Annotated in this window: 45 protein-coding genes and 1 tRNA gene (2 of these 46 cut by a window edge); 24 read left to right on the top strand and 22 right to left on the bottom strand. The window is 63.2% G+C overall.

The annotated features are described in order from the left end of the window. Positions 1-1,744 carry the 3' portion of an EAL domain-containing protein gene (locus tag K414_RS0109270; RefSeq protein ID WP_027495693.1) on the top strand. 467 nt of this gene lie to the left of the window's left edge, so the window shows 1,744 of its 2,211 coding nt (coding positions 468-2,211); the start codon falls outside the window, past its left edge; its stop codon occupies positions 1,742-1,744. 24 nt (positions 1,745-1,768) lie between these two features. On the opposite strand, the gene K414_RS0109265 is transcribed toward K414_RS0109270, so the two are convergent. Next, the gene (locus K414_RS0109265) at positions 1,769-2,392 is read right to left on the bottom strand and encodes a TetR/AcrR family transcriptional regulator C-terminal domain-containing protein (RefSeq protein WP_027495692.1); all 624 of its coding nucleotides are present in this window, start codon (positions 2,390-2,392) and stop codon (positions 1,769-1,771) included. A 105-nt stretch (positions 2,393-2,497) separates the two neighbouring features. Here K414_RS0109265 and K414_RS0109260 point away from each other — a divergent pair, with 105 nt between their 5' ends. The 4 genes from K414_RS0109260 to K414_RS0109245 all read left to right on the top strand — a co-directional run bounded on the left by K414_RS0109260 (position 2,498) and on the right by K414_RS0109245 (position 8,765). Next, positions 2,498-4,522, top strand: coding sequence for an amidase (locus tag K414_RS0109260; RefSeq protein WP_027495691.1), 2,025 nt, complete (start codon positions 2,498-2,500; stop codon positions 4,520-4,522). 2 nt (positions 4,523-4,524) lie between these two features. Beyond that, entirely contained in the window at positions 4,525-4,890 is a 366-nt protein-coding gene (locus K414_RS0109255; RefSeq protein ID WP_027495690.1) for an amidohydrolase family protein, read from the top strand. Continuing rightward, positions 4,883-7,768, top strand: coding sequence for an aminotransferase (locus tag K414_RS0109250; RefSeq protein WP_027495689.1), 2,886 nt, complete (start codon positions 4,883-4,885; stop codon positions 7,766-7,768). The genes K414_RS0109255 and K414_RS0109250 overlap by 8 nt, the downstream gene beginning before the upstream one ends. Before the next feature lie 67 nt (positions 7,769-7,835). Then, on the top strand, positions 7,836-8,765 hold the full coding sequence (locus K414_RS0109245) for an aldo/keto reductase (RefSeq protein WP_037219064.1): 930 nt from the start codon (positions 7,836-7,838) through the stop codon (positions 8,763-8,765). A 65-nt stretch (positions 8,766-8,830) separates the two neighbouring features. On the opposite strand, the gene K414_RS0109240 is transcribed toward K414_RS0109245, so the two are convergent. Beyond that, on the bottom strand, positions 8,831-9,691 hold the full coding sequence (locus K414_RS0109240; protein WP_027495687.1) for a class I SAM-dependent methyltransferase: 861 nt from the start codon (positions 9,689-9,691) through the stop codon (positions 8,831-8,833). Between the two features lie 63 nt (positions 9,692-9,754). Between K414_RS0109240 and K414_RS0109235 the strand changes: the two genes are divergently transcribed. From K414_RS0109235 to K414_RS28175, 4 genes are read left to right on the top strand one after another with little or no spacing between them, the layout of a single operon-like run. Further along, positions 9,755-10,567 carry a class I SAM-dependent methyltransferase gene (locus tag K414_RS0109235; RefSeq protein ID WP_027495686.1) on the top strand — a complete coding sequence of 271 codons (813 nt, stop codon included), beginning with the start codon at positions 9,755-9,757 and terminating at the stop codon, positions 10,565-10,567. After that, a complete protein-coding gene (locus tag K414_RS26520) occupies positions 10,558-11,544 on the top strand; it encodes a phytanoyl-CoA dioxygenase family protein (RefSeq protein ID WP_051365031.1) in 987 nt (328 codons plus the stop codon). Before K414_RS0109235 ends, K414_RS26520 begins: the two co-directional genes overlap by 10 nt. Before the next feature lie 54 nt (positions 11,545-11,598). Continuing rightward, complete coding sequence (locus K414_RS29095; protein ID WP_161631791.1) at positions 11,599-12,420, top strand: hypothetical protein; 822 nt, start codon at positions 11,599-11,601, stop codon at positions 12,418-12,420. Next, positions 12,348-12,926, top strand: a complete 579-nt coding sequence (locus K414_RS28175) for a hypothetical protein (protein ID WP_161631790.1) — start codon at positions 12,348-12,350, stop codon at positions 12,924-12,926. Before K414_RS29095 ends, K414_RS28175 begins: the two co-directional genes overlap by 73 nt. A gap of 82 nt (positions 12,927-13,008) precedes the next feature. Here the strand turns inward: K414_RS28175 and cynS are convergent, their stop codons facing one another. Next, positions 13,009-13,458, bottom strand: coding sequence for a cyanase (gene cynS / locus K414_RS0109220; RefSeq protein WP_027495685.1), 450 nt, complete (start codon positions 13,456-13,458; stop codon positions 13,009-13,011). 183 nt (positions 13,459-13,641) lie between these two features. Between cynS and K414_RS0109215 the strand changes: the two genes are divergently transcribed. Then, on the top strand, positions 13,642-14,556 hold the full coding sequence (locus K414_RS0109215; RefSeq protein ID WP_027495684.1) for an aldo/keto reductase: 915 nt from the start codon (positions 13,642-13,644) through the stop codon (positions 14,554-14,556). 41 nt (positions 14,557-14,597) lie between these two features. Here K414_RS0109215 and K414_RS26510 read toward each other — a convergent pair whose 3' ends face one another. Beyond that, positions 14,598-15,479, bottom strand: a complete 882-nt coding sequence (locus tag K414_RS26510) for an oxygenase MpaB family protein (protein ID WP_037219060.1) — start codon at positions 15,477-15,479, stop codon at positions 14,598-14,600. Next, positions 15,476-17,419: a hypothetical protein gene (locus K414_RS29090; protein ID WP_027495683.1), complete on the bottom strand. Its 1,944-nt coding sequence runs from the start codon at positions 17,417-17,419 to the stop codon at positions 15,476-15,478. Before K414_RS29090 ends, K414_RS26510 begins: the two co-directional genes overlap by 4 nt. 232 nt (positions 17,420-17,651) lie before the next feature. On the opposite strand from K414_RS29090, the gene K414_RS26505 reads away from it, so the two are divergent. Further along, positions 17,652-18,281: a TetR/AcrR family transcriptional regulator gene (locus K414_RS26505; RefSeq protein ID WP_051365028.1), complete on the top strand. Its 630-nt coding sequence runs from the start codon at positions 17,652-17,654 to the stop codon at positions 18,279-18,281. A gap of 119 nt (positions 18,282-18,400) precedes the next feature. Here the strand turns inward: K414_RS26505 and K414_RS0109195 are convergent, their stop codons facing one another. Beyond that, positions 18,401-19,177, bottom strand: coding sequence for an SGNH/GDSL hydrolase family protein (locus K414_RS0109195; RefSeq protein ID WP_037219961.1), 777 nt, complete (start codon positions 19,175-19,177; stop codon positions 18,401-18,403). Between the two features lie 93 nt (positions 19,178-19,270). Here K414_RS0109195 and K414_RS0109190 point away from each other — a divergent pair, with 93 nt between their 5' ends. Together K414_RS0109190 and K414_RS0109185 are read left to right on the top strand one after the other, a co-directional pair. Further along, positions 19,271-19,831: a PadR family transcriptional regulator gene (locus K414_RS0109190; RefSeq protein WP_027495681.1), complete on the top strand. Its 561-nt coding sequence runs from the start codon at positions 19,271-19,273 to the stop codon at positions 19,829-19,831. Positions 19,832-19,926: 95 nt separating this feature from the next. Beyond that, entirely contained in the window at positions 19,927-20,331 is a 405-nt protein-coding gene (locus K414_RS0109185) for a nuclear transport factor 2 family protein (protein WP_027495680.1), read from the top strand. An 806-nt stretch (positions 20,332-21,137) separates the two neighbouring features. Here K414_RS0109185 and K414_RS0109180 read toward each other — a convergent pair. Then, positions 21,138-23,975 (bottom strand): hypothetical protein, encoded by a 2,838-nt coding sequence (locus K414_RS0109180; protein ID WP_152530393.1) that lies wholly within the window; start codon positions 23,973-23,975, stop codon positions 21,138-21,140. A gap of 398 nt (positions 23,976-24,373) precedes the next feature. Here K414_RS0109180 and K414_RS0109175 point away from each other — a divergent pair, with 398 nt between their 5' ends. After that, positions 24,374-25,009, top strand: a complete 636-nt coding sequence (locus K414_RS0109175) for a hypothetical protein (RefSeq protein ID WP_152530392.1) — start codon at positions 24,374-24,376, stop codon at positions 25,007-25,009. Between the two features lie 549 nt (positions 25,010-25,558). On the opposite strand, the gene K414_RS0109165 is transcribed toward K414_RS0109175, so the two are convergent. After that, positions 25,559-30,301, bottom strand: a complete 4,743-nt coding sequence (locus tag K414_RS0109165) for an ATP-binding protein (protein ID WP_027495676.1) — start codon at positions 30,299-30,301, stop codon at positions 25,559-25,561. A gap of 607 nt (positions 30,302-30,908) precedes the next feature. Here K414_RS0109165 and K414_RS0109160 point away from each other — a divergent pair. Then, positions 30,909-34,826, top strand: coding sequence for a hypothetical protein (locus tag K414_RS0109160; protein ID WP_027495675.1), 3,918 nt, complete (start codon positions 30,909-30,911; stop codon positions 34,824-34,826). A gap of 413 nt (positions 34,827-35,239) precedes the next feature. Beyond that, entirely contained in the window at positions 35,240-37,093 is a 1,854-nt protein-coding gene (locus tag K414_RS28875; RefSeq protein ID WP_152530391.1) for a pentapeptide repeat-containing protein, read from the top strand. 266 nt (positions 37,094-37,359) lie between these two features. Here K414_RS28875 and K414_RS26495 read toward each other — a convergent pair whose 3' ends face one another. After that, on the bottom strand, positions 37,360-38,019 hold the full coding sequence (locus K414_RS26495) for a type IV toxin-antitoxin system AbiEi family antitoxin (RefSeq protein WP_343294183.1): 660 nt from the start codon (positions 38,017-38,019) through the stop codon (positions 37,360-37,362). 325 nt (positions 38,020-38,344) lie between these two features. After that, positions 38,345-38,419 (bottom strand) — tRNA-Thr (locus K414_RS0109145). Positions 38,420-38,508: 89 nt separating this feature from the next. On the opposite strand from K414_RS0109145, the gene K414_RS0109140 reads away from it, so the two are divergent. Next, complete coding sequence (locus tag K414_RS0109140) at positions 38,509-39,972, top strand: threonine/serine exporter family protein (protein WP_027495673.1); 1,464 nt, start codon at positions 38,509-38,511, stop codon at positions 39,970-39,972. 10 nt (positions 39,973-39,982) lie between these two features. Here K414_RS0109140 and K414_RS0109135 read toward each other — a convergent pair whose 3' ends face one another. Both K414_RS0109135 and K414_RS0109130 read right to left on the bottom strand, forming a co-directional pair. Further along, on the bottom strand, positions 39,983-40,243 hold the full coding sequence (locus tag K414_RS0109135) for an MbtH family protein (RefSeq protein ID WP_027495672.1): 261 nt from the start codon (positions 40,241-40,243) through the stop codon (positions 39,983-39,985). 90 nt (positions 40,244-40,333) lie between these two features. Beyond that, entirely contained in the window at positions 40,334-41,143 is an 810-nt protein-coding gene (locus K414_RS0109130; RefSeq protein ID WP_027495671.1) for an alpha/beta hydrolase, read from the bottom strand. A gap of 92 nt (positions 41,144-41,235) precedes the next feature. Here K414_RS0109130 and K414_RS0109125 point away from each other — a divergent pair, with 92 nt between their 5' ends. Both K414_RS0109125 and K414_RS0109120 read left to right on the top strand, forming a co-directional pair. Beyond that, complete coding sequence (locus K414_RS0109125) at positions 41,236-41,763, top strand: hypothetical protein (RefSeq protein WP_027495670.1); 528 nt, start codon at positions 41,236-41,238, stop codon at positions 41,761-41,763. Between the two features lie 31 nt (positions 41,764-41,794). After that, positions 41,795-42,448, top strand: coding sequence for a hypothetical protein (locus tag K414_RS0109120; protein WP_027495669.1), 654 nt, complete (start codon positions 41,795-41,797; stop codon positions 42,446-42,448). A gap of 468 nt (positions 42,449-42,916) precedes the next feature. Here the strand turns inward: K414_RS0109120 and K414_RS0109115 are convergent, their stop codons facing one another. The 4 genes from K414_RS0109115 to K414_RS0109100 form a co-directional block, all read right to left on the bottom strand. Next, positions 42,917-43,405, bottom strand: coding sequence for an FBP domain-containing protein (locus tag K414_RS0109115; protein WP_027495668.1), 489 nt, complete (start codon positions 43,403-43,405; stop codon positions 42,917-42,919). Beyond that, complete coding sequence (locus K414_RS0109110; protein ID WP_027495667.1) at positions 43,402-43,974, bottom strand: TetR/AcrR family transcriptional regulator; 573 nt, start codon at positions 43,972-43,974, stop codon at positions 43,402-43,404. The genes K414_RS0109115 and K414_RS0109110 overlap by 4 nt, the downstream gene beginning before the upstream one ends. A 69-nt stretch (positions 43,975-44,043) precedes the next feature. Then, positions 44,044-45,792 carry an ABC transporter ATP-binding protein gene (locus K414_RS0109105; RefSeq protein ID WP_027495666.1) on the bottom strand — a complete coding sequence of 583 codons (1,749 nt, stop codon included), beginning with the start codon at positions 45,790-45,792 and terminating at the stop codon, positions 44,044-44,046. Then, the gene (locus K414_RS0109100; RefSeq protein WP_202595058.1) at positions 45,789-47,537 is read right to left on the bottom strand and encodes an ABC transporter ATP-binding protein; all 1,749 of its coding nucleotides are present in this window, start codon (positions 47,535-47,537) and stop codon (positions 45,789-45,791) included. Before K414_RS0109100 ends, K414_RS0109105 begins: the two co-directional genes overlap by 4 nt. Positions 47,538-47,642: 105 nt before the next feature. Here K414_RS0109100 and K414_RS29350 point away from each other — a divergent pair, with 105 nt between their 5' ends. The 3 genes from K414_RS29350 (at position 47,643) to rsgA (ending at position 50,475) form a co-directional block, all read left to right on the top strand. Further along, positions 47,643-47,816 carry a hypothetical protein gene (locus tag K414_RS29350; protein WP_008710019.1) on the top strand — a complete coding sequence of 58 codons (174 nt, stop codon included), beginning with the start codon at positions 47,643-47,645 and terminating at the stop codon, positions 47,814-47,816. A 52-nt stretch (positions 47,817-47,868) separates the two neighbouring features. After that, positions 47,869-49,317 (top strand): trehalose-6-phosphate synthase, encoded by a 1,449-nt coding sequence (locus K414_RS0109090; protein ID WP_027495664.1) that lies wholly within the window; start codon positions 47,869-47,871, stop codon positions 49,315-49,317. A gap of 141 nt (positions 49,318-49,458) precedes the next feature. Continuing rightward, a complete protein-coding gene (gene rsgA, locus K414_RS0109085; protein WP_027495663.1) occupies positions 49,459-50,475 on the top strand; it encodes a ribosome small subunit-dependent GTPase A in 1,017 nt (338 codons plus the stop codon). A gap of 1 nt (position 50,476) precedes the next feature. Here the strand turns inward: rsgA and K414_RS0109080 are convergent, their stop codons facing one another. After that, a complete protein-coding gene (locus K414_RS0109080) occupies positions 50,477-50,707 on the bottom strand; it encodes a hypothetical protein (RefSeq protein WP_027495662.1) in 231 nt (76 codons plus the stop codon). Between the two features lie 158 nt (positions 50,708-50,865). On the opposite strand from K414_RS0109080, the gene K414_RS0109075 reads away from it, so the two are divergent. Next, entirely contained in the window at positions 50,866-52,281 is a 1,416-nt protein-coding gene (locus K414_RS0109075) for an MFS transporter (protein WP_027495661.1), read from the top strand. Further along, positions 52,278-52,679: a MarR family transcriptional regulator gene (locus K414_RS0109070; RefSeq protein WP_027495660.1), complete on the top strand. Its 402-nt coding sequence runs from the start codon at positions 52,278-52,280 to the stop codon at positions 52,677-52,679. Before K414_RS0109075 ends, K414_RS0109070 begins: the two co-directional genes overlap by 4 nt. A gap of 35 nt (positions 52,680-52,714) precedes the next feature. Here K414_RS0109070 and K414_RS0109065 read toward each other — a convergent pair whose 3' ends face one another. From K414_RS0109065 to dnaK, 5 genes are all read right to left on the bottom strand, one after another. Continuing rightward, a complete protein-coding gene (locus tag K414_RS0109065) occupies positions 52,715-53,461 on the bottom strand; it encodes an FAD-binding oxidoreductase (RefSeq protein WP_027495659.1) in 747 nt (248 codons plus the stop codon). A gap of 175 nt (positions 53,462-53,636) precedes the next feature. Next, positions 53,637-54,053 carry a helix-turn-helix domain-containing protein gene (locus K414_RS0109060; protein ID WP_045841157.1) on the bottom strand — a complete coding sequence of 139 codons (417 nt, stop codon included), beginning with the start codon at positions 54,051-54,053 and terminating at the stop codon, positions 53,637-53,639. Then, positions 54,053-55,228 carry a molecular chaperone DnaJ gene (dnaJ, locus tag K414_RS0109055; RefSeq protein ID WP_027495657.1) on the bottom strand — a complete coding sequence of 392 codons (1,176 nt, stop codon included), beginning with the start codon at positions 55,226-55,228 and terminating at the stop codon, positions 54,053-54,055. Before dnaJ ends, K414_RS0109060 begins: the two co-directional genes overlap by 1 nt. Before the next feature lie 31 nt (positions 55,229-55,259). Continuing rightward, on the bottom strand, positions 55,260-55,919 hold the full coding sequence (gene grpE, locus K414_RS0109050; protein WP_027495656.1) for a nucleotide exchange factor GrpE: 660 nt from the start codon (positions 55,917-55,919) through the stop codon (positions 55,260-55,262). Continuing rightward, positions 55,916-57,671, bottom strand: partial view of a molecular chaperone DnaK gene (gene dnaK, locus K414_RS0109045; RefSeq protein WP_027495655.1) — the 3' portion only. 89 nt of this gene lie beyond the right edge of the window; 1,756 of the gene's 1,845 nt are visible here — the last part of the coding sequence; the start codon falls outside the window, past its right edge; the stop codon is at positions 55,916-55,918. The genes grpE and dnaK overlap by 4 nt, the downstream gene beginning before the upstream one ends.

Raw genomic sequence — 57,671 nt, 5'->3', positions numbered from 1 at the left:
GGCGGACTTCGATACTGTGCTGGCTGCGGCCACGAGCACGGCGGCCAAGTTGGTGGGCGTCGAGTCTGCGGCCCTGGCCCGACGTTCGGAGGACTCGACCGACCCGCTTCTGTCCATCGACGCGATCACCCGCGCGCTCCCACACGATTTCGTGCTTTCCACCGGCGACGGGTCGTTGACCGGTTACGCCCTGGCGCGAAGGGCGATCACCGTGTGTTCCGACGTCGAATCCGAAACACGATTCGACACCTCGGCCATGGCTGCCCTGGGCTTTCGCAGCGGTGCCGCCGTTCCGATCACCATCGGTGCCGGGCTGTGGGGCGTACTGATCCTCTTCGGCCGAGAACCACATGTTTTCGGCGACGGAGACATCGCATTCGTCTCCGCAGTCGCCGGAGTGCTCTCCGCTGCACTCGAACGAGTGGAACTCGACCGCGAGCTGCGCTGGCGCAGCGCGCACGATCCCTTGACCGAACTGCCGAATCGCGCGGTGGCGTACGACGCGATCGACACTGCGCTCGCACAGGTCGCGGACACCGGCGGCCGAGTGGCCCTGCTGTTGCTCGACGTCGACGATTTCAAGATCATCAACGACAGCCTCGGCCACGACGTCGGAGACCGCGCACTCGTGCACTTCTCACGCCGCCTGGCCGCGACCGCGAGACCTGGCGATACCGTGGCCAGGCTCGGCGGCGACGAATTCCTGATGATCTGCAATCACATCGACGACGTCGCACATGCCGAACGCGTCGCCGAGTGCATCCGTTCCGCTCTCGCGGCCCCTACCGCGGAAGACGAGGGCGACGGCCCGATTCCGGTGAGCGCCAGCATCGGAGTTGCGGTGTCCACTGCGGGCTCGACCCGACGCGAGCTCCTTCGATCGGCCGACCTGGCGATGTACCGCGCCAAGGACACCAGGGCCGGGCACGCCGTCTTCGACTCGAGCGACCTCTACGACGCCGACCGTGTGCGCTCCATGTCGGTGGACCTGCGCCGCGCCGTGGCCTCCGGCGACCTGACACTGGACTACCAACCCGTGATCGACGTCGAGACCGGACACATCGTTTCCGTCGAAGCTCTGGCGCGTTGGCAGCACCCGAATCTCGGTCCCATCGAACCGTCCGAATTCGTTGCCGTGGCCGAACGCACGGGTGTGGCAACGCTTCTCGACGATTGGGCCCTCACCACCGCCTGTCGACAACTCGTCGACTGGCGCGGGCTGGGCTGCGTCGGCATGCGCGTCAACATCAGCGCGCTGCAACTGCGCGACCCGGCCTTTCCCGATCGAGTGGCTGCCGCCCTGCTCACCACCGGTGCGCACGCTGACGGCGTCGTTCTCGAACTCACCGAGACGGAATGGCTCGCCGACACCGGCACCGTTGCATCGAACTTGGCGAGACTCCACGAGATGGGAGTTGCGTTGTCACTCGACGATGTCGGGAAGGGCTACAGCAGCCTGGCCTACCTCGAACGCTTCCCGGTGATCGGCAGCTTCAAGATCGACCGAACGTACATCGACGCTCTCGACACCGAGCGAGGACGAGAAGTGTTGACCGCCATCGTGTCACTGGCGAAAGCCTACGGCGTGACCGTCGTGGGCGAAGGCGTCGAGACGCAGGCGCAACTCGACGCCCTCACCGCAGCCGGATGCCATCTGGTGCAAGGATTCCTTCTGGGTCGGCCCGTCGACGCCGAGCACACGGCACTACTGCTGTCCCGTCACAGCGCAGCGCGACAACGCTGAGCGCGTCGAACACGGGTCTCGATCTCACCGCCGTGGGCGCGCCGATGCGACGAGCATCGCCAGACCCATCTCGAAGGCGCGGGTGGCAATGGGATCGTCGGCATCCTCGTGCTGGACGGTCTCGTAGGCCGCGGCCAACCGCGGGAAAGCCTCCTCCTGGCCGGCAGGATCGAATACGACACTCGGGCCGGACATGTCGAGGACACTGCCGAGGATGAACGATTCGAACGCGGTCAGCAGAGGCAACACGTCCCTGCTCTCCCAGCCCACCGCCTCTGCGGCAACAGAGAAATCCTCGTACTCCGCCAACAGCACCGGGGTCGATGCGCGTGTGGTCATGAGGAGGGGAACGGCGCGGTGATGCTCCGCGAACGCCAATCGATAGGACCTTGCCCATTCGACGAGGCCCTCCTCCCACGGCAATTCGCGTAGCGGTGCCGAGTCGATTCGGGCCGAGACCAGAGCTCGGACGTCTTCGATCATCGCCGCGCGGTCGGCGACGTGGTTGTAAAGGGAAGTGGGGTTCACGCCCAATTTCAGCGCCACGCCCCGCATGCTCGCACCGTCGGCTCCGTGCCGATCGACCAGGGCCAATGCGGTGCGGGCGATCAGGTCACGGCTGAGAATGGCGCGAGGTGGTCGTGCCATGGTCGCCTCCTCTCGGGCGGTCGTCGAGTACGGACAGCCTTGCATGTCGGGATTTTTTTCGATTCACCCGTTCCCAAAACCGACAGTGTGTGTTTTAGTTCTGTCATGACTTCTTCTTCCTTCACCGTGGTCGAGGCCGATGTCGCCGGCGTTTCCGCCGCGCTCGCCGAGGGCACTGTGACGAGCGTCGAACTGGTAGCGCGTTACCTCAATCGAATCGGGCACTACGACCGCACCGGCATCAGTCTCAACGCCGTCCCGGTACTGAACCCCGACGCGTTCGAGGAAGCCCGCGCAGCCGACCGGCGCCGGAGCGCTGGGCAGACCCTCGGCCCGATGGACGGAATTCCCTACACCGCCAAGTCCAGCTACAAGGTGCGCGGTCTTCCGGTGACGGCCGGCTCGCCCGCATTCGAGACCCTCGTCGCGACCGACGACGCCTTCGCCGTGGCCCAGCTGCGAGCGGCAGGCGCGATCTGCCTGGGCCTGACCAACATGCCGCCGATGGCAGCGGGTGGAATGCAGCGCGGACTCTACGGACGCGCCGAAAGTCCCTACTCCGCAGAGTTTCTCACCTCGGCGTTCGGCTCGGGATCCTCCAACGGCTCGGGTACGGCGACAGCTGCGAGTTTCGCTGCCTTCGGGCTCGCCGAGGAAACCTGGTCCTCGGGCCGCGCACCCGCGTCGAACAATGCGCTCGTCGCCTACACGCCCTCTCGCGGGGTGATCTCGGTGCGGGGCAACTGGCCGTTGGTGCCCACGATGGATGTCGTTGTGCCGCACGCCCGTACGGTCGACGACCTACTGCACCTACTGGACGTGGTCGTGGCCGACGACGCGGTCACCGAGGGCGACCTGTGGCGCATGCAGGAGTGGGTGTCGATCCCCCCGGCCTCGGATGTTCGGCCCACGTCCTTCACCGATCTGCCGCCACTGCCGTTGCAGGGGCTCCGGCTCGCCGTACCTCGCCTGTACGTCAACGGCGATCCCGACAGCGCATATCCGATCCACACCCGCGATTCGGTGATGACCCTGTGGCAGACCATGCGTGACGATCTGGTGGCTGCAGGAGCAGAAGTGATCGACACCGACTTCCCCGTCGTGGAGAACTACGAAGGCCTGCACCCGAACTCGCAGACCATGGTCGACCGCGGTCTCGTTCCCGCCGAGTTCCTCGAACGCGAGCTGGAAGAACTCTCGGTGTGGGCGTTCGACAGCTTCCTGGCCGCGAACGGTCAGCCGGGCCTGCGCGGCCTGGCCGAGACCGACGGGGCGCGCATCTTCCCGCATCCCACGGGCGCGCTACCCGATCGCTACGGCATTCTGCCGTTCGACACGGCCTACGATCTGGCGGACTACGTTCCCATGGCGAAAGCAGGGGTGACGCCGTTCGATCGCATTCCGTCTGTGGAGGCCGGCATGCGCGGATTGGAAGAGGTCCGCCGCGTCGACTTCGAGAAGTGGTTGCAGGACAACCGCTTCGACGCAGTCGTCTTTCCGGCCGTTGCCGATGTCGGCCCCGCCGACGCCGATGTCGACGTCGCGTCCGCCGACATCGCCTGGCGCAACGGAGTCTGGGTGGCCAACGGCAATCTCGTGCCCCGCCACCTCGGCATACCCACCGTCACCGTTCCCATGGGGTCGATGAGCGACACATCGATGCCGGTCGGCTTGACCCTGGCCGGTGCTGCCTACTCCGATTCGACCCTGCTGCGTCTCGCCCGTTCCGTCGACGCCCTCGGGGCACGACGAGTGGCTCCCGCACGCACCCCGGCACTGACCGACGAGCACGTGTTCGACGGCATCGTCGGTGCCGGTGACTCGGATGCCTCCATCGCAGTGACCGACGTGCAGATTCGGCCGGGCTCCGCGGGCGACGAACTCACCTTCGCCGTCCGGATCGACGGCGGTTCCATCGACGACGTACAGGCTTTCGTCGACGGAAAGAGGGTGCCGCTCCACACGACGGGCAGCGCCGTCACCGGGACAGTGTCGATTCCGCCGGGTTCGTACGACACCCTGCACAGTGAGTGGCGGGCACCGTACGGTCCCCTCGTCGTCGCCGTCGCCCGCTGCGCAGACGGTGGTGTCGCCGGTGCCATGGCGACCACCGACGGATCGCCTCTCTGATCATGACCATTCCACTGACGCCCGACGCCACCCGGCTTCCACTGAACACTCGACGAGCGACGTCGACATTCGGTATGTCCGACATCGCCACCACGAGACGCTCGGCCACCGACCACTCGCTACCACCGAACGAGCCGCAGTTCGCGGTGCCGCTCGACGCCGCCCTACGCCACGCGACATTCGACTCCGCCGCGTCCTTCGATGCCGATTCGCGGGTCGGTCGAGTGCAACCCGGCATGTACGCCGACCTCGTCGTACTGGACGGTGACGTACTCGACGGAGGCAATCTGTTGGCTGTGTCGGTCGTACGCACCATTGTCGGCGGCAAGACCGTGTTCGAGAAAGAGACCGAGGAAACCCATGCCTGACACCGTGTTCGACTTCTTCGCCCAGCCCGAGCTACCGACGCCGACCCTCGAGTCCGACGAGGTCCGTAGGCTGATGGACGAAAACTTCGGATTGGCATGCACCCTCACCGAACTCGGCAGCCAGCAGGACCAGAACTTCGTGGTTCGCGACATCGACAGCGGCACCCCGGTCGGCGTCCTCAAGCTGAGCAACCCGGTGTTCAGCGAGTCCGAGATCGAGTTGCAGGACCTCGCCGCAAGCATCGTTGCCGAGCGAGAGCCGACGCTGCGTACCCCGAAGGTGGTCGTCGGCCCGCGCGGACCTATGTCCGCATGGTGGAACTCGTCGCAGGGGCGCATCCACGGCCGGGTCATCGAATTCATCTCGGGCACAACGCTGATGGGCTCGAACTATCTCTCCCCCGCCACGGCCGCGCGGATGGGTGAACTCGCAGGCAAGGTGAGCGTTGCACTCTCCGATGTCGACCACCCGGCGTCGGGCCGGGTGCTGCAATGGGATCTGCGCCATGCCGATCGCGTCATCGCGACGCTGTTGCCCGACGAGCCGGACCAGGATGTCAGCGAATTCATCACCGACGTCACCGCATCGGCCTTGCGTCAGTTGCATTCGGTGTCGGCCGACCTGCCCCTTCAACTCGGCCACTTCGACATCACCGACGACAACGTTCTCGCGCCGACGGCAGCCGGGTCGCTCCCCGACGCCGTCATCGACTTCGGCGATGTCAGTCGATCGTGGGCGGTCAACGAAATTGCGGTGACCTTGTCCTCGCTGCTGCACCACGACGGCTTCGCGCCGGTCGACGCACTGCCCGCCATCCGCGCCTTCCATGCCGCACGTCCGCTGAGCGAGAACGAGATCGAGGCACTGTGGCCATTGGTCACCCTGCGCGGAGTGGTCCTCGTACTCAGCGGCCGTCAGCAGGTACGCCTCGACGCCGGGAACTCGTACGCCGACTCCGCGCTGGATCGCGAATTCCGTATCCTCACCCAAGCAGCATCGGTGCCCTGCGCCGTGATGACCGAAACCATCCGTCGGGCACTGGGTTCGGATGCCCGGCCGCGACCGACCTGGCAGGGCGAACCGTTGGTCGCCGATATGTCCGACGCCGTGACCATCGACGCGGGCACCACGTCGACCGTCAACGACGAAGGGCGCTGGCTCGACCGACACACCCTGACGGGCGCCGCGCTTGCCGGACTCGATGCAGGCGCTCCCGCCGCAGTGGTACCTGCGTGGTCTGTTCGACTCACCGGTGGACCCAGCCGCACTCCCACAGAGCCGGCCACGATCTCGACTGCGCTGACCATCTGGCTCGCCCAGGACACCACGCTCGACGTACCTGCAGACTGCTACACCACGCACACCGACGACGGCATCACCGTCACGTCCGGTGACGACGCCGTCCACTTCGTGGGCGTACCGAACTCACCGAATACCCTTGTGCTGCCGGCGCGTACACCGATCGACGTCCAGCTCACCCGATCGAACTCGGGGCCGATACCACTGCGCGTCGAGCCCTCGTACTCCCACGGCTGGTCGGTACTCGCCGGTGACCCAGCGCCGGCACTCGGGCTGCCCCCTACCGTCGTCGCCCCCGAGGACGACACCCTCGAGCGCCGCGAACGGCTGCTCGCCGAGGTCCAGGAGCACTACTACGCGGAGCCGCCCCGCATCGAGCGGGGGTGGCGTGAGTATCTGGCCGACGTCGACGGCCGGGTCTATCTCGACATGGTCAACAACGTCGCCTCCGTCGGCCATGCCCACCCGAAGGTGGTGGCGGCCGCCCATCGGCAGATGCAACTGCTGAACACCAACTCGCGCTTCAACTATCGTGCGATCACGGAGTTCGCAGAACGCATCACCGCGACCCTCCCCGACGAACTCGACACCGTGTTCTTCGTCAACTCCGGTTCCGAGGCCACCGATCTCGCCATCCGCATCGCGATGGCCGCGACCGGACGTACCGACATCGTGGCCATGAAAGAGGCCTACCACGGGTGGACCTTCGCCAGCGACGCCGTCTCGACCTCGATAGCCGACAATCCCAATGCCCTTGCCACCCGGCCGGACTGGGTACACACCGTCGATGCCGCGAACTCCTACCGAGGAAAGCACCGCGGTGACGACGCCTCGAGGTACGCACCCGAGGCCGTGCAGTTCATCGACGACCTGGCTGCGGCAGGCACTCTCCCCGCCGGGTTCATCTGCGAGTCCTACTACGGCAACGCCGGAGGAGTCGCACTTCCCGACGGCTACCTCCAGCAGGTCTACGCCGCCGTCCGCAAGCACGGCGGTATCGCGATCTCCGACGAAGTGCAGGTCGGTTACGGCCGACTCGGCGAATGGTTCTGGGGCTTCGAGCAGCAGCAGGCGATTCCCGACGTCATCGCGGTCGCGAAATCCATCGGTACCGGCCAACCCGTCGGCGTCGTTGTCACCACCCGAAAGATCGCCGACCGCTATCGCACCGGTGGCTACTTCTTCTCCTCCACCGGCGGATCGCCGGTGTCGTCGGTGATCGGTCTCGCCGTGCTCGACGTCATCCAGCAAGAGGGGTTGCAGGAGAACGCGCGCGTCGTCGGTGGCCACCTGAAGTCACGACTGCAGGCCCTCGCGACCGAGCACCCCATCGTGGGCACGGTGCACGGCTCGGGGTTGTACCTGGGACTCGAATTCATCCGCGACCACTCCACCCTCGAGCCCGCCACCGAGGAAACCGAGGCCATCTGCAATCGACTCCTCGAACTGGGAGTGATCATGCAACCGACCGGCGACCACCAGAACGTGCTCAAGATCAAACCGCCCCTGTGTGTCTCGAAGGAATCGGTCGACTACTTCGTCGACTCGTTGAACAGAGTCCTGACCACCGGCTGGTAGGCGGCAAATCGGCTCCTCGGTTTCGCGGCGAGGCTCCGAGGGCGGCAGTGATGAGAGTATTCAGGGCATGACGCAACTCGGTCTCGGACTTGCCGCACTCGGACGCCCGGAGTACCTGACCATCGGGCATTCGCGTGCGGTGGACGGGCGGTTCGACCCGGCTGCGCTCGAGCAACATTGCCACGCAGTACTGGACGCCGCCTGGGACAGTGGCATTCGGCACTTCGACGTCGCCCGCTCCTACGGTCTGGCCGAGCAGTTCCTCGGCAGCTGGTTGTCTGCCCGTCCGAACCGGCGCGAGGAACTCGTGATCGGCTCGAAGTGGGGCTACGCCTATGTCGCCGACTTCCAGCGGGGCGCGGAGGTACACGAGGTCAAGGAACACTCGGTCGCACGCCTGGCCGAACAGTGGCCGCAGACCGTGCGCGACCTCGGCGGAACGCCCGACCACTACCTGATTCACAGCGTCACCCCGGACAGCCCTGCCCTTCGCGACGCAGCCCTGCTCGACGATCTACGCGCGCTGGCAGCCGGTGGCACCCGCATCGGCATCAGCACCAGCGGGCCGCACCAGGCCGATGTCGTGCGTGCCGCGCTCGCTAGCGGGGTGTTCGGCTCGGTGCAGTCGACGTGGAACCCCCTCGAACCGTCCGTCGCCCCCGCCCTGGCGGAAGCGCACCAGGCCGGCTGGTTCGTCGTCGTCAAAGAGGCGATGGCGAACGGTCGACTTGTCGCTGAGAACTCCGCACTCGCCGCGCGCGCCGACTCGGCCGGAGTCGGCCGCGACGCGCTCGCACTGGCCGTCGCCCTCGCGCAACCGTGGGCCGATGTGGTGCTCTCCGGTGCCGCCACGGTGGCGCAACTCGAACAGAACATCACTGCGCTCTCCATCGACCGCGCCGTGATCGCGCCCGGCGACCTGAGCATTGCCGACCTGGACATTGCCGAGTCGCCGCAGAGTTACTGGGACAACCGCTCCCGCATGGCCTGGACCTGACCTCCGTCCACCTTCCCGAATCGGCGCGTTCAGTGGCGTCGAGGCATTCAGTGACGTCGAGGCATTCAGTGACGGGTCGCGCTGAACACGTCGACCGGATGCGGAACTCGAAGCCCGCCAACCGCATCCGGAACCGATACCGCCGCGAGGTAGGCCCGCACCGGCTCGTGCAGCTCGGGCGTCAACCGGGCTTGCACCGCGAAGTCCAGCACGTCGTCGCTCGCGGCGGAAAGATCGACCAGCGCATCGAGAGTCACCGTGTCGTCGAGGACGATCTCGGCGTCGACGAATGCTTTCTCGACGTCGGCGCTGAACCACTGCCGATGGCCCTCGAGTGGAGGGGCGAGGACTTCGACGAGTGCGTTGAGCGCGGCCGTCGGCGCAATCGCCACCCACAGTTCGCCGCCGGGTCGCAGCAGGGCGAGCGCGGCACGCAACGTTGCTCGTAAGTCTGCGACGTAGTACATCGAGTGCACGAACATCACGACGTCGAAAGTCTCGTCGACGGGTGCGTCGTCGAACGATGCGACGTATGCGCGAGCGTCGAGTTCGGTGGCCTCGAGCGCCGCCATCGTGGCGGCGAAGAGCTCGGTACTGCCGATCCAGGGGTCGATGCCGACGTACCTGACCGTGCGGCCGGGTGCCCGCAGCACCAGGCCCGCTGCAAGCCTGGCATCGAGCGAACCGTCTCCGCAGCCCACCGACAGCACCGAGAGCGGTCCATTCCCCATCCCGGCCAGCCGATCTGCGAAGTGCTGGGCGATCAGACCGCGCTGATCGGAGAGCATCTCGAAGGCGGCGTGGTGCTCGGCGTAGGACTCGGGCGGCAGGCCCGCCAGCGCCTCGGCCCCGCGCCGCATCGCCCGCAATCCGTCGATGAGCACGACGGCAGTGTCTGTCGGCGAATTCGGAGCTATGTTGGACATTGGACCGAGTCAACCATGACGCCCCGTCCGGTGCGTCGTAGTTGGCTTCCTAGGAGGAATCTCGTGAGCAGCGGAGACACAGCCGAACGCAGTCTCGAGCACTGGAGCGAGGCGGGCCGCACGGGTATGGAGGCGTTCTACGCTCTGGCCACCGAGGACTATCACCAGCTGGCGTTGGCAGCCGATTGGCCGACGCTGCTCGCCGGCCGGGCTCACGAGGGCTGGTCGCTACTCGACGTGGCTTGCGGCAGCGGTAAATTCCCCACTGCGCTCCGCCGGTACACCGACCTGTCCGCGGTACCCGAGGTCGCCTACGACCTGCTCGACCCATCCGAATTCTCGGTGGCCGAGGCACGCGGAGCTCTGGCCGCGCCTTTCGTCGCCCGGCACGATCTGGTGATGACGCTGCAGGATCTGCCCGCAGATCACGTCGGCTACGACGTCGTGTGGGCCACTCACGCGCTCTACGCCCTTCCGCCCGCGGAGTTGGATGCCGCAGCCGAAAGATTCGTGGCCGCACTGGCTCCCGGTGGTCTCGGTCTGGTCGCGCAGGCTACGGAAGCCTCCCACTACATCGCGTTCTACGATGCCTTCCGCGCCGGCGTACGCGAAGCAACGCCGTACACGACGGCCGAGCAGGTGCGCGACGCGCTGATCCGCGCGGGCGCGGACGTGCGCGATCAGCGCGTCTCGTACACCACCGGAACGTCCGATCGCGCTGTCGCCGAAGGCTTTCTGCAGCGCTGCGCCTTCGACGACTCCGTGTCCCTCGACGAGATGGAGGCGGCCCCCGTGCTCGGCGACTACCTCGCTTCGTGCCGCGACGCGTCCGGTTCCTACACCTTCTCGCACGAGGCGGCCCTGCTGTGGCTCTGAACAACCCTGCCACCAACGAGCTTCTGCCCGAACGCAATCGCGAGGGCGGTATCGACCAGGACTGGGCGGGCAACGATCAGGACTGGTGGGACTGGTACGTCACGCTGGCCGCCAACGACGCCGCACCCGCCGAACTCGTCGATGGCCCTGGACTGCCGGATGTCGAGGCCGCCACGGACGAACAAGTCGAGCGTGAACTCGCCGAGCCCTACGATCTCGACCCGGCGGCCGTCGACGCATTCGCGCGACACGCCTTCGTGCGGCTGCCCGCGGTGTTCTCGCCTGCCGTCGTACGACGCCTCGCCGAGCGGCTCGAGGAACTACTGCGAGCCGAGCACGGCGATGACGTTGCGGGCCGGTTCACCGCGCTCGAGCAGATGTGGCTCCACGACGACCTGATGCGTGCCGTAGCACTGTCACCCCGGATCGGCGGCCTGGCCGCGGCACTGCTCGACGTGCCCGGCGTTCGGCTGTACCACGACAATGCGCTGTCCAAGGAGCCCGGCTGCGGACGCACACCGTGGCACCACGACGCCGAGCACTTCCCGTTGCAGACCACCGACGCCGTCACCGCCTGGATGCCGATGTCGGCCATTCCGGGCCCGATGGGTCCACTGTCGTTCGCGCGCGGACGGGACGTTCTCGACGAAGTCGCAGACCTCAAATTCGACAAGGTCGGCACCTCCTACGACGAGGCCGTCACCCAGCGCTTCCGCACGCGCAACGTGGCGGTGGAGTCCGAGCCGTTCGCCGTGGGAGACGTATCGTTCCACTCCGCGCTGTGCTTCCACACCGCAGGCCCGAACCGGACGACACAGCCGCGTCGCGCACTGGCCACCACCTACTTCGCCGACGGCACCCGCGTCGTCGAGTCGCCGACCCTTATCAGCGGCACCTGGCGCGAATTCCTCCCCGGCATCGAGCCCGGTGGCCTCGCGAACTCCGAGCTCAACCCGGTGGTCGGCCAACGAGACTGAGACGCCGATTCTGCGGAGTCAGCAGTTTCAGTGGACGTGCGTACACTGAATCCAGTGGGGACGAAACCTGGACCGGGGAAGAAATCTCGGCGCACACAGGAGTGGGGTGAGCTCGGCGAGCTCACGCTCCGCGAGTTGGCATCGGCTGCGGGTGGCGTTCGCGCCGTCCACTCGGCAATTGCACGACGCACGTTTGCTGCCGTGAAGCTCGGTATCGGTCCCGCCGCCCTGCCGACACAACTGATGCACGACGCGATCGCCGCCGGCACGTACGCGAGCATCGCGGCCGCCTGCACCGGCGCAGCCAAGATCGTCGGCTCCTTGACCGACGGCTCCCTGGCTGACGGCTCCCTGACCGACGGCGACGACGTGGCCGAGGACGACTCGCGGCCGTCACCGTCGCACACCAGCCGTGGCGCGCAAACCATCGCCGTTCTGAACGGTCTCATCGGCGACGACATGGAGAGAACAGCCCGGGTACTGGCCCATCCGATGTCGATTCGAGTCGACGGACGCCCTGTACCGCCGGAGTACCGAGCCTTGGCCGACGGGTTTCCCACCGCGGGAGCGCACCTCGTGGTGTTCGTCCATGGGCTGGTCGAAACGGAATACGCATGGCGGCTCGGTGGGCGGCCCACATACGGAGAGCGGCTGGACGCCGAAGCCGGGACGACCTCGATCTTTCTGCGCTACAACACCGGACGCCGAATTGCAGCCAATGGTGCCGACCTGTCGGACTTGCTGGAGCAGCTCGTACCGGCGGGCCCGTCCGGGTACACCGGATCACGTTGGTCGGACATTCCATGGGCGGGCTGGTCTCACGCAGCGCTGCTCACCACGCTGCCGAAGGCGGTCGACGATGGGTGGATCTGCTGACGGACGTATTCACTCTGGGGACACCACATCTGGGCGCGCCACTTGCTCACGGCGTCCACGTCGCCGCGGCCGCAATGGCACTCGTACCCGAGACCCGGCCGTTCGCGAACCTACTGGCGCGTCGAAGTGCCGGTATCCGTGATCTGATCCACGGAGCGATCACCGACGAGGACGGTCATGCTCGTTACACCGACAGCTTCGATGTCGGTGCCGCCATGGACATCTCGGTTCCGGAACGGGTGCGTCATCATCACGCGTCCGCGGTCGTCACCGGAAGTCCGCGCAACCCGGTCGGAGTCTTCGTGGGTGACGGCCTGGTCCGTACCGACAGTGCCGGGGGCCGAAACAAGCTCCGCAACATCGGACTTCGACCGGACGACGGTCTGGCGATCTACAGTGCGCACCATTTCACCCTCCTCAACGACGAGAGGGTGTACAGCTGGATGCGGCGTGCACTGGTCGTGGTTCCCGACTCCAAGGAATCGGATCTACGCCCCTTGTCGTAAACCACGCCCCATATGCGGGGTGCGGATTCGGACAAGGGCCGTATTTGCCGACACCGTTCACCGGATCGGCTCCCGAGTTCAGCTATTCGGTCCATCGATAGTCGAGGAACTTCCCATCGAACGTCACCACGACGCGATCCCCGTCATCGTGCGGGCGACGTTCGATGTTCATCGTGAAATTGATGGCACTCATGATGCCGTCGCCGAACTCCTCGGCGATCAGTTCTTTGAGTGCGGGACCGTACACCTCGAGCGCCTCGTGGAATCGGTAGACCGTGGGATCTGAAGAGATGTCGAGTAATCCACGATAGGGAGCCAGGGTGAGCTCGAACAACGAGCCTTCGGGCATGCTCAATTTCTCTGCGAGCAGATCGGCCTGCGCGACGCTGAGAGGATGCTGGCCGTACAGTGCCGACACCGTCCATGCCACCGGCATGTCGATGGCCTCGGCCAAGCTGGCCCAACTCAACCCTGCACGGGCGCGTGCAAGCCGAATCTCACCGATCAATGGCTTCCCTGCGAAATCGGACATCCGCTCTCTCCTCCGTAGTCGTTCTGCAGGCCGGGCCTTCTCAACATCGCGTGGCGGCCCAGCAACTTCCCAGCCTCAGCCGAGAACCCATGTCTCGCAACATTTCGTATCGAGGCCGCGGGCGCTACCCGATCGCGGATAGGGTGGTTGTTCTCTCCCCGGCACAACGAAAGTACTGACGACATGACGCAACTCGGTCTCGGCCTCGCCGCACTCGGACGTCCCGAGTACCTGACGGTCGGGCACTCGGCCGCTGTGGACGGACGATTCGATCCAGCAGCCTTGGAACAGCTGTGCCACGCAGTACTCGACGCTTCGTGGGACAACGGAGTTCGACACTTCGACGCCGCTCGCTCCTACGGGTTGGCCGAGCGCTTCCTCGGCAGCTGGTTGTCTCGCCACCCGAATCGGCGCGAGAACCTGGTGATCGGCTCCAAATGGGGATACGCCTACGTCGCCGATTTCCAGCGGGGAGCCGAGGTTCACGAGGTCAAAGAGCACTCGGTCGAACGTCTGGCCGAACAGTGGCCCCAGACCCTGCACGAGCTGGGCGGAGCACCCGATCACTACCTGATCCACAGCGTCACACCGGACAGTCCTGCCCTCACCGACACGGCACTGGTCGACGAACTACGCGCCGTAGCCGAGAGTGGCACTCGAATCGGCATCAGCACCAGCGGCCCGCATCAAGCCGATGTGGTGCATGCTGCGCTGGAGATCGGCGTGTTCAGCTCGGTGCAATCGACCTGGAATCCGCTCGAGCCGTCCGCAGGCCCCTCTCTGGAACGCGCGCACGACGCCGGCTGGTTCGTCGTCGTCAAAGAGGCAATGGCCAATGGTCGACTCGTGGCAGAAGATTCAACGCTCGGCAGGGTCGCGGATTCGGCCGGGGTCGGCCGTGACGCATTCGCGCTGGCATGTGCACTCGCGCAACCGTGGGCCGATGTTGTGCTCTCCGGCGCGGCAACCGCCGCTCAACTCGAGCAGAATGTCGCCGCTCTCTCGATCGACCGTGAGCTGATCGCCGCCAGCGACCTGGAACTGCATGAAACTCCAGAAGCCTACTGGCACAGACGGTCCCAGCTGGCGTGGACGTGACGACTGCTGGTGTTCCCGTGATCATTCCCCGCGCTACCTGATCAGCCGCGGCCGGCCGCCTTCGCCCGTTGGTACCCTACCTCGTCCGGCATCCGTGCCCCGTAGCGATTGTCCCCGAAATCTATTGCCAGTGAGCGGTTCAGAGGCAAGAGGTGCATCGGCAGGGTGTGGACGTACGCCGCGAGGGCCCCGCGGGCCACAGCCCGCATCACCGGCCCCGGGCTCGGCAAGCCGTGGATTTCGCGAAGGCGCGGTGGACAGAACACAGCGATGATCTGCGCGTCCCACCGCCGCAGCGGTGCAGGTAAGCATCGCTGCCCGAAGGCACGTATCAGTGCAGCCGTGATGTGTCGCCCATCCTCGCTGGCGGCGTATTCCGCTTCTTCGTACAGCTCCGCCCATGCGCTCAGCTCGGCACGGGTTTCCGGTATGCCCTCCAAGTGTTGCCGCACTGCGACTTTCCTCCAGAAGAGCCACTGCGACTGCAATTCCGCCGGACCGAACGGCGAGTGCCCCAGCGCCAGTGTGAGATCATGTGGGTCGAGTGCGAGCGTCGACAGGGTGTACAGCGAATCTTTGTTCCGGATAGGGAAATTGGCATGTATCCGGTTCAGGCGGTCGATCCACTCGCGGCCTGTGAGCGAGTTCGGTCCATGGTCGAGCAGCTGTCCGAAGAACACGATCGTGTCGTCGTTGCGCTGCAGCGTCTCTCGAACGATGTCGCCGGTCCCGCGGCGGTACAGAATGCGCGCCATATTCGGCACGGCCACCTGTTTGATGAATGCAACGGTGAAGAGCGCATAGACAACCCTGTTCTTTCCGTTGAGCGTGACCACCGACAAACGCGCGATCTCGTCGGCATCGACAGTCGGGTCGAGAGCGTGAATCTGCTGCCGGACGCGTCGGCCCGAAACTCGGTTCATGATTGCGGCTCGATTCGTAGTTCGGTTCGGCCCCCGAGGTCGACGGCGAGGACGAATCGGCCGTCGCGTCCTGCCCTGACGGTCGTCTCGACAGCACCGACGGCCATGTAGTCCCGCTCGGGTTGCGCGTTGTCGATGGTCAGATGCACTCGTTTTCGTTCCGCGCCTGGATGGAGAACGCATTCGAGCGCTGCCCCGTCGCTGACGGCGCGGCCCACCAGGACGTCCGGATACGACGCGTCGGCCAGACGTGGTCCGCGGAGCCAGGTCGAATCGGGTCCGTGACCGACGAGGTCGCGCAGACCGGCATGCCGGCCGAATCGCGCCATCAGCGAGTACAGGTTTCCCTGTGTGGAGGTCTGCGTGAATGTCGTTGCGTCGTTGACAGTTCGAGTGGGTTCGTGATGATCCAAATGAGCCAGGACGTTGGCGGCGACGTCCTCGTCGCCGATCTCCCGGGCTGACATCGCCAGCATGATCTGACCGAAGGTATCGCGACCGAAGGAGTACGAACCGGCATCGACCCGATTGGCCAGAGTCTTCGGCAAGTGGAACCGCTCGCCGTCATGGCGCAGTACCGTATCGCGCATCAACCACCACGAGCGGTGCGCGAGGTCGGGCATGGCCGCGTGCATCCAGTACGTCGTCGGTAGCCAGACTCCGTCACCGGACCATGGGCTCCAGGAGATTCCGGCCGTTTCCGATCGGACACCGATGATCCGGCCGTCGGGGCGATGGAACTCCTCGAGGTATGCCCTACGGATTGCGCCTTCGAGATCGTCGAACATGTGAGTGCCGTGGAGCCTGTCGTGCATGACGAGCGTGTTGACGCCGAAGGTGTTGCACACCGGATAGATCCAGCGAGGTTCACACGAATACAGAGTGAACTGTGATCTCTGCATGTTCCTTTCGATCGATGCCGAGAGCGTATGGAAATCGTTGGCGTACGACTCGGTATCGGACCACCGATACGTCAGCGCTCCTGGCTGGGAGAAGCGGTCGTCCTCGAGGCTCTCGAACATCCCGACGGCGACACCCTGCCAGCCGGTGAGCATGATGTTGTCGGTGTTCGCTACCGGATCGCGACTCGATTTCATTCTGCCCCAGGCATTCTCGAGAGCCCAGTATCCCCACACTCGTCGATCGCTCATCTTGTGAATCGACCGTGCCGCAGCCTCGGCCAGGTACCCCGAAAACGCAGGGGCATAATTGTACCGGTATGTCGACAGCGTGTAGCCGAGGATGCTGAGCTGGTACCGCAGCGCTGCCTCTCTGAACTGGTCCCGTCGGTCGAACCCGTCGAATCGATCCACCGGCTGCAGAGCGAGGTCGAAAGCAAGCCTCATTCGGGTGAGGTCCTCGATCGACGCCTCGCCCACCGGCAGAACGGGACTCGACGGAACCCGCGTGACGGGGACCTGAAGTTCGTTCAACACGAGATTGGTACGGGCCGCCACACCTCGGCGTCGATGATGACGTACTGCGTGGGCAACGACAACCAAGACCAGCGAGGTGGGCACCGCCGCGGAAAGTGCTGTCACAGTGGCGCTGTCGATGTGGTGATAGCTCGGCATTGCCACCGCCCACGCCGCATTCAGCCCCCACACGATGAACGGTGCGACGAATGCGCCGACCATCCACCAGAGCAGTACGGCCGCAACCAACGACCCGAGCGCAACGACGCCGAACAGAACGTGTCCGTGGGCAAAGTGGCCACCGCCCGGTACCAGCAGCTCAGCGCCCAGCACCTGGACGCGACCGGTCCCGGCCAGAAGAAGGGTCAGACCCGAGATCCATACCGCGGCGTAGACGATCATGAATTTTCGGATGACTCCGGCCGTCACGGGTGGAAGAAGTGGTGCTCGATCGTCGAGGAGCGGGACCGACATCGGCTCGGTCATGGGCTCGACGGGTAGATCCTGCGGCGTCGCGTTTTTCACCGGAGTACGTCCGATCTCTCAAGGGGGCCGACGGCATACCGTGCCGTGGGCAGCTCGCGCACGTCTCGCCCGCCACCTCTCGCCCATGAGATCGGCTGTGCAAAAACCCGCGACAGGATCGACAGGATGGCAATTGCGGCAAGGCAACACACCATGACTACTCCAATCAGGAACTGCGACGTAGCAGTTCCTGAATGATGCAGCGTGGCTCCCCGGGTGTCAAGATGTCGGTATGAACTCGATCGATGGCCCCTCCCGCAAGTACGGCGGTCTGTCTCAAGAGGAACGACTTGCAGATCGGCGAGATCGCCTCAGGGAGGCCGCACTGGATCTTGTGCACGACAACGGCGTCACCGAGCTCACGATCGGCGCGGTATGCGCTCGAGCATCTCTTGCAAAGCGCTACTTCTACGAGACCTATGCGTCCCTGGAAGAGCTGTTGTCGGCGGCCATGCAGGGCGTTTTCGACTCCATCTCGGAGGCCATCGACGCGGCGGGCACCCTCGGAGTCTCGGATCCCCGGCAGGTACTGACGGTGGCTATCGAGGCGGTACTGGACGCGATGGACGACCCGCGTACAGCCCGCCTGTACCTCGAATCAGCAGCCAGCCCAGCACTCCTCGCGACGCGCGATGCTGCCGTGGATCGATACGTGGACCAGCTTCTCGGCTTGATGGCGACGACGTCAGCCGACGACGTCGACGCACAACTGGTGGCACACTTGCTCGTATCCGGCTCGACGCACGTGGTAGCCATGTGGCTTCGAGGTGCACTGCCAATCGAACGGGACGAGTTCATCGGGCGACTACTGAACCTCGCGTCGACGGCAGTCGCCGGTCTCGGTCGAGTCGAACAGCGATGACGGGATCGAACAGCACCACCGATTCCGGCCTCGAACTGTGTTCGTCGATAGTCCCCCAGCTGGCTCCTACGGGACACGCGCCCATGGCAGTCGATTATCGGTGCCTGTACGACTCGGCCCTACCCGACCAGCGAGGTCAGCTCGGGTCGTTTGGCCGTACGACTGTCCCCCGAGGAGCGTTTACGAATCCGACGAGTCAACCACGGCGCGAGGAACATTCCGGCCCAGGTGAGGTCGGCGCGAACTCGGGAGTGCAGGCGCGGTCTGGCAAGCGGTGCCAACGGAAGATTCCATGCGTCGGTGGCACCCGGTAGACCGAGGGCGTAGGCGGCAGCCGCAGCGAGCCGCGCATGTCCCGTCTCGTTCAGATGCAGTCGGTCCCAACTCCACAGCCGGGGATCAGAGGCCACGTCATGCTTTTCGAGGTCGATCACGACGACATCGGATTCGGCTGCGACTCTGCGAATCTCGGCGTTCAGCTCGATCATACGCCTGGCGATGACGGTCCTTCCGGGGACCGGGTGAGCGAGGCGGGGAAACGTCATGGTGATCACGGTGCAGTCGGCCGCTCGCAGCGCGGCGAACATTGCGCCCACTTCACTCGCCACGGTCTTCGCATCGAACTGCGGACGCAGGATGTCGTTGACACCGGCAGCGACGGACGCGACGGTCGGCTTCAACGCCAACGCAGCCGGCAACTGCTCGGCCTTGACCTGCGCGGCTTTACGACCACGTACCGCGAGGTTGGCATAGGCGACCCCGTCTGCGCTCTCGGCCATGAGCTCGGCGAGCCGATCGGCCCAACCACGAAAGCCTGTTTCGTCGTTGCCGTCGTTCAGCCCTTCCGTCTGGCTGTCGCCCAGGGCTACGTATCGCAATTGTTTCGTCTGATCCACCACGTCCACCGTTCTTTCACTCGACGTCAATATACAACAAGTTGTCTAGTTCCTGGCCTGCCCGCCACCTCGCGACGGGTACTGTGCTGGATCATGTCGCTACGTGATGCCGTGCTCGCCGCACTGGTCGACGGGGAGATGTCGGGTTACGACCTGTCCAAGGCGTTCGACGCAACCGTCGCCAACTTCTGGACTGCCACTCCCCAACAGCTCTACCGCGAGCTCGATCGAATGGATCGAGACGAGGTGATCTCGGCGCGACTGGTCGAGCAGGACGGTCGACCCAACAAACGCCTGTTCAGCCTCACCGACAAAGGACGGACAGCGCTACGCCAGGTCAGCCATCGGCAACCGAAACTTCCTGCGATTCGCGACGAGCACCTGGTGGCGATCCACGCTCTCGAAGCCGGCGACCTGCAGCCGATGACCGAGGCGATCCGAGAACGAATGCAGCTCTCGCGCGACAAGCTGGCTCGGTACGACCGGATGGCGCACCGCCTGCTCGACGGACGTACCGAGACCGATTTCCTGGCCACCGCCGATCGCATCGGCCCGTACCTCACCCTGATGCGGGGACGAATGTTCGAGGAGGAATCGCTTCGCTGGGGTGCCCGCGTCCTCGAAGTGCTCGACGCTCGCGCTGAACGCGAATAATCCCGCCGAACACCCGTTCATAGTCGCAAAGTTGTGTAGTGTTCGGTCACCAGCCGAGGGTGTCGCAGGCCCTGGCCCCACCCAGGAGATGACGCGTGCAGCAGTTCCGACAGGCCGTCGAGGCCAACGACCACGACGCCATGGCCGCCACCCTGGCCGATGACGTCGTCTTCAGCTCCCCCGTCGCATTCAAGCCGTACCGCGGCAAGCAGACAACCGCGGCGATACTGCGCGCCGTCACCCGCGTCTTCCAGGACCTCCGCTACGTGAAAACCGTAGAAGACATCGGCGGCCGTGATCACGTCCTGTTCTTCGAGGCCCGCATCGACGACGTGACCGTCCACGGTTGCGACATCCTCCACCTCGACTCCGACGGCCTGATCGACACCTTCACCGTGATGGTGCGTCCGCTGTCGGCTGCGCAGGCACTCTCGAAAGCCATGGCGACAGAATTCGCCGCTGAAATGGGCTCGATGGGTTCGGCAGACAAGACCGACTGACGCGCATCGGCGGGTGATGCAGGACCTTCGATGTTGGGTGACGGTGTTCGCCAGTGCGCCTCTCGGCAGGTGGCCGCTCGTGGCGGCTGATGGTTGGTCCCCGGGGCATTGGGACCGAACACCGTCGATGGAGTCAACGACGACTCGGCTCTTCGTATTCCGCGCCGCGGCAATGTGGTGGGCCCGCGGTCGCGCATCGATGACCTGAATCCACGCCCCCAATCGGAATCGACACCTCCTACGAAGGGTGTAAATCCCGACGAAGGGCGTCGATCCGCCCCGTCGACTCGATCAGCTCCCCCGTTCCGGATATCCGACTCCGATCGGCGTCGGGTATCCGAAACCGAGGAGCCGATCCGAGACGAAAACACAAAAACTCCGATCCCAGGGACGGAATCGGAGCCAAGAGAGCCTCCTAACGGGATTGAACCGTTGACCGCTCGCTTACAAGTATGTTGCGAGACAACCAGATACGTCCGCATGGAACCACCTCGGTTGTCCTGAGCTGGCTGAATAGTCCAGGCAGTACCATCCGAATCCACGTCCGTTCGCACCGCCATGTGACACGCTCGTGACACCGAGATCGGCGACGAGAATCCGTCTGGACCATGGTGAATCTGCCTGAACACGAACTGGTTCGTAGCGCTCTCGGCACCTAGATCGCACTCTCATTGCGCATCCCATCCTCGAACTCACGGTAGGAGCTCTCTCGCTACATGAATAGATTCGGCCTCCGATTTACCTGAAGAAGCCTTGCCGAATTTGTTCATCGACGGAGACCCGTGAGCAACACTGAACTGGTCGGTTCAGTGTTGTCTTCGAGGCAGACTAGTGAACTCATCCAACGCTACCTCGTACGCCTTGGTCCGAGGATAGTTGCTGTGAGTGAGCACAGAACGCAGGTATCCAGTGTGGTCGAGGTCCTCAGCGACGCGGTCGATCCGTTTATCCTTATCCTCATAGCCCCACACAGGGAGCCCAAGATAGTCTGTACGACGCCACAGATTGATCCATCGATTGGCCCCCTCACTAGCCAGCCAACCTTGAAGGTTGACAGGATCGGACGTGGGCTCCTCGGACGTGGGCTCCCCCTGGTCGGCCAGCCGACCCTCAAGGTCAGCGGGATCGGACGTCGAGTCCGCTTCGCAATATTCGATTTCCGACTGCCATGGATCGTGTGACCAGAGCGAGCTCGCTCGGCACCGTGGCGTTCCAAGGACGTCTGGGCCGAGGAGTTCTGGGAACAATCGCCCGAAGTACGCACGTAGTTGGCTACCATAAGACAGCAAAAACACCCGATTCTTGAGGTCTGAATCGAACTCGGTGGATAACATCACCGCGACTGCAATCACGGACCCCAAACTGTGGGCGGACAATATCACCGTACGAAGCGGTGGTTGAGACTCTTTACCTCCGGAAGTGGAGGTGGCCTCGGGGGCGGTGGCGAGCCAGCTCTCGCAACGCGAGATTACCTCGGGCACGACGCGTTCCGCGTAGCAGGGCGGAGCAAGCGGATGACCCGCACGCGGCAAGAAGCACACCAAATCCCACGCCAGGCCCAGCGGACGGGTTCCTCCAACTACGGAACCGCCGGCAGCCAAACCGACCACGGCAAGTCCTACGGTCGCTAGAGTGAACATTCCGGTATTGACGACGAAACCCATAGACCCGTTGATGAATCGCTCGAAGGCCGTGTCCGCTGCGATTTGGCCACTGAACCCTGACACCGCAACTGCCAGCGAAAGCAGGAGAGCGATAGTCCCCAATATCGCGAGAGCACCGACGTACCGCTCGGCCCGGTGGCTGAACGCTGCGAAGCGGCTTGCCGAACTACTGCGGTCAGAATGCTCCAACCCGGGCCCGGTGAGCGGCGCCCAGGTCCACGTGCGGACGGCAGCAAGCGCGCCAACGATCAGCATTCCAACAACCACGAACGGGGCGGTCGCACCGAACCAGACGTACGGCCGGGGTACCCTGAGAACAGCGTCCTGTTCGGGCTGGTTAGCCACGCACTCTCCGACACATATCGGGTCGATCGCTAGCGCTGCACTGTCAGACGTTCCTGTTCCAACCAGCGCGGCTGCGGACGGCCCAGAGTTGAGAAAATCGCCTGCGGCGACGCTGACAGCACTCGACAACATCATCGCCAGCATGAGCGCGAGCAGCAGAAACACCCCTGGCGCAGTCCCACCCCACGCCTCGTATGAGGACTGCAAGCGATCGCGGCGAACCACGGCGACAAAGAAGACAACGCCTAGAAGGCCGGCTGCACAAAGTAGCCACATTCGTAGTGACGGGTGCCCCGACGCCACGATCACCAAGGCGACCGCCGGTCCGCTGAGCGCAAGGAGATAGCGCGCAGCAGTCGAAGCCTGGCTCAGCTTCCTCCACGACAGCGCGGAAAGAGCGATCCCGACCAGCCCGGCCGCGAGTGCTGTGGGGACAGCCGAAATCCCCAGCATCGAACTCGATTGTGGATTCCTATCGAAGGCGGCGAGCAGGGATATCTGAGTCATGGTGATCAATGCGGCGAAGCCCAGCGGGAGCCAATCGCTGCCGAGCCATTTCGCCTTCAAGGACTTAGGTTTCGGTGCCGTGCGCACATCTGCCGCCCTGTCCGTCCGAGTTACGACTTTGACTGCGATCCAAACCAACACGATTAACGCGGTGGTTGCGACCAGTGCTTGCGTTCGCGGGAACCCCGCCTGTGCGAAGGGCAGCCGCACGCAGGATATTGAGGTGAACTGAGCGAAGGTCACGCACTGAGTCGACCCGTCGTATGCCATATGTACTGCCGTGCAGAATGTCACGAGGGCCGCCGTGGCAGCAACGTGATGAAGTGCAGTGACTTTGGTGATTGCTTGGTGTGACCAAAAGCCTCTCGTCGAGAGCAGTGGGCGCTCGGGGGCAGCCTCGGCGGCGTCGAATCGGCCCGCGCTACTGATTTCAGACTGTTCATACCGAGTGCGGGTGAGTGCGCTGAGAAGTCCGAGAGCCACTATGCCTAGGATCGGGATCAAGCTGAGAAGGGCCAACCTACGCGACTGCGGCCACCGCTCGAGAAAATCCAACTGCGAGGGAATATTGCTACACCGCTGCCCTGAGCTCGGGTAGCATTGCACCGCAACGAGATCCAGAACGATCGACGCTGCCGTCATTGCCATGAGCAACGTGAGCAGAAGTCCGGCCACCCGAAGGGTCGCTGCCCCAGGCGCAGACCGCCACCCCGTTTTCGGGGCTGCACCCTCTGTTTTTCCTTGGGGGTGTTCTTGCCTGGTGCTGTCGGCCGAGTCGTCGAGACGACGACTCCAGTACGCGACGTTGACGAGCCCGAATGGGAGAAGTAGCGCCCAGCCCACCCGTGCAGCGCCGCCTACAGTCTTGCCGATTGTTCCTTTGTCACTCCCAAGCGAAATCCGGGCCATGCCTCCCCACGAATAGGCCTCACGCTCGATTCCCTGGCGAATGTAGCCCCGTTCATGTGGTTCGATACTCTCACGAAAAGCTTCCGTGACTTTCCAAAAGCTTCCCAATGAGTCGCCCACTGTCATCTCGACAGAATCGTCTGAAACATCTAGAGCATTCTGAGGTTTAGTGTTGTTGACACCGTGAATACGAAGCTCGAGAACATGACGATTGCTCATGACACTCCTTAGTTCGGATGGCTGGAGAGTACTCACAAGTCAACGCATCGTCTCAAGATTTGCGAATTGTCTTCCATGGTGCCGACCGACCCGATCGGCAAGCGTCGACCTATCAGTGGTCACGAGATTCCCCAGGCCCCGAACAGGTCCACCAACGCCATGGGGACACCCTCCAGAACACAAAGCACCCGGTCCGCAGTCCGTGCACGCTCGTCCAACAGAGCGCCTGCTTCGATAGGCAAATGAATATGTCTACTGGGTGCCGTCGTGCCCAACCCGGCAGGCACGCTCGCTTCTCGTGTTGGTTACAACCCGATGCGACATCGTCCACGTCGTGACGTGATCCTCGCGCTCCGGATGCGACAGTGTGCCGGGCATCCGCTGCTAGCATCCCCGCCATGCCACCACCTCGCATACCTCCGGTTCCCCCGCTACCGGCATTGCCGCCCTTACCAGCCCTACCAGGTCACAACGATGGATGGCTCAAGAAGAACGCAGCACTACTGATCGGTGCGCTCATCGCGTTGGCGGCAACCATCGGCGGATCCTTGGTGGCATACAACGCAACATCCGAGCAGTCCCAATCGTCTGCCGAGCAAAGCGCACTGCAGTTTCAGAGAACCCAACAGAAAGAGGCGTATTCTGACTTCTTGGTAGCTTACGATGCTGCGATTGAAGCTAGTTACCTCTTGGGCGGTGACCTTGACCCAGCAATTTCGTCAGTCTACGGAAGGAGTTTCGCTACAAATTTTCTGAGTTTCGTAGCGGCCGTGTCATCAATCGAGCAGTGCGGTGCGAACATCGCACTCCTTGGATCTACGGAAACGAACACTCAAACGACCAACATCGTCAAAGATGCGTCGGACGCACAATTCGCGTTATCCATGGTGAGCCAGGCCATGAATGAAACGGCACCCGACGAGAAGGCCATTCTGAGTTACTCTGACCGACTTGGTGAAGAATTTGAAGAACTAATTTCACATAGGGAGGCATTTTTGTCGGCCGCGAGGTTCGACCTAGGTCTACCAAGCTGAGCGTCTAACCGTCTAGTTAGGCACCGAAACGATAAGAGGTTTGGGTTAACCGTAGAGACTGACGTTCAGGCTCGCACTAAGCCTTCAGAATCGCGCTTGTCGACCAAAGTTCGATGCTCTGGCAACAACCGCTCTTGCGCCCAACGGCCGAACACGACCGAGTTCACTCCACGGACGACTTTGGATGTCATCCGCTCAAGGACACACTGGCGTACGGCTTGAAGTACGAATTCCATTGTTGAAATGCAGGTGCAGCTGTGCTTGAGATGCAGAGGATTGAAGGTGACTTCGCGAGCGAAGCCGGTACCTCGCATCGACGTACGAGCGAGATCTGCTGGACTCAATCGATGGACGAGCGCCACCGTTCGACCCAACGCATTCGAGCTGAAAGCGACGAGCAAGCAATGGATCGCGTGTAGTGAGGAATCCGCCGACTGATCGGAGACGGCTTGAACTCCGCCTCAGTAAAATCTCCGTGGCTTGACCCAACCTCCAGTCCGGGACGGATCCGGCGGGCGGCAGACTCCCATCCAAGGGTGTCAAGTTTTCTCACAGGACATCGTCTGCTTTGGAGCTAGCACCGCCGGCTCCGGACTCGACGAACCGATCAAGGATATCTAGGCATCGGTCACGATCGCTTGATCCGGCCGGCACACGCGCGTAGACCGACAACACCGTGTCGATGACACTGTAGGCGTCAGCCGCCTCCGAAGTACTGAAATTGCCTGCCGTATCGCACCAGTCTGCTGTCCACTTCTCACAAAGACCTAGTGCGGTAGAAGGGATCTCGTTGAGGCGATCCGACAGAGCCGAAAAGAGCGGGCCTGGGTGCTCCTTGAACACTGTCGTCATACCCACCCTGTCGAGAAGGGCCGCAAAGGGTTCCAAGGACTCAGGCAGATAGTTGCCCAGGAACTGAGTCTGTTCTCGGACCACCTCAACCGGGTCATTCATTAGTGTCACAAGAAGGCCGAGGTCTGCACACGGAGAAGAATCTGGGACGACGGTGCACTGCGGCAGTTCGTCGACCAACTGCGTAAGGAAGTCAGCAACTCCTGTGCGCCCCTCGATCGTCTCGAGGGCTGTACCTAGCAGGGCCTGAGAGCCGGACTCCTGCAGATCCATACCGCGGACCTCGAGAAGTGTGATCAATCGGGCCGCATACGCCCAATTGTCCGGTAGCGGGGACGAAGTCAATGCCTTGAGAACAGTGACTGTCAGTGCTGGATGCGTCGTTGCGATTTGAAATATCAGGTGATCGAGTGCAGGTGCCCTTAGTCCGTGAGGTGTTGCGACAGAGAGCCAACTTCTCAAGAGTTCCGTTGCCAGCGCGGCGTCCTGCATGTGGACAGGTCTGAGCGCCTGTGGGAGCCAGACGCGGACCCGTTCGGAAGGATCTTCGACTATTCGGTGGAGGGTAGGGGTCAAGATCGCCAGCCTCTGCGGCCGAGTGCCGGTTGGGATCAAGACTTCTGCGATAGCGAGAACCGCAGCGCCTCTTGGCTTTTGAAGTCCTTGGGTCGCGACGCCTTCGTCCGGCTGCGGTTCTGAAACGGCCGGATGACGGTCGATGTTACAGATCGCGTCGAGCATGAGAATGATGTCCTGTGGCAGGTCTTGATGGTGTGCGACTGATTGGATGAGTTGAGTGATGCAAACGTCGAGATCCGAGTCGACCGGCCGTGTGAATGCGGATCGGACAGCATCGTAGATGCTGATTCCGTCGGCGTGTTCACCGACCTTCGCCGCGTCGGTCAGCCCACGAAGTACGCCGATCACCAGGCAGGTCGGCGCGGTTGCGGGAAATTCCGCGAGGAGCCGACTGAAACGGGCCATCTCTGTCGCGGCAGCGGTGTGGAGACCACGCCTCACGCGGTCTACGTCGTCGGCGTCGTCATCGAGGGCCGATACTTCGTCGACTAGTTTGAGCCAACGTTCATCGTCAAGGTCTATCGGATCGGCTGGTTCTACGACCGACGGAGAGAAAACGGCGAATCCTAGCGTGGGCTCCAGTGGCTGCTGGCCGTTCTTATCGTTCAGTTCAGCCAGTCTCGTGCGGAGGTCGTCCGGTAACTGGGCTGTCATAGCCCTACCCAGCAGCGCCAGAACTGCGTGTTCCTCATACTCCAGGCGCGAGTCCGGCGCTGGGCCCGTCGTCGACAAGACACCGATGCCGTAAGCGCCCCTTACGACGCTTAAGACGCGGCTGCGCTGCTCGTCGCTTCCAACCGTGGCAATTCGTGCGACTGCAGCACCCCACGCCCAGCCGCTGGACCAACCTTGCGCGAGGCCCCTGGTGCGCGGGTCGAGGATCCAATCGACCGCCTTGTCAATCAGCGGCCCGGTGGCGTGACTGTATGCCGCTGCGACAACTTCCTGCGCGGCGAGTAAATCTGAGGATTCGAACAGAGCCAAAGGAGCGATGAGCGATTCTGGAGCAGATTGTGCGACAGTGCGCACGCTATCAGCGAATGCGTCAAATAGGCCGCCGCGGAGGGAGCGCTGTCCGTGGACCGACAGACTGTCAAGGAAGCCGTCGTCGGGATTCATACTTGACTGCAACGGTATCCAGCGTCGATCGGTTACGGTCCGACGCAGTTCCTCGAGAATCGTCTGGTCGAGCGACTCGATGAATTGTAGTGGTGCGGCGCTTGCGCACTGAGCAAACTCAATGGAGTCCGCGCGCCGACCGAACGGGCCCTTACGGCCCAGTATGGACCCACCGATCCCCGTGGCATCGCAGATGTGTCGGGCAGCGCGGAGACAGACCGCAAGCGCGGCGGGCCCAATCTGCGGCGCGTTTCGGATGAGTCCGCTTACGGCAATCAGGCCGTGATCGAATATAAAGTTCAACAAACTATCGACACCAATCCGCGGTGGACTTTCAGTGTCTCCGGGCGATTCTCGAGAAGCGTCATCGAAGGCATCGATGACAGCGTCTATGACGGTTTCGTACAGCTCGAGTACGTTCGTGCCGGAATCGGTCGGTCCAGTGAGCATGACAAGCCGCACCATTGCGCCCAGCCAGTCGGTTATGCGATCGGTCAGATGTGCGATTGGCAGTGCAGCGCGTGCCGCCTCGTCCGGTCGTGTTCGTGCCGCCTCATACAGTATGTAAAGCAACTGTTCGGGTCGAAGGCCGTGGAGGAGTTGAACCATTGGCGACAAGGGCGAGGAAGAGGTCTCGTCGCCGCAGTATTGAGCTGCTGCGTGAACCAACAACCCGTTTCCGGCTAGTGCAGCGACGTAAGGTGGTGAGGTGATATAAGTCATCGCTATATCGCGCAGCTTGTCGTCATTGTCGGCCGCGATCGCGAGCACAAGTTTGAGTTCGTCGTTGCTAACCGACTCTAACGAGGTGAGCATCGACAGGACCGCAGCCCGAATGTGCGACCTGTTTTCTCTGCTCAGTACTTTTGCAAGGTCGGCTTGATAGCTCGATGGGTCCTGGTCGCGTTCGATCGTCAGCAGGGCGCGGACTTGGCCGCGTCTGAGGAGGGTCTGCGGTCCGGTGGCGAGCATGTCCGCGGCGGACTGCCCGACGTTGAGCGATACGATCGCCGAAACATAGTCGAAGTAGGACTCGTGAAAGAACCGAAGAACGTTGCCGTCGTTGATGATTACTCCGTAGTGGATTAATCGATCGATGGTGTTTCGGCGTCCGGAAAACCGGACAGCTGGGACCGCGAGGGTTCCCAAATCCGTCATCATGGCCGCGATCTCCATCGTGATCGTGGCATATCCGTCGGTGCCGAGTTCCTCGGCGAGAGCTCGTCCTTTGACCTGGTGATACCGATCGAGCAACGCAATCCGTGACCTAACGGCGAGCAACGAGTCGGTGCCTGTTTGTGTGCCATCTTCGTATAGCGACACAAATAGCGCGAGATTGAGCGGGCTTAGAAGGAGAGCAGACAATTTCGGGTCAAGGTTCGACACCGATAGCCCCAACGTAGTGAGCGCCGAACTGACGTCGGCCTCCGTCAGATCCCCGACTACTATTTCAGCGCACTGAGAGTTCTCGGCGTCTGATTTTTCTGCTGCCACTCCCAAAACCGTACGCAACTGGCGGTCGAATTTGAGGTCCTCGCTACGACACGCGATGATTATTCGCAGACCTATCGACGCGCGGGCCTGCTCGAGGAGATCTTGCAATGCGGCGCGGATTGCCGTACCTCTGCCGGATAGGGTCGATGCGGAATCTGCTTGGTCTACGACAAGTACGCCGGTTCCGATTGCTCGTGCGCGCGAAATGACACGAGCTGGAGACCCGCCGAAGTCTATTCCGTTCTGCCTTCCTAGCCCGTCGGCCGTCTCGGTTGGCTGGGCCACGTCCAGTCGTACAACTCCCACCACGCAGTCTCGTTCCTCCAGCCCGCGAACCACCTGGCCCAATATGTGCGATTTGCCGGCCCCGGGTGCACCAGTGACGACAATGGTGGACGGACCCTCTCGATCCACTATGAGATCTACTATTTCCCGCGCCTGTGTGCGATCGATCGCTGGCAGTGCGGCCGGGCGAGATTTGTCGACGCGACGCGTATAGCGGTCGGAGGTCTGCCTAACTGTGACCGAGAGGTCACTGTCAACACCATGGATTCCTCGGTGGCCTCGGTCGTTCAGGTGGCTTCGTAGCGCGGCGGCCGTCACTGGCCGTGGAGCTGTGTCTACCAGGTACTGGCTGATCACCGCCAGGGCAGAGTTGGGGTCACCCTCGAACATCGAGTTGAGAATCTCGGTTGCGCTGTAATGCGCAGTGTTTTCACTTGCCACATCGAACGAAATAAGTTGCAAGCGCTTGTGAAGTTCGGCCTCGTCGACACCCCATATTGTCATCAGCTCCGAGTGGGCGGCACTTTCTGGTCTGCTTAAGTCGGCCGGCAGCTCATCCAGTGACATTCGTTTGGCTTTTTGCTCAAGGCCACGCATAATTGATGTTTGTTCGGAAACGAACACCGCGCGCTTTCCTTGAGAAGTCCATTGGTCCAGACCGCCGAGAAAGCCTTCCTTCTTCAGAGCGGAAATGGTCCAGCTGGAGCTATGCGAACGTTTGCATTGGTGCGCCTCGTCGACATCTCCAGAGTGGTGTCCGGTCAGCTCGAACTCGAAGGGGAGACCGTCGGGCGGCTCGATCCGCAATGACGAGTAGGTACCGCGGAGGATGGGAATGACGCCACGGAGAACGGTCCAGTACTGCTCGTAGCGATCGCCGAGCTTTGCACCGAGCCCTCCACCCGCCGAGGTGGCCGGGGGTGGCGGTTGCTTGGGCTTTTCGTCCGCCTGTTCTGATGGCATGACTGAGACTAACCCCGTCGTGATACACCTCGGTTGTCCCCCTGGGGAGCGCGTCCCGAATAACCCCACCAGACACCACTGAAGTACACGCTTCGAAACTCCACCACGGAACATGCAGGCTACTGTCGGAGCCCAATGCGATACTTCATGCATGCGAATCATGCTCGGAAGCAGTACGTGAGCTCCGCAACGCCCACTGTAGTTCCGGGCGGCGAGCGGATACTGCCAACTCGAGGCTTTCCGTGGCAGGAATTCGACGAGTTCACCGAAAGACCTCTGGGGGCACACCGGTTTTGCAATGGGCAGGTAAGCAACGATATTCCGAACGTCTCGGGTGACCTTTATGACGCTTGAGGCGGACACACCCCGACGGCCCATAGATAGGTTCTGGGTACCCGCAGGGACGATCTACACCGTCAGCCCCGAAGGGTGGTTGCAGCACTTCACCCACAACTCTCTCTTCACTGTCAGCTCCGACGCCGTCATGATCAAAGAACTCGCGGCGCATCGATGTTTGGTACTGCTCGGCGAACCAGGCATCGGTAAGACCACAACGTTGCAACCCCATACCCCGCTCACCGCTGAATCATCAACCGTAGCAAGGCACATGACTGTCGACCTCGCCGGCTATTCCACCGAAGAGCGTGTCCTCCACAGAGTTCTCGAAAGCTCGGAGATCGACGACTGGCTCGCCAGCGCAGACACCCTGTGCCTCACATTGGACAGTTTCGACGAAGCACACACCCGCATACCCACATTGCACACGTTACTGGTCGGCTCCCTCAGTGAGTGGGACCGAACACGGTTGATACTGCGGATCGTCTGTCGCACAGCAGAATGGCCCACGTCCCTCGCAACATCGCTCGACGAACTCTTCCCATTGGTGCACACCTACGAACTACTTCCACTCCGCCGCGAAGACGTGCCCGCTCTTCTCCCGACCACGGTCGACCCCGAACCATTCTTGAACGCGGTTGAGCGCAGACACGTCGTACCGCTGGCGGCACGGCCCCTCACGTTGCGCCTGCTGACCAAGACATACGAGAAGAACGGAGCACTCCCCGACCGAGCGACCGACCTCTACGAGACCGGATTAACAGCGCTGAGCGAGGAGATGAACGCCTCGCGGCGCGACGCGTCGACGACACCCACATCCACATCGACCGAGAGACTCAACATTGCCTCGGGCATCGCGGCTTATTCGATATTCGGGGGGTACCCCACGGTTTGGACAGGGGCCCTGGTCGACGCCGAACCCAACGACCTCACCGCAGACCACATCGCAACGCAAACCGCCGCCCCACCCTCAGCGATTTCAGACACCCTGAGCACAGGCATCTTCAGCGGAGCCGGTCTGGGCAGACTCACGTGGGCGCACAGCACATTTGGGGACTACCTCGCGGCGCGGTGGATCGTAAGGGGCAACCTAGACGAACACCAACAACGGTCCCTACTGCTCGCGGCAGACGGCAAGATCCACCCCCGCATCCAACAAGTCGCAGCCTGGGTGGTTTCGCTGGACCCTCGCCAGGCCGACTGGCTGATTCCAGCCGATCCCGAAGCGTTTCTCCTCAATGTCGACCTACCCAACGATGACGCTCGGTCACTCGTGGTGAACGAACTCCTTGCAGAAGCCAAGGTCGGCAATCTATTCCACGACTACCAGCGAAACCTGTCCAATGTGCGACACGCGTCGCTGCCCGGGCAACTACGACCTGCACTGGCCGACCATGATGTCGAGGTGCGGCAACTCGCTATCGATATCGCCCGGCATTGCCGCATTTCGGAACTGGTGTCGGAGCTGGTCAAGATCGCCCTCGACACAACGGAAAACGAACAGCTGCGCGTGGCCGCGGCGGTCGGTACCCACGAGCTAGCGCTAGACAACCCGCGCGATGACCTTCTCCCTCTCATCAGATCGCTGGACGGCGCACCTGGCAGCGTTGACGATGTTTCCCGTGAACTACTCGGTGCCGCCCTACTGGCTTCCTGGCCGCACGCACTCTCGACGGCCGACGTTTTCGCGACTCTGGCACCACGAGGCCCCCGCAACGCGATCGATCTCTATTCCAGTTTCATCAGCGACCTCGCAGACTCCCTAGGCTCCGCAGACCTCGAACCCGCGTGCGCGTGGCTCATCGACAATGCGTCGAAATACGACGACCCCCGAATCAGTCTGCTCGTCGACTCCATCGTCGCTTTAGCCGTCCGCAGCGTCCCGAATCCATATGCGGTAACAGCGCTCAAAGCAATCGCCTACGCCCGCGCCGACAACTACGAAACTCTGTTCCCAGAGGACAGTTTTGATGCAGGCTCACAAGTATCGGACGAGAATCGTCTGGTCTTGGCACTCGCTTTGCTCGAGGATGCCACCGACGATCAAATCTTCAGCATCGTCGATCCACCGGGAAGTCACGAGCACCCTCTCATCGGACCAAGTGACTTGACCTGGCTCATCGCTCAACACAAGGAGGCAACCGGCCGATCGAAAGAGACACTGGCGCAGGCGATCCACATCGTGTTCTCACCGTACAACCGCGAGCACATCGACGTCGTGCTGGAACTCACTGATGATGAGCCGGCTGCCGAAGTGCTCCGACACTGGAGAGGAACCGTCGCCACCGACTCGGCCGAGGCCTCCGCGTCTAGAGAGTATGCGCAGCGTACTGCGGAAAGACGCGGACTCCACGCTCAACGCGAAGCCAACGCAGCATGGATAAACCCCCGCATCGCTGAACTTGCGTCAGAAGCGCGGACAGGCAACGCCGACTCCTACTGGCACGCTCACTTCCTCCTGACCACCAGACCAGGAACCGACGTGACTGCCAATGTGCTCGAACCGGATCCCACCCGTCACCCGCGGTGGAAAGAACTCGGTGACGAAACACGCGCAAATCTCGTCACGGCATCACCGATGTATCTCGTCAACGGTCACTGCAGACCCGACGACTGGCTGCTTCAGGACCTCCTGCATAATCCCGCACTCGCGGGGTACCGAGCGTTGATCTTGCTTCTGCGATTCGCGCCGGACGAGCTCGACGCGCTCTCGTCCACCGTGTGGGTGGAATGGGCACCCATCCTCGTAGCCTGGACGGTAGCCGTCAATGGAGCACGATCCGATGACAAGCGCGAACTCCTCCGGCGCGCACTCCCTCATGCAAGACCGGAACTCACTTCCGCAGCTCTCGTTGTCGTCGAGCGTGCTATCGAATCCGGACATCCGGTGTTTCTACGAGACGAACTCGACCTTCTGTGGAATGACGAGTTAGCCATAGCTTTGCTCGACCGCCTGGCTGACACTGCAACGCAACCGGATACCCGCGCAAGCCTTCTGGACGCATTCAAAGTCAAGGGTGTCGACCACCCGAGACCATTGCTTCACTCGTGGCTCGAAGCGCACTCACGGGCCTCACACCCCGAACGCGCCCAGTACACGGCAGCATGGCTGCTCTGGAACGACGCCGCGGAATCGTGGACTCTGCTGTTCCAGTTGATGAACGACGACCCGGACACTATGGAAGCCGCACTGCTTCAGGCCGGCCACCAATACGATCGACACATACCTACACTCGACGACGAGTCGTTGGCTGACCTCTATATCTTCCTCTGCCGACACTTTCCCCCGTCGGAAGATCCGCACGACGAAGAAGTGCACTACATAGGACCTCGCGAATCTCTTGCAGTCTGGCGAAACGGAATCCTCGACGCACTCGTATCGCGGGGTACCCAAACGTCGATCGACGCTATCCGGCGAACCATTCAGGAACTACCACAGCTAACGTGGCTCACCCACGTGCTCCGACGCGCAACCCGCATACACCGCGACCTGACCTGGTCCCCCGTTGCCAGCTCCGACCTCGAACAGCTCGCACAGGTCCGGCAATCGCGACTCATCAGGAGCGAGGCCGACCTCTTCGCGGCTACGCTCGACGCGCTCGGTGCGATTCAGCGGGTACTTCAAGGTGACACCCCCTCGTCACCTTTGCTGTGGGACACGTTTGCACGACGACCGAAGTCCGAAGACGAGATCTCCGACTATCTGCGCACTGAACTGACGAACCGTCTCGGCGGTCGCGGCGCAATCGTCAACCGCGAGGTGCAGGTTCGTCGCCAGCCGACCGCAGGCATGGGTGAGCGGACCGATATCAGAATCGACGGGAACCCGCGGACAACGTCGGAGTTGTTTGTCGAATCGGATCAGCTGACCATTGCAGTCGAGGTCAAAGGAAGTTGGAACAGCGGCATCGAGTCTTCGATCAAGACTCAGCTCGTTGATCGCTATATGAAGGACCTACACAGCTCGCACGGAATCTACATCGCCATCTGGTTCGACCCTGAGTCTTGGAACAACAATGACGGACGAAGGCGACGGGCAAAGCGACATGGAACCGCAGCGATGCTGCTTGAACGCCTCGTTGCAGCCGCAGAATTGGTTAGTGACGATAGACGAAAAGTCGAGGTGATTGTTCTGGACGCGTCGTTACGGCGTCAAAGTTCTGTTTCGAGCGAACTAAGTTCGCCTTAGTAAAAGGTGGCGTTCACCGGCTGGCATTCACCAATCCGTCGACGACGGTACGGAACGACCCTAAGTAGACGTCCAACCGACCAAATAAGGGACATATCGGGCTCCCACGCAAAGCAGCGGAGCGCAGAAAGGCTAGTTGCCCAACAAAAGTCGACGTGACTACAGACAGCAGACCGGCCCCCTGTGCTCTCACGTCGATGCTTGAGGTCAACCAGAATGTTGCCGTTAGATCTAGCAGATCATAGTCGTGAATTCGCACAGTCAGTCACAGTTCGGTTCAACCGAACCTTCCGTCTGGTCCCACCTGCAGCCGATGCGGTCTTCAGAACCAACCTTGCCCCAGGCGTTCCAACGGCGGGTCCTGCTTCCTTACGTCTATCTTTGTGGTCAGATGGCATATGGAATCTGGACGCATGTTGGGCATCAGAGCAAAAGAAAACACCGGCGGTACCGTAATTACGTCAACGCCGTCACCTGTTCTTCACAGGACGCCAACCCTCACGACGGCGATCTGCGCCGGCTATGCAAGTACGTTGCTTGGGGTAGCCGCGTGGTCACAATTTGCATCAGCACCCCTCGCGGTCCCGATTGCACTTTCTGCCGTTGCCGTATTCTTCTTCTTGCTGTCAGCGATTGGGTTATATGCCCAAACCACCGGCCGGCGGCTGAGATTCATCGGGAAACAGCACCAACTGAGTACTCAAGCGTCAGCCCACGAGAAGGACCGCGTTAGAGCCGAATCCGAGGCGAGACAACTTCAAGCAGACGTGCAGCGCATGGGCGATGGCGAACCCATCGTTCGGATCGGTGCCGTTCGTGACATAGCTCGCCTTGCAGATGAGGCGCTAAAGGGCGAGCGGCCCCAGTTTGCCGGTGAGTGTGTCTCAATTCTATGCACTTACCTCCGTCTTCCCATCGCAGACGGGGCTGCCAGCGAACTTCATGTTCGAGCTGAGATTGTGAGTCAGATTGCGGCACGTCTCCGGAATCACCAAGACAACTTAAGCTGGACCAAACTGGCACTTAACTTCACTAGTGCATCATTCGGTACCGCAGACTTCTCCCGGTGCGTATTTGGCGCTGAGACCACTTTTGACGGCGCAACGTTCGACGGTTCGGCCATCTTCACTAACGCCTCATTCACGGAAGACGCAAATTTTTCTTTCACAGACTTTCGGGGTAACTATACGCTCTTCGATAATGTAAATTTTAAAGGCATAGCATACTTTGATAGAGCCACCTTCGCTGGAGGCTTAACTTCATTTCATTCTGCTTCTTTCAAGAGCAAATCAATCTTTAGAAGTTCAAAGCTCATGTCCGAAATCAATTTTTCAAAAACCTACTTTGCCGCCGCCGTATCGTTTGAAGAGGCTGATTTTCTGTCGGGGTACTCGTTATTCGAAGGAGCTACCTTCAACAGCACGCTTTCACTTCGTGCCGCTTCGCTCTTTCCGGGTGCGTTGGTCAATTTCTCTACTGCGCAGCTCAGGGATGGAGTTTCGTTTCGTAACATGGACTTCGCCGGGGGACTCCTAACTATAAAGTCGACGAAGATGCGCCAGGGCATCGAGATTGACTTCCGCGAGCCCCAACGGTGGTTAGTTGCACCGGAGGGGCCGTGGGGCGATGAGCCGCCAAATCTATTCGCCGCGGGCAGTCACATCAGTGTGCTCCCGGCGGTCTGGCCGCCAGGAAAGGCGGATACTGCCCCAGAAGCAAACAGCAATGCCCGCGGGCTTATCATTCGAGTCCCCGGTGGCATCGAAAGTCTCGATGCACTAGGCCGCTTCCTAACCGACATCAATACCGCGTACCAAGCTTGCTTTAGGCTGGCATATTCAAGTCAAGACCCCCCATCCTTGGTGGTCGCTTATGTGGGAACCGGGTCACTAATACTCGAGCTGGTAGAGCAATATAAGCCTTGGGTAATCGGCGGGGGTGCAACCGGAGGCCTCGGAATTCTTTCTCTTCTAGGCAAGACTTTGGTTAACGGGAAGGTAGAACAGCTGACGTCCTTGATTCCGCGAATCAAAACGGAGCACGCCCGCTCGGAAGCGAACGCTCAAGCTGCCCGAAACGAACGCACACGCCACGAAATTGAGGGAGTAAGGCTCGACGCAGAGTTGAAGCGCGTTCGCGAGGAAGCAAATGAACGGCTGGAACTCCAACAGACTGTGGCCCCAATCATCGAGAGGATCCGGCACGTTGCTCCGAATTTAGAGCTTGTGCCTACGAGACAAGAGGGCGGCGACACACCAGCCGGATGATAGTGGGCTCATTTCCGACCGTCAATATTTGATTCCGATCGTGCGCAACACCGAACTTCTGAAGAAATCGCCAGGTGGACTGCCCGACCTGTTGACCCCTGCTATGACGGCTCAGCAAACACGTCCTGAGTGGTACATGCCCGTTGCGCGTTCGTCGGAATCAAGTGCTGCGTTACTGCGATAATTTTACCGTCAGCAATAGTCCTTCTCGACCTCGGCAGGCGCGACACTGAATTGCGTTGCCACCGAGTCCAGCTCATCGGGGTTCACCGCTGCTCCCCCAACCGATCCCGCAACCGCATCGACGTCGTTCGCATCTTCTGAACCCCAGCAATCTCGGCTAACACTTCTGCGTCGCACCGCCGATACAACTGCTCCACCGCCGGCCACACCTCACCCTCGGCGTCACCGAGACCCGGACGCTTCACCAGATCCAACACCGTTTGCTCGGGCGTCGTCACCAACACCGCACCCAACTCGGTATCGACGCGCTCCGCATCCAGACGTGCCGTGTCGCGCACGACGAACCGAACCACCGCCTGACGATCCGCCAACCGAATCGGATCGTGGCGCGTCGGCACAGCCACCACCGCCGTCGCCAACGCCCGCGGAATCGCACCGTGCAGCCGCGCCGCACTGACCCCCATTACAACAGCGTCATCGGGGCCGTACGCCGCGACAGCGATACCGGCCGCTGCAGCCTCAAAGCCAGGCATCCACTCGGTCCCGACCCGGTCGTCTGGCACCGCCACGTAGAAGCCCGTCGCCACCCGGTGCAGCAGACCCAAGTCCATCAGGCGCGCGAGCTCGGCGCGTGGGTGCGCGTAGACATCGGCGGCCATCGCGGCCCGCACCATCCGCATCGGAAGTCGCGCAAACTCGGGAGGTAACCCGGCCTGACGGCGTCGAACATTGCTCGTAGTCACGGACACCTCCATCCAGTATCGAATACGTAGGCTTTAACCCTACAGAACCGACACTGATTCCAACACTGCACCTCGGCCCGGCCATCACCTGCCCAGTCCATACGCATCCACCTACATCCACCCGAACGCTCACCGCTGAGTTAGCAAGGAGTTGTGACACTCTGTGACACCGAACGCCGAATCGACCCGCCGAACCGGCAAAACCCCGGGTCACACAAGACACATAAACCCCAGGTGGACGAACCGGGCTCGCGCAAGAAACGAGCGGCGAAAACAGGCCAAAAAGAGACGGCCCCAACCGTTTTCGCTGGTCAGAGCCGTCTCATGGAGCCTCCTAACGGGATTGAACCGTTGACCGCTCGCTTACAAGGCGAGTGCTCTACCGCTGAGCTAAGGAGGCAGTGAAGCGAGCCAAGCATACCGTTCAACGGACGCTCAGCGACAACAGGTACCTTGTCGGTGGATCACCCCAGCAACGTAAAGACGGTCATGACTTTCCTGCAAGACCTGACGGCTTCGCTGAGCCGTCTCACCGGTGAGCGTCGGGCCACCATCGATACACCGACCGCCGCGCCGTCACCTCTTCGCCCTATCGATCTGACGGACGACGCGACGGTCGCCGAGGTCCTCGAGCTGGCCGTTCGTGTCGGCGAGGTGTTGTTGGCGTCGGGCACGTCTGCGGTAGATACGGCGACGCAGGTGCAGTTCATCGCCGCGACGTACGGCCTCGCGCGATGCGATGTCGACGTCACGTACAACTCGATCACGCTGAGCGCACATCGCGGTCCGACGCGGCCGCCGGCGTCGACGATGCGCATCGTCCATTACCGCTCGATGGACTTCACACGGCTGGCCGCGGTCGACCGACTTATTCGCTCGGTGCGCGTCAAGGTGGTCCCGGCGAGCATCGCGCGTGACCGCCTCGACGAGATCACCTCGGCCCCGCACCCGTACAACCGGTGGATCGCGACCTTCGCGTGGGCCGGCATGGCGGCGGCGATCGGTGTGTTGCTCGGCGGCGGCGCGTTGGTGGCGGTCGTCAGCTTCCTGACGACGATGGTGATCGACCGAATCGGCCGCATCCTCAACCGCGCCGGACTGCCCTTCTTCTTTCAGCAGGTGGTCGGCGGATTCGTCGCTGCCACGCCGGCGATCACTCTGTACAACTTTCAGGATCAGCTCAATATCGACATCTCCCCATCGGTGATCATCGGTGCCGGGGTGACGGTGCTGCTGTCGGGGCTTTCGCTCGTCGGCTCGGTACAGGACGCGATCACCGGAGCACCGATCACCGCGTCGGCCAGATTCTTCGAAGTGTTGATGATGACGGGCGGCATCATTGCCGGCGTCGCCACGTCGCTGCGGCTGGCGGCCCTGATCGGGAGCGATCTGCCGCAGATCAGCAACCTGCCTCCCCCGGACATCACACAGGTGCCCACCAAGGTCCTCGCCGGCGCGGCCGCGTCACTGTTCTACGCGCTCGCCTGCTACGCCGAGCGGCGCGCACTGACGGCAGCGTTCATGGGCGGCTTCGCGGGTGCGCTCGTCTACTTGATGTCGCAGACGTTGGCTGTGGGTCCGATCATCGCGTCTGCCATCGCGGCCACGGTCGTCGGATTCGCCGGCGGTCTACTCGCACGTCGAGCGCTCATTCCGCCGCTCATCGTCGCCGTCGCCGGAATCACTCCGTTGCTGCCCGGTCTCTCGCTCTACCGAGGTCTGTACGCGATCCTCAACGACCAATTGCTGCTCGGTATCAGCTCGCTCTTCGCGGCGTTCGGCATCGGCTGTGGCCTGGCTGCGGGCGTCACATTGGGTGAGTGGGGTGCGCGAACACTGCGTCGACCCCGGATCCTGGCACGCACCGAGGAACTACTGCGCCCGACGCTTCGCCGCAGAGAAGAACCGCGCCGACCGACGGTTCGTCGGCGGCGCGGTACGAGTCCTTCGTAGAAGGCGGAACTCAGGCCTCGGTGCTGGGGGTTCCCTCAGCACCTGCGCGGGCAGCTGCGTCGGCCTCCATGGCCTCACGCAGGCTGCGCGGACGCATGTCGGTCCAGTTCTTCTCGACGTACTCCAGGCACGCAGCGCGGGTGTCTTCACCGAAGACGACACGCCACCCCTGAGGGACCTCGGAGAACGTCGGCCACAGCGAATGCTGATCTTCGTCGTTGACCAGCACGAAGAAGCGTCCGTCTTCGTCATCGAACGGGTTGGTACTCATCTCGCCTCACTCGTCGCGAACGTTTGATTGGTAAGTCTGCACCGTGAGGTGCCACACGACCCTAGCAACGCAGGTCGTGCTCAGGTGGCGTCAGGCCTTGAAGAAGTCGAGCAAGTGCGCATTGACGGCCTCGGGACGCTCGAGATATCCGTAGTGCCCGGCGTCCGCGATCTCCACGTATCGAGCCCCCGGAATGGCGTCGGCGAGCTCCTTGCCCAGGTAGGCGGGGATCATCCGATCGTCGGCGAACCCGACCGACAGACACGGCACCGACACTGCCCGGTAGGCGTTGGTGCGGTCGAAATCGTCGTCCATGCCCAGCTGCGCGCGCACCCCGGCGGATGGCGAGGATGCCGAGAACTCGAACAGGTCGAGCCAATCGCGAGCCGTTCGCGCATCACGCAACGTGGCGGGCGACAGGTTCATCACCGCCGTCACCGCGGCCGAGTACGTGCCCGGCAGCTCGACGCGCTTGTCGTAGAGCGCCCGCTCGCCCTGGGCGAGCGTCTTCTGAAACTCGTCGACCCGCGCGTGCCCGGCCAGGAATGCCGCCTTGCGAACCAGATCGGGACGCTTCAGAGCCAACTCCTGCGCGACGCGAGAGCCCATCGACGTTCCGACGACGAAGGCCTTCTCGGCACCGTCGCGGACCAGTTCGATCAAGCCCTCGGTGTCGGCAACCATGGCGTCGATGGTGATACCGGTCGCACTTTCCGACGACGGCGCGATACCGCGGTTGTCGAAGGTGCACACCCGGTAGCCGGCCGCCAGGAGGGCCGGTACCTGATGCAGTTCCCACACTCGGCCGGGACTGCCGGTGCCCATTATCAGAACGACCAGGTCTCCACTGCCCTTGACCTGGTAGTTCACGTCGATGCCGTTGATCTTCGCGATAGGCATACGTCTCCTCACTGCTGATGCTTTCGTCGGCGATCGTATCGTCCGAGGTCGACGTGGGGTTACTCGAACAGCCAGTGGGTACCTGCAGTTACATGACTGACGAGAACGTAGCGGGCGAAGCACGCAAAGGAATGCTCGACGGGATCAAGGGCAAAGCCAAAGAGGTCGTCGGCGCTGTCACCGGCAACGACTCGTTGACGGCCGAGGGCCAGTTGCAGGCCGCTCAGGCTCGCGAACGTAAGGAGGCGCAGGCCACCGAACGCGTCGCCGATGCGCAGGCCACCGAGGCCGCGGAGGAGCTCGCCGACGTGCGGACTGCGGCAGACAGTCGACGCGAGGCCGCGGAAGAGAACGCGGCAGTTGCCGAGGCGAACGCAGATCGCGTTCGAGAGACCCAGGTGGCCGCGGCCGAGCAGAACAAGCGTGAGACCGTGGCGCAGGAACGAGCGGCAGCCGAGGTCGACGCTACGGCCCAACAGATCGAAGCGGCCGAGGAGCGCAAAGCCGAGCAGGCCGCGGCGGATGCGGACGAAATGGTGGCTGCGCAGAAGCACCAGGAAGCGCTGCTGCAGGCCGAAGCCGACCGCAAGAAAGCCGAAGAGCTTCGCAACCAGGCTTGACCCACCACTGCTGATCTAGGAGTTCGACTACATGAGTGTTTTGGCCCTACCACTGACCATCCTGAGAATTCAGTACCGGATCGCTCGAATTCCGTTGCAGCTCATCGAGACCAACGTCGTGGTGAAGATGGATGCGGAATCGCCGGCACGGCTCGCCTACGAGCACACGCTCGGATCCCTCGATCGTGCCGTCGGTAACCTGTTGGGAGACAGAAGCCTTGCCGATCGCGGCGAGACGCTGGTCGACAGCACCGAGAACCGCGCCGAGGCAGCACGTCTGGACGCCGAGGCACGTGCGAAGAAGACCGCTGCGGACGCCGACCTGAAGACGGCTCGTGAGACCGCCGATCAGGACCGGCGGGCCGCCGACGCCGCAGCCCAGGAAGCCGCCCGCGACGCGCGACAGGAAGCCGAGCAGCGCAAGCGCGAGGCCGCCCAGGAAGCCGAACGCGAAGCGGCTGCAAAGAAGAAGAAGGCCGACGAGCAAGCTGCCGCGGCGGCCAAGGCAGCCGAGGACCGCAAGAAGACTCAGCAGGCTCAGGTCGACAAGCAGGAGAAGTTGGCAGCAGCGCCGTCCGAGGCCGAATTGGCCGAGGCCGCAGAGCGATCCGAGGAAGCCGACGCCAAGAAGGACGAGGCAGAGCGCATCGAGAAGCTGTTCATCGCGGAGAAGAACAAGGACTGACAGCCCAGTTCTCTCGAATCGAGCTCAGCAACAACCTCTTCCAGCCCCGCACCGTGTTCTCGGTGCGGGGCTGGTGCGCGCTGCAACCGTTGGTGCCACACTCTCAGAGCATCGACCGGGGCGCACCAGCGAAGCCCGACTGCCCGGTTTACTGTAGGTTCGCCGAACACATCGACAAGGCGGGTAGATGCGCATGCGACAAACGGGACCCGAGTCCAGTCCACCCAACCGCGCCCGGCACAGACTCTCGCCGCTGTTCGCCACTCTGGTGATCTTCGGGGTTCTAGCCGTCCCAAGACTGGACTTCCCCGGGGCCGGCATTGCGGGCTGGGGACTGGCAATTGTCGCGGCAGCGGCCTGGCTTTTCACAGCTTTGCGGCCACAGCGGTCCAGCCAAAAGAGCTAGGTCGTGCGCGTTGTGCGTACCTCTGAGGGCGCATAACGCGCACGACGGGAGCGGAGCGACGATCAGCTGACGATGCGAGCGAGGAATGCGTCGATATTGTCTTTGACTGTCGCCGTGCGGGTGTCGACGTCGAAGTCCTCCTTGAACTGTCGTCCCAGGGCCGGTGTTTTCTTCTTGCGTGCGTACAGAGAACACGCGAGATCCGAGCAGATGTAGGTACCGACGGTGTTGCCGCGTCGCCCGGACTCCCCTGCCTTCGCAGCGGCCATCAGCGACACACCGCCGTTGGCGTGGGTGGTGAGACAGATGCTGCACATCTGCGCAGTCCGTGGGCCACCTGCCTTGTATCGCAACGCAATTCCCCGGAGTCGATCCTCCTGCGGTACGACGATGTAGCTCCGTCCCGCCAGCTTCGGGTCGCCCCAGCCGAGGAAATCGAGATCCTCCCACGGCACTTCGTCGAACATATCGGGGAGGGAAAGCCGAGTGGCGTCGCCCTTGGACGAGTTGACGAACGACGATCTGATGTCGCGTTCGGAGATCGGCTTCATTGTTCCTGCCTCCATTGCCGTAGGAGTGTGTCGATTCCGTCGAGGATTCGGGCCCACGACTCTTGCGAGTCGGGTGCACTGTGAGCGAACGAGCCGGCCGCTTCGAGGCTGGCAAAACCGTGAAAGACGCTGCCCAACAATCGAACAGCATGTACCTGATCCACCTCGCTCAGGTGATACCCACGAAGGATCGCCTTCATCATTGCCGAGTGCCGCACCCCGGCACTGTTGATCGCCGTCTCGTGGTCGAGAGGAAATTGAGTGGCCGCGTACCGGCCGGGATGTTCGCGCGAATAGACCAGGTACGCGTCGGCCACTGCCACCAACGCGTCCTTGCCTGCCCTGCCTGCCAACGCTTCTGCTACCCGGTCGGCCAATTCTTCCAACGCCAGCAGAGCGATGCCGACATTGAGCTGATGCGCGCTCTTCAGATGCGAATACAGACTCGCCACTTTGACGTCGAAGCGTCGCGCCAACTCACTGGCAGTCACGCGATCGAAGCCGACCTCGTCGGCCAGATCCGCTCCTGCTGCCACGATGCGCTGCGCGGTCAATCCTGCGCGTGCCATGTCGGCCTCCTCCATCTTCCGAGGACACCGTAGCCAAAACTAATAGCTATAGGCAAATTGCTATAGCAATCAGCGACCCTGCCACGCCTCCCACAGCTCTGCGTAACGCCCACCGGCAGCGACCAACTCGTCGTGCGGACCTTGCTCCACGATTTTCCCGTGCTCGAGCACCACGACGCGGTCCGCTGCAGCGGCCTGGGTGAGGCGATGCGCCACGACCAATGTGCTGCGGCCTCTCGTCGCCGCCTCCGCAGCCAGTTCGAGCTCACGGGCACCGGAGCTGCCGGCCTCGGCGGTGGCCTCGTCCAACACCGCGACAGCCGGATCGGCGAGAACCAGCCGCGCCAGAGCCAATTGCTGCGATTGCGCCGCGGTCAACTGGTGACCGCCCTCGCCGACGGCGGTGTCGAGGCCGTTCTCGAGCGCCTCGACCCATCCCCAGGCACCGACGGTCCGCAGTGCGGCTTCCACGTCGTCGCGGCCGGCGTCCGGTGCCGCGAGCAACACGTCGTCGATCAGTGGGCCGGCGAAGACGTGCACTTCCTGGCTGACGATCGCGACATGCCGGCGTAAACCCTGGTGGCCCAACGAGTCCAGCGACGCGCCGCCGACACGAACCGTGCCCGACGTCGACGCCATGGACCCGGCCGCAATGGCCGCGATCGTCGACTTCCCGGCACCGGTGGATCCCACGAGCGCGACCGTCTCACCTGCGTCGACACGCAGGTCGACCCCGTGCAGTACTTCGTGACCCCCGTCGTACGAGTGGCGCAGGTCGACGACATCGAGGGTGGCGTCGGCAGGCACGGAACCGTCGCCCACCGGCCGCTCGTCGGCAATGTCGACGACACCGACCAGTCGGGCCAGAGAAGCTCCGGCAGACTGGATGTCGTCGAACGTGAAGAGCAGGGTGCCGATCGGATTGAACAGGCGATGGAACAGCAGCGCCGCGGCCGTGGTCTCACCGACGGTCACGTAATCGCCTCGTACGAGCAGGAATCCGGCCAGCAGGATCACCGACAGACCGACACATTCGGCGCGGTTACTGCGTGAGCCGAAACGGGTGAACAGGCGGAAGACGTCGACGCCGATGTCGCGGGCTTTCGCCGACGCTCGATCCACCTCACCGAGGTGCTCGGCTTCGAGTCCGTAGGCCCGCACCGTCTTTGCGCCCTGCATGCTGCTGACGAAGGACTGGGCTCGCTCGCCCATAGCGACTCGTTCGGCCGCGTACAGCGGAGCCGATCGGGGCAGATACCAGCGCAGCGCGAGCACGTACATCGGCAATGCCACCAGACCGGCAAGCCCCAGACGCCAGTCGATTCCGAGCATCGTGATCATGCTCAGGCACACCAGCAGGAATGCTCCGACGAGCTGGGGAATCACTTCGCCGATCGACTTGGCCATCACTGCGACGTCGTCGCCGACGCGGGAGAGCAAGTCGCCCTTGCCCACTCGCTCCAGCGTGGCCACCGGCAGGCGGAGAGCGCGTCGCACGACGGCCTCACGCAGCGACGCCAGGATGCCCTCGCCGAGGGTACTGATCAGGTAGCCGCTGAAACCGGTGACGACACCGCCGATGACCGCTGCCACCGCGATCACGACGACGACCCCCACGATGGTCGACGAGTCGGCCCCGTCGCGGACGCGGTCGACCAAGACACCGAGCACGTAGACGGGCACCAGCGACATCGCCGCGGCAATTGCGCCGAGCAGCAGCGTCACTGCCGTTCGTGCCCGTCGTAGTTTCAGCTGTTCCAACAGCCAGCGGCCCGACCGGGCACCGGTGGCGATGGGAAGAAGTTCGGGGGCGGTCATCGCAGCACCGTCTCCTTGTACTGCGCGTCCGAGGACGCGAGATCGTGGTGGGTTCCTTCGGCGACGACGCGGCCGTCGTCGACGACGAGCACGCGATGCGTCACCGACAGCAGCGCAGGGCTGGTGGTGATCAGGATCGTGGTCTGCGCGGCGCTGCCGGTGTGTCGAAGCTCGGCGATGCCGCGCGCGATCGTGTGCTCGGTGACGGCGTCGACCGCGGTGGTGGGGTCGTGCAGCACCAGCACCGGGGCGTCGACCGACAGGGCCCGCGCCAACGCGACCCGTTGACGTTGGCCGCCGGAGAGGCTGGCACCGCGGTCGGTGACGGCGTGGTCGAGTCCGGCTTCGTGCAGTTCGACGACGTCGGTGGCCGCGGAGGCCTCGAGCACGCGGTCGAGTTCGGCGTCGGGCTGCGCGCGACCTGCGGTGACGTTGCTGCGGACGGTACCGGCGAACAGATCGGTGATGTGCGGCTCGACGAGCACGGTCTCGCGGGCGCGTCGGAGATCGATGTCCCCTGTTGCGATGCCGCCGATCCTTACCGTTCCGGTGTAGTCGGACTCGGAGATCTGACCGGAGAGCACCTGGGCGAGTGCCTCCCCGTCCTGCGGCCGGTAGGCAACGATTCCGAGCATCTCGCCGGGTGCGGCCGAGAAGGTGAGGCCGTCGAGCGAACGGAACCCGACCTCGTCGACGGCGAGTTCGGTACCCGAGGGCACAGCGGAATCCGATTGCGGCAGAACGTGGTCGGCACCGAGTACGAGTGCGAGCCGGTCGGCCGAGCCACGCACCATCGCCACCACGCCGGGGATCTTGGACAGCCCGGTCAGCGGTTCGATGACGAATTGCGAGAGCCCGATGACGGTGATCAGCTCGCCGACCGAGATGCGACCCTGCAACGCGAACCAGCCTGCGGTACCGGCGATTCCGACGGCGAGCAACGCGTTGACCGCCGCCGCCAGGCCCTGATAGACGTTGTTGGCGCGGGCCAACCTCAGCGTGGCCGCCAGTGCCGTTCGGCTCGACGTCACGAACCGCTGAGTCGCGGCGTCCTCGGCTCCGATTCCGCGCAGCGGACGCACTCCACTGACCAGATCGGTGGCCATTCCCGAGACCCCGGCGATCTCGGCCTGCTGTGCGGTGGCCGCGCGGGTGAGCAACGGGGCGAGACGCTGGAGCGCGATCAAAATTACCGGAGTGCCGATCACGACGGCCAGGCCGAGAGGAATGTCGATGATCAGCAATGCCACCGCGGACGCGACCACCGCCACTGCGGACGCGAAGACTCGCGCGATCAGGTCGAGAATCCACGATTCCTTCTCGGCATCGGACGTCGAGACCGTCAGCAATTCCCCGGCCGACAGATCGGTGCGCAGTCCGCGTGGGTCGAGAACGCGGCCGGCGACCTCCACCCGCACATCGTGGGCCTCACGCTCGATGGCGACGACGATGATGCGGGCACCGATGCGCCAGGCGTAGGACAGTGTGACGAACAGAGCCGCGAGACCGACCAACGAGACGATCATCGCCGTCACGTCGCCGGTGTCGATCGCCCGCGACACGATCAGACCGATCGCGACCGGAACCATCGTTTCGCACAGTTGATGCACCCCGAAGAGCAGGGACGAGACGATCAAGCGGGTGCGACGACGTCGTACGGTGCGGCGCAGAATCGCGCCACCGGTGGCCGGGAAAGGTGCCTCCACCACGTTTCGAGCATGGTGAAGCGAGACAGAATCGATCATTCGCTGCAGCCTATGGCATCGGGAAGTGGCGATGGGGTGTCACATTTACATAGAGTTGGCACCAGCGAACACCGAGTAAGTCCAGCAGAGAGTACGGAGATCACCATGCCTGCCAAGACATCGACCGACAACGACATCGCCGACGAAGACATCGTCCCACTCGAGTACGAGACCGCCAGTCAGGCCCAGCGCGTCGTCGCCGCCTATGCGACCGATGCAGACGAGTGCCGCATGTTGTTGTCGATGCTGGGTATAGACCCCGTAGCGAAGACCGACTGACAGGTTTTCGCAGGGCTGATTACCTAGGCATCAACAAGCGGATTGGACAGTTGTGGCTGACGCCTCGCAGGGTTCGGATTTCGTCGTCGTAGCCAACAGGTTGCCGGTCGATCTGGAGACACTTCCCGACGGAAGCACGCGATGGAAGCGCAGCCCCGGCGGGCTGGTCACCGCGCTCGAGCCCATCCTGCGCGCCAACAAGGGTGCCTGGGTGGGATGGGTCGGCGTATCCGACGTCGACGTGGAGCCGTTCGTCGAGGACGACCTGCACCTGCGTCCGGTGCCGATCAGCGAGAAGGAATACACCCAGTACTACGAGGGCTTCTCCAACGCCACGCTGTGGCCGCTGTACCACGACGTCATCGTCAAGCCCGAGTACGACCGCGACTGGTGGAACGCCTACGTCGAAGTCAACCGCCGCTTCGCGGAGAAGACGTCCGAGGCAGCCGCGCAGGGTGCGACGGTGTGGATTCAGGACTATCAGCTCCAGCTGGTGCCCAAGATGCTGCGGATGCTGCGGCCAGATCTGACCATCGGCTTCTTTCTGCACATCCCGTTCCCACCGATCGAGCTGTTCATGCAGATGCCGTGGCGCACCGAGATCGTCGAAGGACTGCTCGGAGCCGACCTGATCGGTTTCCATCTGTCCGGCGGTGCACAGAACTTCCTCTACCTTGCCCGACGCCTCGCCGGGGGAACCACCTCACGCGGAACCGTCGGTGTGCGATCCAAGCTCGGTGTCGTCCAGGTGGGGTTCCGGACCGTACGCGTCGGAGCGTTCCCGATCTCCATCGACTCCGGTGACCTCGACACCAAGTCGCGCACGAAGGCCGTCCGAGACCGCGCCAAGCAGTTGCGCAAAGACCTGGGCAATCCGAAACGGATCATGCTCGGCGTCGACCGACTGGATTACACCAAGGGAATCGACGTTCGGCTCAACGCATTTCGAGAGTTGCTCGAAGAAGGCCGAGTCGATCCGGCCGAGAACGTCATCGTGCAATTGGCGACGCCCAGCCGTGAACGCGTCGAGAGCTATGTCGCCATGCGCGGTGAGATCGAACAGCAGGTGGGACGCATCAACGGCGAGTACGGCCAGGTGGGCCACCCGGTGGTCCACTACCTGCACCGTCCCATACCCCGCGAGGACCTGCTCGCCTACTTCGTCGCTGCCGACGTCATGCTGGTCACTCCCCTACGCGACGGCATGAACCTCGTCGCCAAGGAGTACGTGGCCTGCCGCAGCGACCTCGGTGGCGCGCTGGTTCTCAGCGAATTCACCGGTGCTGCTGCAGAATTGCGCCAGGCGTACCTGTGCAACCCCCATGATCTGGACAGCGTGAAGGACGCCATCACGGGAGCGCTCGAACAGGAACCCGAGGCAGGTAAGCGTCACATGCGAGCCATGCGCCGGCAGGTTCTCGCCCATGACGTCGACCGCTGGGCTCGCTCGTTCCTGTCCGCTCTGGCACAACCGGCCGAGGGCACCAACCTCGTCAGATAAATCGCTTTACCCCCACCGTCGACGGCTGCTAGTTTGCCGTCGACGGTTTTGTGCATGCGAGAAGTGAGGAGGTGGGCATCGTGGCCACCTGGACGAGAACACACCCGAGCCCTCACACCTCCTCCACGAAGGACTTCTCGCATGTCTTCTCTACTCGAATACGGACTCGACCAGCACTGGCGTGACGAGTTCGAGCAGCATTCTCACAGCGCAGTTCTCGCCCGCGTGGTTCGCGTCGACCGCGGTGAATTCGACGCCATCACCGAGCACGGAATCGCACGCGGCACCGGCACTGACCTCTGCACCGGGGATTGGGTGGCACTGGACGCGGAATCGTTCCGGCTGATCGACATCCTGCCCCGCCGAACGGCCATAGTTCGCGCCAGTGCCGGATCGACCTCGGCCGCACAGGTTCTCGGTGCCAACGTCGATACCGTCGTGGTCACTGTCGCGTCGGACACTGCCCTCGATCTCGGTCGCGTCGAGCGCTACCTCACGCTGGCGTGGGGCAGCGGCGGCGTACCCGTCGTCGCGATCACCAAGACCGACAGCGGACGCGTCACCGAAGAGTCGGTACTGGCCGCCGCGCCGGGTGTCACCGTCTGCAGCACCAGCGCGGTGTCGGCCGACGGAATCGACTCGCTGACAGCACATCTGCACGGCACGGTCGCGCTGATCGGGCCGTCGGGATCGGGTAAATCGACTCTCGGCAACGCTCTGATCGGGAGCACCGCGTTCGCCACCGGCACCACTCGCGAGGCGGACGCCAAGGGCAGACACACGACGGTGCGTCGGGAATTGATTCCGGTACCACGGCTGGGACTGACCCTGCTCGATACTCCCGGATTGAGGTCGGTGGGCGTACAAGGATCGGAAGACGCAGTGGCGAACGCTTTTTCGGATATCGACGAGCTGGCCGCACTGTGCCGTTTCGGCGACTGCGCGCACGCACACGAGCCCGGTTGCGCCGTTCTCGCCGCCGTCGAGGCAGGCGAACTCACCGAACGCCGGCTGAGTAACTATCGAAAGCTGTTGCGGGAGAACGCCTGGACCACGTCACGCTACGACGCGCGGGCGCGCAGCGAGAAGTTGAGGGAATACAAGCAGATGACCAAGTCGCTACGGCAGAAGTACGCAGCCGACGGTGGGCGGCGCTAGGTCAGCTCTCGTCGAACAGCGAGGGGCTCTCGGACTCCGCCTCTTCCAGCGGAGCCGAGCCCTCGCGCGGCGACGCCTTGCGCACCACCTCGACCGTCGTCGTACGGACCGACAGCCGATGCCCGTCGTGATGCTCGAGCAACGCCAACCCTTGACGAATCTCGAGCACCTTCCACGGGCCTGCATGCCCGGACGCCTGAACCAGGTCGCCTGGTGCGATCTCGGAAGCCACTGTTGTTCTCCATTCACCGAGCAGGTATCGGGGGTCGAGCAAGTCTGTGACACACACCCTATCGGGCACCGACCAGCCCGACGCCACTTGCTCGTCGAACAAGTTAGGAGTACTCATGTAATAGTTGTAGATGTACAAGCAAATATGCGGAGGTGCACGTGGCCGAGCTGACTCGACGACACCGATATCTCGTGCTCGGGATCTGCTGCCTCAGCCTGTTTCTCGTCAGCACCGACAACACGATCGTCAACGTCGCGCTGCCGTCGATGCGCGCAGATCTGAATGCATCGGTATCGGGTCTGCAATGGATCATCGATGCATACACGCTGGTCGTGGCATCTCTGCTGATGCTCGGCGGCTCGATGGCCGACCGGTACGGACGCAAGCGGTTCTTTCTGATCGGCACCGGAACGTTCGTGCTCGGCTCGCTGCTGTGCAGCGTCGCACCGTCGCTGGGCTGGCTCATCGCCTTCCGGATGCTGCAGGCCATCGGCGGCTCGATGATGAATCCCGTCGCGATGTCGATCATCACCAACACCTTCACCGACCCCAAAGAGCGCGCCGGCGCGATCGGCATGTGGGGTGCCGTCGTCGGAATCTCGATGTCCGCGGGACCGGCACTCGGCGGCGTGCTCGTCACCAGCGCCGGCTGGCAGTCCATCTTCTGGATCAACGTCCCCGTCGGGATCTTCGCTTTGGCGATGACACTGAAGTTCGTCCCGGAATCCAAGGCCGAGCACGCGAGGAAGTTCGATCCGGTAGGTCAGTTCCTCATCTTCGCGTTCCTCGCGTCCCTGGTCTTCACCATCATCGAAGGTCCCGCGAAGGGCTGGGGATCACCGCTGATCGTGTTCACCGGTGCCGTCGCGATCGGCTCTCTCCTCGGGCTGCTGGTGGTCGAATCGCGAATCGAGGAACCGCTGATCCAGCTGAAGTTCTTCCGCAGCGCACCGTTCAGTGGCGCTACGGTGATCGCCGTGTGTGCGTTCGCGTCCCTCGGCGGGTTCCTGTTCCTCAACACGCTGTACCTGCAGGACGTTCGCGGCTACTCACCTCTGCACGCTGGTCTCTACACTCTGCCGATGGCACTGATGACGCTGATTTTCGCGCCGATATCGGGACGCATCGTCGGCAGCTTCGGGGCTCGCATCCCCCTGCTCGTGGCCGGCCTCGGCTTCGTGGTCTCGGCGCTGATGCTCACCAGAACGACGCCGACGACATCCTTCACCTGGTTGGCGACGGCATACGTGATCTTCGGAATCTCCTTCGGCATGGTCAACGCCCCGATCACCAACACCGCAGTGTCCGGGATGCCGCGCAGCCAAGCCGGCGTGGCCTCGGCTATCGCGTCGACCAGCAGGCAGGTGGGTCAGTCGCTCGGTGTGGCCGTCATGGGATCGATCGTCACCGCGAGCATCGTCGGAGAAATCTCCGACGGCTTCACTGCCGCCGCCGTGCCCGCCTGGTTCGTCATCGCCGGTGCAGGCGTGGTCGTGACCGTGCTCGCGCTGGTCACCACCGGCCGGTGGGCACGATCGACCGCCGAACGTATCGACCAGCCGGTGCTCGTATGACGAGCGAAGCAGCGCAGATCTGGCGCGAGATGCGAGCGCTGATGCTCGAGGTACACGACACTCGACGGGCCGTCGCCGAGGCCACCGGGATGAGCTTCCTGCGCGCGAAACTGCTGATCAAGCTGTTGGGCGGCGATCGGTCGGTCACCGAACTCGCCGATCTGCTCGCCTCCGACGTGCCCTACGTATCTCTGAACGTGCGCGAACTCGAACAGCGAGAACTGGTGTTGCGCACCGAGGACCCCCACGATCGTCGACGACGCATCATCGGACTCACCGACACCGGACGCCGCCTCGCCGAGAAAGCCCGCACGATCGCCGACGCCCCTCCGCCGGAATTCACGGCACTACCGCCGGAGGACCTGGCGCATCTGCGTCGAATACTGCGACTGCCCTGATGTGGTGGGGCGGCGCTTCGGCTTCTGCTTCGGCTTCAGCGGCGAATGTCTGCGAGCGGGGTTCCGATCTCGACGAGGGCGCGCACGGTGGCGGCCTCCATGCCGGGTGAACCACACACCAGGATCTGACGGTCGGGGAACGGCCCCTGCACCGCGACGACGTCGGCGATAGCACCCTCCCAACAGTGCTCCGGCTCGAAAAATGATGTGCTGGAACCAATTTCCTCGTGAATACGATCGTTCCAGCGGTCCGAGGCCCACGGCTCGTGCAGCTGATCGACGACGGGAACGACGGTCAGCCACGGCAACTCGGCCGCCATCAACCACAGCATGTCGCTTGCATAGAGATCGCGCGGCGACTTGCCGCCGAAGAACAGCGTCACATTCGGCGGCCGCTCCCAGCGCGTGAGATCGAGCAGAATCGCGCGCAACGGAGCGAGGCCGGTACCGCCCGCGATCATGACGACGTCACGCCCGGAATCGTCGACGTGCAGACCGCCCTGCGGATCACTGATCTGCCAGACATGACCGGGCCGCGTCTCGTTGACGATCGACCCGCTCACCCACCCCGCGGGTACCGCGCGCACATGGAATTCGAGCTTGCCGTCCAGCGACGGCGGCAGGGCGGGCGAATATCGCCGCGTCAGAGCAGTGTTCTGAGGCACTGTCACGGACACCGATTGCCCGGCCCTGAACGGGATCGCGTCGCCCTCGAGCCTGATCACCGCGAGGTCGTTCCGAAGGCGATGGTACTGAACGACTGTCGAATTCCACGCCTGCATGCGGACCAGGATAGGGGGCGATGCCGGGTGTCTCGCAAACGCGCGCGGGGTTCGCCGCTGCCGATGCCGCAAACGCGCGCGCGTTTGCTGAACGCGCGCGGAATAGTGACCGAATCACTGGCAAGTCTGCGCGCACCTGACAAATGCGCGCGCGTTTGCGGGGAAGGCGGCGAACTCAGCGCTGGTGCTTCGGCTTCCAGACCACCAGGGCGTTGCGTTGGATCGGCACCAGGTCACGGCGATAGCTCGCGTGCACGTTCGCTACCTCCTGCGCCAGTTCAGAGACCCGGGCCTGCAGGGCCTCGACCTGGTTGGTGAGCTCGATGATGCGCTTGATGCCGGCGAGGTTGACGCCCTCGTCCTGCGAGAGTCGCTGCACCTCACGGAGCAGCGCGACGTCCCGCGGTGTGTAGCGTCGACCTCCGCCGGTGGTGCGGTGCGGGATGACCAGGCCCAGTCGGTCGTAGGTGCGCAGCGTCTGCGCGTGCATACCGGCGAGCTGGGCCGCGACGGAGATCACGAAGATCTGGGCGTCGGGATCACCTTGTGCCCCACCGGCTTTCGCGGAACCGCCCTCGGGAGGGACCGACATCACACACCTGCCCACCCGGCCCGCGGGTCGAATCCGCTGGCCTTCTCGGCTTCCAGATAGGTCTTCAGAGCGTCGGTAGCAGCATCGTCGAGTTTCTGCGGGACGGCAACTTTGACGGTCACCATCAGGTCGCCTGCGCCGGACTTCTTCGGGATGCCGCGTCCACGCACCCGCAGCACTCGGCCGTCGACGGTGCCCGGTGGCACCTTGACGCCGACGCGTCCTTCGAGGGTGGGCACCGACAGTGTGGTGCCGAGGACCAGTTCGCCGTAGCTGACCGGCACGGTCACCGTGAGGTCGTCGCCGGTGCGGCCGAAGACCTTGTCGGGCTTGACTCGAACGGTGACGAACAGGTCGCCGGACGGTGCTCCACGAAGTCCGGCCTCGCCTTGGCCTGCGAGTCGAACTTTCTGGCCGTCGCTGATGCCGGCCGGTACTCGCACGGTGATGGTGCGGGTGCGGTTCTGCACACCGGTGCCGCGGCAATCGACGCACGGGTCGTCGATGATGGATCCGGTCCCGCGGCAGTCGTCACAGGGCTCGCTGAAGCCGAACGCGCCTTGGTTTCGGTTGACGACACCTTGGCCGTTGCACTTGGGGCACACCCGCGGGCTCGTTCCGGGCTTCGCGCCGCTGCCGTGACACGTGGTGCACGACGACGGACTGGTCAACCGCAACGGGACCGTCACACCCTGCGCTGCTTCACGGAATTGCAGCGAGGTCTCGGTCTCGACATCGCTGCCGCGTCGGGGACGGTTGCTCTGCGGGCGCTGGGCTGCGCCGCGATTGAACAGACCTCCGAACAGATCGCCGATGCCGCCGTCGCCGCCACCGCCTTGACCGAAGATGTCGCCCACGTCGAAGGTCTGGCCACCGCCACCGAATCCGCCTGCACCGGGCGAGAATCCGCCTCCACCGCGGCTACCGAAGCCACCGGACGCGAACAGCCTCCTGGCCTCGTCGTATTCCTTGCGTTTGGCCGGGTCGGCGAGAACGGCATGCGCCTCACTGACCGCCTTGAACTTGTTCTCGGCCGCGGCGTTACCGGGATTGGCGTCGGGATGGTTGTCCCGCGCCAACTTTCGGTACGCCTTCTTGATCTCTTCTGCAGTAGCGCTGGAGGAAACGCCCAGCTCCTTGTAGAAGTCCTTCTCGATCCACTCCCGCTGGCTCACCGGGCGTTTCCTCCTCTCGCGCTATTTCTTTTTACTGCTCGTCGGACGCGGGTGCGTCCGATTCTTCTGTTGCCGTGCCCTCGGAAGCACTGTCGACCACACCGACCATCGCGGTACGCAGCACGCGCTCGCCGAGCTTGTAGCCCGGACGCATCAGCGTGCCGACGACCGGATTGCTGCCGTCGCCCTCATGGGAGACGGCCTCGTGGATGGCCGGGTCGAAGGCGTCGCCCTCGGCCCCGAAGGTGCTCAAACCGATGTTCGAGAACACCCCCGCCAACTTGTCCGCCACGGACTTGAGCGGTCCGGTTTCGAGATCGCCGTGCTGGCGAGCTCGCTCCAGATCGTCGAGGACGGGGAGGAGCTGGGACACGACGGACGCTTTCGCGTTCTCCGCTCCCGTCTGCTTCTCCCGATCCGTGCGGCGACGGTAGTTGGCGTACTCGGCCGACACGCGCTGCAGATCGGCAGTGAGTTCGGCGACCTGAGTGTCGCGCGGATCTTCTGTGTCCTCCGCCTCGACCACGATCTCGCCTGTCCCTTCGTCCACCGAGCCGGGCTGGGGCGCAGTACCGGTGCCCGCGAGGGGCTCCGGAACTGCGTCACCTTCCCGTACTTCACCGGTCTCGGGATCGATCTTCCGCTTGTCCACGAAAGTGACCGGTTCTTGCTCGGAGTTACCCGACGTCACTTCTTGTCCGTGTCGTCGGCGGGCTCGTCGACAACCTCTGCGTCGACTACACCGTCGTCAGCGGCCTGCGCGCCACCCTCTGCGCCGCCCTGCTCCTTGGCCTGAGCCTCGTAGATGGCGGTGCCGAGAGCCTGCGACTCGCTCGACAGCTTCTCCACGGCGGTCTTCACTGCCGAGATGTCGCTGCCCGCGAGTGCCGTCTTGGCGTCGGCGATGGCGGTTTCGACGCGGCCCTTGAGCTCGGCGTCGACCTTGTCCTCATTGTCCTTGACGAACTTCTCCGTCTGGTGGACGAGGGACTCGGCCTGGTTGCGGACCTCGGCCTCTTCGCGACGAGCCTTGTCCTCGTCTGCGTGAGCTTCGGCGTCGGCGACCATGCGGTCGATCTCTTCCTTGGACAGACCGGAGCCGTCCTGGATCTTGATCGTGTTCTCCTTGCCGGTGCCCTTGTCCTTGGCCGTGACGTGCACGATGCCGTTGGCGTCGATGTCGAAGGTGACCTCGATCTGGGGGACGCCGCGCGGAGCCGGGGGCAGATCCGTCAACTCGAACGAGCCGAGGAGCTTGTTGTGCGAGGCGATCTCGCGCTCACCCTGGAAGACCTGGATCTGCACCGAGGGCTGATTGTCGTCAGCGGTGGTGAAGGTCTCGGATCGCTTCGTCGGGATGGTGGTGTTGCGCTCGATGAGCTTGGTCATGACGCCACCCTTGGTCTCGATACCGAGGGACAGCGGCGTGACGTCGAGGAGCAGAACGTCCTTGACCTCACCCTTCAGCACACCGGCCTGCAGTGCAGCACCGACGGCCACGACCTCGTCCGGGTTGACGCCCTTGTTGGGCTCGCGTCCACCGGAGAGTTCCTTGACCAGCTCGGAGACTGCGGGCATACGCGTCGAACCACCGACGAGCACGACGTGGTCGATGTCCTTGACGGCGATGCCGGAGTCCTTGACCACTGCCTGGAACGGCGCACGGGTGCGGTCGAGCAGGTCGGAGGTGATCTTCTGGAACTCCGAGCGGCTGAGCTGCTCGTCGAGGAAGAGCGGGTTCTTGTCCGCGTCGACCGTGATGTACGGAAGGTTGATCGAGGTGCTCTGCCCGGAGGACAGTTCGATCTTCGCCTTCTCGGCAGCCTCACGCAGACGCTGCAGGGCCATCTTGTCCTTGGTCAGATCGATGCCGTTCTGAGCCTTGAACTTGTCGACGAGCCAGGTCACGATGCGCTCGTCCCAGTCGTCGCCACCGAGGTGGTTGTCGCCGGACGTCGCGCGGACCTCGACGACGCCGTCGCCGATTTCGAGCAGCGAGACGTCGAACGTGCCGCCACCGAGGTCGAACACGAGAATGGTCTGCTCGCTGTCGCCCTTGTCCAGGCCGTATGCGAGAGCTGCCGCGGTGGGCTCGTTGACGATGCGCAGGACGTTGAGGCCGGCGATCTGGCCGGCTTCCTTCGTGGCCTGACGCTGTGCGTCCTCGAAGTACGCGGGAACGGTGATGACCGCGTCGGTGATTTCCTCACCCAGGTAGGCCTCGGCGTCGCGCTTGAGCTTCTGCAGCGTGCGCGCGGAGATTTCCTGAGGGGTGTACTTCTTACCGTCGATCTCCACGGTCCAGTCCGTGCCGACGTGGCGCTTCACGGAACGAATCGTGCGGTCGACGTTGGTGACCGCCTGGTTCTTCGCGGGCTGGCCGACCAGCACTTCACCGTTCTTGGCGAAAGCGACGATCGACGGGGTGGTGCGTGATCCCTCG

The organism is Rhodococcus sp. JG-3 (assembly GCF_000482405.1).
Taxonomy (GTDB): domain Bacteria; phylum Actinomycetota; class Actinomycetes; order Mycobacteriales; family Mycobacteriaceae; genus Rhodococcoides; species Rhodococcoides fascians.
Note: the sequence above shows the minus strand (reverse complement) of the source record. Positions and strands in the feature narration are given on the sequence as shown.

Coding starts and splice junctions, on each gene's coding strand:
- K414_RS0109140 (WP_027495673.1), top strand. CDS start 38,509: ATGACTTTCCTGCAAGACCTGACGGCTTCGCTGAGCCGTCTCACCGGT.
- K414_RS0109120 (WP_027495669.1), top strand. CDS start 41,795: ATGAGTGTTTTGGCCCTACCACTGACCATCCTGAGAATTCAGTACCGG.
- K414_RS0109240 (WP_027495687.1), bottom strand. CDS start 9,691: ATGTCCAACATAGCTCCGAATTCGCCGACAGACACTGCCGTCGTGCTC.
- K414_RS0109265 (WP_027495692.1), bottom strand. CDS start 2,392: ATGGCACGACCACCTCGCGCCATTCTCAGCCGTGACCTGATCGCCCGC.
- K414_RS0109065 (WP_027495659.1), bottom strand. CDS start 53,461: ATGCAGGCGTGGAATTCGACAGTCGTTCAGTACCATCGCCTTCGGAAC.
- K414_RS0109190 (WP_027495681.1), top strand. CDS start 19,271: ATGTCGCTACGTGATGCCGTGCTCGCCGCACTGGTCGACGGGGAGATG.
- K414_RS0109245 (WP_037219064.1), top strand. CDS start 7,836: ATGACGCAACTCGGTCTCGGACTTGCCGCACTCGGACGCCCGGAGTAC.
- K414_RS0109125 (WP_027495670.1), top strand. CDS start 41,236: ATGACTGACGAGAACGTAGCGGGCGAAGCACGCAAAGGAATGCTCGAC.
- K414_RS0109070 (WP_027495660.1), top strand. CDS start 52,278: ATGACGAGCGAAGCAGCGCAGATCTGGCGCGAGATGCGAGCGCTGATG.
- K414_RS0109060 (WP_045841157.1), bottom strand. CDS start 54,053: ATGTCGGTCCCTCCCGAGGGCGGTTCCGCGAAAGCCGGTGGGGCACAA.
- K414_RS28875 (WP_152530391.1), top strand. CDS start 35,240: ATGTTGGGCATCAGAGCAAAAGAAAACACCGGCGGTACCGTAATTACG.
- K414_RS0109130 (WP_027495671.1), bottom strand. CDS start 41,143: ATGCCTATCGCGAAGATCAACGGCATCGACGTGAACTACCAGGTCAAG.
- cynS (WP_027495685.1), bottom strand. CDS start 13,458: ATGTCCGATTTCGCAGGGAAGCCATTGATCGGTGAGATTCGGCTTGCA.
- K414_RS0109215 (WP_027495684.1), top strand. CDS start 13,642: ATGACGCAACTCGGTCTCGGCCTCGCCGCACTCGGACGTCCCGAGTAC.
- rsgA (WP_027495663.1), top strand. CDS start 49,459: ATGTCTTCTCTACTCGAATACGGACTCGACCAGCACTGGCGTGACGAG.
- K414_RS28175 (WP_161631790.1), top strand. CDS start 12,348: ATGGGCGGGCTGGTCTCACGCAGCGCTGCTCACCACGCTGCCGAAGGC.
- K414_RS0109260 (WP_027495691.1), top strand. CDS start 2,498: ATGACTTCTTCTTCCTTCACCGTGGTCGAGGCCGATGTCGCCGGCGTT.
- K414_RS0109100 (WP_202595058.1), bottom strand. CDS start 47,537: ATGATCGATTCTGTCTCGCTTCACCATGCTCGAAACGTGGTGGAGGCA.
- K414_RS0109110 (WP_027495667.1), bottom strand. CDS start 43,974: ATGGCACGCGCAGGATTGACCGCGCAGCGCATCGTGGCAGCAGGAGCG.
- K414_RS26510 (WP_037219060.1), bottom strand. CDS start 15,479: ATGAACCGAGTTTCGGGCCGACGCGTCCGGCAGCAGATTCACGCTCTC.
- K414_RS0109180 (WP_152530393.1), bottom strand. CDS start 23,975: ATGAGCAATCGTCATGTTCTCGAGCTTCGTATTCACGGTGTCAACAAC.
- K414_RS0109115 (WP_027495668.1), bottom strand. CDS start 43,405: ATGAAGCCGATCTCCGAACGCGACATCAGATCGTCGTTCGTCAACTCG.
- K414_RS0109250 (WP_027495689.1), top strand. CDS start 4,883: ATGCCTGACACCGTGTTCGACTTCTTCGCCCAGCCCGAGCTACCGACG.
- K414_RS0109175 (WP_152530392.1), top strand. CDS start 24,374: ATGCCACCACCTCGCATACCTCCGGTTCCCCCGCTACCGGCATTGCCG.
- K414_RS0109160 (WP_027495675.1), top strand. CDS start 30,909: ATGACTGTCGACCTCGCCGGCTATTCCACCGAAGAGCGTGTCCTCCAC.
- K414_RS0109255 (WP_027495690.1), top strand. CDS start 4,525: ATGACCATTCCACTGACGCCCGACGCCACCCGGCTTCCACTGAACACT.
- K414_RS26505 (WP_051365028.1), top strand. CDS start 17,652: ATGAACTCGATCGATGGCCCCTCCCGCAAGTACGGCGGTCTGTCTCAA.
- K414_RS0109165 (WP_027495676.1), bottom strand. CDS start 30,301: ATGCCATCAGAACAGGCGGACGAAAAGCCCAAGCAACCGCCACCCCCG.
- K414_RS0109135 (WP_027495672.1), bottom strand. CDS start 40,243: ATGAGTACCAACCCGTTCGATGACGAAGACGGACGCTTCTTCGTGCTG.
- K414_RS29350 (WP_008710019.1), top strand. CDS start 47,643: ATGCCTGCCAAGACATCGACCGACAACGACATCGCCGACGAAGACATC.
- K414_RS0109105 (WP_027495666.1), bottom strand. CDS start 45,792: ATGACCGCCCCCGAACTTCTTCCCATCGCCACCGGTGCCCGGTCGGGC.